Source organism: Hyalangium sp. (assembly GCF_045802625.1).
GTDB lineage: Bacteria > Myxococcota > Myxococcia > Myxococcales > Myxococcaceae > Hyalangium.
The window spans coordinates 1-46697 of sequence record NZ_JBJMQP010000018.1; the positions used below are offsets into that span (position 1 = coordinate 1).

Sequence of the window (46697 nt, forward strand, 5' to 3'; positions counted from 1 at the left end):
GCGAACCTCGAGCTGCGGCGGCAGGACTTCTTGCGCGCCTCCTTCTCGGGCGCGTCCGTCGTGGTCTGCTACCTGTTTCCCGGAGCCATGGCGCGGCTGGCGCCCAAGCTGCTCGCGGAGCTGCCACCCGGGGCGCGCGTCCTCAGCCACACCTTCGCGCTTCGAGGCTGGAAGCCCGAGCGGTCGCTCGTGGTCGATGACCTGTACCGCACTCCGATCTACCTCTACACGGTGCCGGCGCAGGCCCGCTGAGCTCACGGATCGACGCGAAGCACGCCGCCCGCATCATCGGCGATGAAGGCCCCCCCGAATCCATCGAGCGCCAGTCCCTCCGCCCTCTCTCCAGGAACGGAGGTCTTGCTCACCAGCTGTCCGTCCCGGGTCAGCTCGTAGACGGAGCCCTGGCCCTTGCCGCCGCTGGACTCGGTGATCAGGAAGTGGCCCGACGCCCGGTCATAGGTGACGTCCGAGGCCTGGTGCTGGACGACGTCCGACAGCTCGAGCACGTCCACCGCCTTGGCCTTGCCGTTCTTCTTGTCGAGCGGCACATCGAGCTTCACCAGCCGGGGCGGTTGCTGATTCACGCAGTAGAACGCGTTCTGCTCGGGCACGTAGCACAGCCCCTCCGCGCTCTTGTTGTGCGCGTTGCCGATGATCCGCTCGCCGTGGCGCTTCGTGTCCACCTCGTACTCCGCCTTCACCTTCAGCGAGTCGGGATCCAGCTCGTAGATGATGGGCGTCTTCTTCTCCTCGAGGGCGAAGAGCCGGCCGTTGGGCCCCACGGTGACGCCCTCGAAGTTGTGGCCATCGACGTTCGCCCGGCGCAGCACCTTGCCTTCGCGGGTGAGCTCCGCCACGTCTCCTTGATCTCCCACCACGAAGAGCGTGCCTCGGCCCGCATGGAAGGCGATGCCGCTGGGCTCCTTCACCACCTTGGAGTCCGCGGGCAGCACCTGCGTCACCTTCGCCGCCGGACCGAAGGGCAGCTGTGCTCGCTCTTGCCGGGGAATGCTGGCTCGCGAATGGGCGGGAGGGAGTCCGGGGGGGAACGGCATGGGGCCTCCAGGGGAGGATGCGCGGCTTGCCACCCCAGTGTCATAACCGGATGGCGGCTGGGTCAAGGGAGCCTGCCTGCTCTCGTGACAGGCCTCGCTCAGGTCCACGGCCCGCGGCGGGTGGGCTCCCTCAGCGCCCGCGCCAGCGCGGTGAGGAAGCGGCGGCGCGGCCAGTGCTCGGCGCCGAAGCGGGCCAGGTGCTCGGTCTCCACCTGGCAGTCCACGAAGTGGAAGCCCCACTCGCGGAAGCGCTCCACGGCCGTGGCGAAGGCCACCTTCGAGGCGTCCGGCCCGTGCGCGAACATGCTCTCGCCGAAGAAGGCCGCGCCCAGCGACACGCCGTACAGGCCGCCCTTCAGCTCGCCTCCGCCCCAGGCCTCGATGGAGTGCGCGAAGCCCAGCCGGTGCAGCGTGGTATACGCCTCGCGCATCTCATCGGTGATCCACGTGCCGTTCTGGCCGGGCCGGGGCGCCTCCGAGCACGCGGCGATGACGTCCGCGAACGCCGTGTCCCAGCGCACCTCGTAGGTGCCCGCCTTGATCGTCTTGCGCAGGCTGCGGCCCACGTGGAGCTTCTCCGGCTCCAGCACGAAGCGCGGATCCGGCGAATGCCACAGCAGGGGAGTGCCCTCGGCGGGCCAGGGGAAGATGCCGCGCGAGTACGCGGACAGCAGGCGCTCGGGGCTCAGGTCCCCGCCCACCGCCAGCACGCCGCTGCGGTCCGCCTTCTCGGGCGGGGGGAAGGCCTCCGGATCTTCAGGATCGAGCAGGTAGATGGGCACGGCCGAAGCCTACCGGGGGCTACTTGGACACGTTGAGCCGCACGTTCCCTTCCAGCAGGTACGGCACCTTCAACAGCGGGCCCGTCAGCTCGCCCTGGAGCGTGTAGGCGATGACGCCCTTGGAGATGAGCTTGTTCACGTCCGTGCCCCAGGTGGCCGGCGACACCGAGGCCTCCAGCGGATACACCCCCGTGGCCGAGGCCGCCACGGTGTCGGCCTTGGCCAGCGTGCCCTCGCCCAGCGACTTGCCGGCCACCAGCAAGGTGTAGTTGAGCTGATCCACGCGCAGCGGGAAGGGGTTGGGGTTCTTCACGCCCACCTGGAAGGTGAGGTTCACCTCCGTGGCCGAGTAGCGCGCCGCATCCAGGCTCTGCACCACCACCTCGGGGAGCCGGGGCCCGCGCACGGAGCGGGACGCGGCGAAGGGCAGCGTCTCCACGTCCTGTCCCGAGCGCACCGTCAGTGTGCCTCTCAGCGCCAGCAGCATCGTCCCGCCCTTCTCGCTCAGCGCCTTCAAGTCCTCCGGGCCGCGCACGTAAGGGGCGCGCTCCTCGAAGGAGAAGGCGGCGGGCTGGTTGGGCGTGAGCGGGACGTTGAGCGCGGCCGTCCCCGTCTTCACCACCTGGCCCTCGGAGACGAGCTCCCAGTCCGCCTTCTCCAGCACGCCCGGCACGGAGCTCACCACCTGGCCGGCGTAGTGGACCGTGGCGTCCGTCAGCCCCTGGGTGGGCACGGAGGCCTCCTGCAGGGTGAGCACGGGAGGGCTGACGGGCCTGGCCGGCGCCGAGGCGCACCCGAGCCAGAGGGCGCTCAGCAGGGCAGGAAGAAAAGTCTTGGACAGGGCAGAGGGCTTCACAGGCCAACATTGTGCGGCCCTCGCGGGCTGCCCCCAAGAGGATTTCCGCTAGACTGTCCACCACTCGTGGCCCCACGCCGCCCCAACTTCAACAAGGCGCTCCGCGCCCTCATCCGAGACATCTCCACCCGTATGCCGGAGTTCGGCCACGTGAAGGCCAGCCGCATCCTCGTGATCGCCGGAGAGGCGCGCCGGGCCTCGCGCGGCACCGTCAAGCCCCTGTGCTTCCGGGGTGGAAAGAGCGTGGATCGCTCGGGCCGGCGCAAGCCCATCGTCCGCATCCGCGGCCGGCGGATGCTCTACTGCATCACCCTGCGCCCGCTCTTCTTCCGAGGCTCCACCGCCAAGGCGCGCATCGAGACGGTGATCCACGAGCTGTATCACTGCTCGCGCCGCTTCGATGGGACGCTGCACTCCGGCCGGCGGCACGACGTGCTGGGCAAGGACTTCGCCCGCCGCCTGCGGCCGCTGGTGCGCCGCTACCTCAAGGAGTGTCCTCGCGAGCTGAAGTCCACCTTCGCCCACCGCGGCGAGGTGCGGGTGCTCCAGTGGCTGGAGCGCCCCGGCCCCTCCTACGTGCCGGGCCACTCGCGGGTGCGCAGGGTATACACGGAGGATCAGCTCTTCTACGGCATCACCCGCATGGTGACGCCCAAACCGCGGGCGGCGCGCGAGGCGGGCTCGCGCCCTCCCAAGATGCACTGAGCCATGACAGACAGAGGGAGACCCAGGGGCTTGCTTTCCGCGGCGGGCCCGCCGAGCAGGCCCCCCATCAGGCCAGGAGATCATTTCAGACTTTTTTGGAGTCCGAGCGATTACGTTCCAGGTGAAGCCGGTGGAATCGGGGAGCCGAGATCATCGTGTATTCGCTGCGGGGCGTGGGGCATGTTCCGATAGGGCCAGCCGTCGGGAGCCACAGGGGCAGGAGAACGGTTTGTCATCGCTGAGTGCGCCCATTCGATTCCTCATCTACCCCGCCCTGGGCGAGGTGAGGCAGCACGTCAGGATCGAGTTCTTCGGCAGGCTGCTGTCCGAGCGCGCGGGACGGCCCATCGTGGTGGAGGTGGCGCCCACCTACGAGAGGGTGGCGGAAGATCTGGCGACGGGCCGGGTGGACATGGCGTGGGCCACCGCCGAGCAGTGCAACGCCTTCGAGCCCCAAGCTCGCGCCGTGCTGCGCGCGGTGAGGGCCGGGCGCTGGTCCTACCACGCCGCGCTCATCTGCCGGGCCCAGGCCCCGCTCACCCTCGAGACGCTCCAGGGCCAGCGCGCGGCCTGGGTGGCTCCGCTCTCCACCGGAGGCTACCTGCTGGCCAGGAATCACCTGCAGGCGCGGGGGCTGGCCACGGATCAGCTCTTCTCCGAGCAGCGCTTCCTGGGCAGCTACCGCAACGCGCTGCTCGCGGTGCTCCTGGGAGAGGCGGACGTCACCTCCGTCTTCACCACCCACCCGGACGAAGTCACGGTGCGCGCGGGCCTGGCCCAGCGGCTCGGCGCCTCCGAGCACCTGCTGACGCCCTTCGCCTTCACCGAGCCCACCCTCGCGGATGGGATCATCCTCACCCGCCGGTTGGCCGAGGGAGATGCCGCCGCCATGGTGACGGCCCTCACCTCGCTCACCCAGGAGGGCATGGGGCTGGAGCCGCTGCTCGGGCTGTTCGAGATCGACGGCTTCACGCTCGTGTCCGACGCTCAGGCCCAGCCTCCCTCGGCCCCGCCGGCCCGGCGCGCGGAGTACCTGGCGGCGGAGCTTGGGCCTGATGACCGGTGCGTGCGCGTCTGCGTCTCCGGCGAGCCCTTCGGTCAGGATGTCCAGGGCAAGGAAGGCCACACGCTGACGCAGGTGCTGCCCGCCGAGGCCGCCGTTCCGCTGGAGGCGCTCGTGCGCGCGGCGCGGCACCATGGCATTGGCGGCCGGGCCGAGTACCGCCTGGAGGTGAGCGGGCAGACACGGCTCTATGCCGCCGAGGCCACGCCGCAGCCCTCGGCCCCGGGCGAGCCTGCCCCGGGCACCTCCCTGCTCGTGCGGGACATCACCGAGCAGAGCACCCTGGAGACGGAGCTGTACCGGCTGGCCTCCTTCCCGCTGCTCCATCCCGAGCCGATGCTGGAGCTGGGGCTGGATGGCACCCTGCGCTACGCCAACCCGGCCGCGCACACCGCGTTCCCGGATCTCATGGTGCTGAGCTCCCGGCACCCGCTCGTGGGGGCGGCGCTGGCGTGGATCCAGCGCGGCGCGGCCGGGGGCACCCAGCCCGTGGTGGAGGTGGAGCGGCAGCACTGGGAGCTGGTGGTCTTCTCCATGGCGGAGGCCGGCGTCGTCCGCGTGTTCGCCAAGGACGTGACGACGCGCAAGCAGATGGAGACGCGCCTGCTCCACGCCGATCGCATGGCCGCCCTGGGCTCGCTGGCCGCGCGGGTGGGCCACGAGATGAACAACCCCCTGGCCTACCTCATGGCCAACCTCTCCTTCGCCCGCGAGGAGATCAACCGGCTGCGCAAGGCCCTGCGCACCGAGCAGAACCAGGAGACGCTGGAAGAGTTCGACGAGGTGATTGAAGCGCTGGGCGATTCCTGGGAGGGGGCGGATCGGCTGAGGGTGATCGTCCAGGATCTCCACCTGCTGGTGCGCGAGCCCCCGGCGCACCGGGCCTGGGTGGATGTGCAGCAGGTGCTGGAGGACAGCCTGAAGCTGGTCCGCAACGACTTGCGCCACCGCGCCCGCTTGGAGAAGGACTTCCAGGCCGTGCCGCTGGTGGAGGCGGACGAGGCGCGGCTGGGGCAGGTGTTCCTCAACCTGTTGCTCAACGCGGTGCAGGCCATGTCCGACAGGAACGCGGGGCGCAACGTGCTCCGGGTGGTCACCCGCACCAGTCCGGCCGGAGAAGTGGTGGTGGAGATCCAGGACACCGGCGAGGGGATGAAGCCCGAGGTGCTCGCGCGCCTGTTCGAGCCCTTCTTCACCACGCGCCCCAACAGCCTGGGCATGGGGCTGTCCGTCAGTCACGCCATCGTCACCAGCCTGGGCGGCTCCCTGCGCGTGGAGAGCGAGGTGGGGGTGGGCACCCGCGTCACCGTCATCCTCCCTCCGCAGTGAGGCGCCCGCCGCCCCGGTGCCCTCAGGCCGCCGGCGTCACGGCTCCTGGGAAGGCTCTGTCTCCAGCCGCCACGGCGCGGGCTTCCGCAGGCTGATGATCGGCGGGCGGACGGCTGGGGCGGAAGATGGGAAGTAGTCGGGCCGTCGAGCGATTCGGGCCCGGACCTCCTCGGAGCCGAAGTGGGAGTCGAGCCGGCGCGCTGCCTCCGCCCAGTCCTTCATCGTGCGCACGGGGGTGAGCGTCTCGATCACGAACGGATCGCTGTGCCGCTGGAGCGCGCGCTCCCAGAGCACCGAGGCGGGCTCCTCCAGCAGCCGCCCGACCGTTCCCTCATAGATGGCCATGCTGCGCACCGCCCCGTCCGCCTCGACGTGCATCAGGTAGTTGGCGGCCGTGCCGCTGGCGAAGTGCTCGGGGTGCATCTGCAGGGCCCGGCTGTCGGACAGCTGCAGCTGCACGGTGCCAGGCACGAGCGCGCTCAGGTGCTGCCGGCCCTCGTCGCTGGCCAGCCAGTGCGCCTGCTCGTCCGTGAGCAGCTCGTGCTCGACGAAGCCCGGCCGGGTGGCCAGCCCGGAGGGGATGGCCGCCTGGAACGTCAGGAACGACAGCTGCGGGAACCGGGGAGCCAGCTCCGTGCAGAACTCTTCCAACCGGGCGAAGTTGCTCCGCACCACCACGCAGTCGATTCCAAACTGGAACTGGGAGGCCGTGTCGCCTCGCTGGCGGGCCGCGGCCACGGCCCCGTCGAGCAGCGTCAGGGCCCGCAGGGCGCGCTTGAACGAGCCCGGCCTGCCGCGAATGGCATCATGGAGTCCCGCCGTGGCTCCATCCACGCTGACGTGGACCCAGGTGAAGAGCCGCAGCAGCTCCGGGAGCATGGCCTCCTCGAGCAGCCAGCCACTGGTGTACAGCGCCAGGGGGATCCCCGCCTGGGAGATCCGCTCCGCCACCTGGAACAGGCCCTTGACCAGCAGGGGCTCGCCCCCGCTGAGCTGGATGGACGCAGGCCGCAGAGAGATCAGCTCCTCCGTCACGCGGAGCATGTCCTTCAGGCTCAGCTGGCTGGCGGCGCGCCGCCCGGACTCCGAGTAGCAGTGGATGCAACGCAGTGGGCAGGCGTAGGTGACATCCCAGTTGATGGCATAAGGACTGCCAGTCGGAGTGGTCATGGAAATTCAGCTTAAATTCAATAATATATCATTTCAAATTATCCCGGCTGCTTCACGAGCGTCCAGGGTTACCAATTAAACATGTTTCGCCCGAAATAAATGTTTCACATGGTGCCCGGGATTCTGGCGGACCCCGTGGGGAGAGGGGAGGGCTCGCTCCGGAAGCGTTCACTATGCGTGAAAGTGGGAGGGGAGCCGAGCCCACGTTCCCCTCGGGCCGGTTGGATCGATCAGAGGGGGTCATGTTAAAAAGTCGTTAAAATGCCCGAGAAGGCTCCTTCCCCGTCGTCCGCGCAAAGCCCCACAAACTCACCACCGCGTCGGGTGCTCATCACCGATGACGACAACGCGAGCCGCAACACGGTGGCGGCCCTGCTGTCCCCCTTGGGGTACCTCGTCCGCTTCGCGGCCAACGGAGAGGAGGCCTTGGCGGCGGTGGAGCAGGAGACGCCGGATCTGGTGCTGCTCGATGTGATGATGCCGGGCATGAGCGGCTTCGAGGTGTGCCGCCGTGTGCGCGAGCGCCTGGGAGGGGACTATGTCCCCGTCATCCTCATCACCGCGCTGGATGGGCGCAGCGACATCGTCCGAGGCCTGGAGGCCGGCGCCGACGACTTCCTCCACAAGCCGGTCCATGGCGCCGAGCTGCGGGCGCGCGTGTCGAACCTGCTCAAGGTGCGCGACTACCACCGGCTGGTGGCCTCGGAGCGAGACAGGGCGCTGGCCACGGTGGACGAGCTGCGCCAGCAGGTGCTGCGCGCCGACCGCCTGGCCACGCTGGGCACCTTCGCCGCCGGCGTCAGCCACGAGCTGAACAACATCGCCCAGGTGCTGCGCGGCGCGCTCGAGGCGCCGACGACGACGCCCGAGGAGATGCTCAACGTCCGGGACATCCTCGTGCACGTGGGGGGGCACGTCACCGAGCTGGCGCGCACCATCCTCAACATCTCCCGGCCCAACAAGGAGAGCGGGGTCGGGGAGTTGGATCTCTCCCGGACGCTGGACGAGGTGCGCAACATGCTGCGCCTGACCGGGCGCACCCGGCATGCGCTGGTGGATCTGGTGGTCCCTCAGCAGGCCTGCCTCATCCGCGCCAACAAGGTGCACGCCCAGCAGGTGTTCCTCAACCTGCTCAGCAACGCCGCGGACGCGGTGGCGGATCGGCGCGAGCCGCGCATCGAGATTGGCGTGCGCGCCATGCCCGGCGATCGCGTCGAGGCGTGGGTGCAGGACAACGGGCCCGGCATGCCCCAGGAGGTGCTCGCTCGCATCTTCGAGCCCTTCTTCACGACCAAGCCCGTGGGCTCTGGGACGGGCTTGGGCCTGCCGGTGGTGAAGCAGCTCGTCGAGTCGTGGGGGGGCACCATCCAGGTCCAGAGCCAGCCTGGGAGTGGCACGCGGATGGTGTTGGACATCCCCGCGCTCACGCCCTCCACCCCTGGCGCCCCATCGTGAGTCTCTCGAGATCCCTGTCATGAGCACCTCTGCGCCCGTCGTGGCTGAACTTCCCCTATGGCTGCTCGCGGACACCGCGGGAGCCGTCCAGCACTGCTCGCCCGGTAGTGAGCGGCTGCTGGGCATGGCCCCTCGTGGCCGCGCGCTGGCGGAGCTCTTCGGCGAGCCGCTCGCCCAGCGGCTGTTGTCCTCCTCGGAGGGGACCTTCGAGTGGACGAGCCCGGCCCTGGAGGACGGCACTCAGCCCGCGACCTGGCGCCTGGTGCGCCACACGCTCGAGGGTGGGGGGCTGCTCATCCGCGGCGGAGAGCTGAAGACGTCCATGGAGGAGGTGCCCGCCGCCTGGGAGCGCCGCCTCAGCCGCAAGCTGATCCAGCCGCAGGGTGACATCGCCGAGCAGCAGCGCGCCTTCATGCTGGGCATCTTCGACGCGGATCCGAACCTGATCTTCGTCAAGGATCGCCGGGGCCGCTTCATCTTCGTGAACCAGGCGGTGGGCGAGCTGTTCCGCGCGCCTCCGGACGAGGTGGTGCTCAAGCAAAACGCCTCCATCCACACGGACGAGGGCGAGCTCAAGGTCTACGACGCGGTGGATCAGGCGGTGCTCACCACCCGGTCCGAGGTGCGCCTGGAGGAGAGCTTCACCAAGCCCGATGGCTCGGTGGGGTGGTTCGAGACGCGCAAGCGGCCGCTGCGCTCGCCGGACGGCCAGGACTTCGTGCTGGGCATCTCGGTGGACATCACCGAGCAGCGGCGCATGGCGCAGCTGCTCCACGAGATCAACCAGCGCCTGGAGCTGGCGGTGAGCGCCGGCCAGCTCGGCCTGTGGGACTGGAACGTCCCCACGGGCAACATGTACTTCTCGCCCGTGTGGAAGGCGCAGCTGGGCTACGAGGACAACGAGCTGGAGAACAGCCTGGACACCCTGGCGCGCCTCATTCACCCCGAGGACCGGCAGGTGACCCAGCAGACGGCGCTCCTGCACGTGAAGGATGCCTCGCACGGCGATCGCTACATGAACGAGTTCCGCATGCGGGCCAAGGATGGCTCGTGGCGGTGGATCGCCGGCTACGGCCTGGTGGTGCGCGACGAGAAGGGCCGGGGCGTGCGCGTCACCGGTTACCACGTGGACATCACCGCGCGGAAGGCGCGCGAGGCGGAGCAGGAGTTGCTGCGTGAGAACCTGCGCCGGACGAACGAGAACCTGCAGCGCCTGGCACGCATGAAGGACGAGTTCCTGGCCAACATGAGCCACGAGCTGCGCACCCCGCTCAACGCGGTGCTGGGCCAGGCGGAGGCGATCAGCGAGGGCATCTTCGGCCCCGTCACGGAGGAGCAGCGCTCCTCGCTGAAGACCATCGAGGAGAGCGGCCGGCACCTGCTGTCGCTGATCAACGACGTGCTCGACATCACCAAGAGCACCGTGGGGCGGCTGGAGCTGGAGCTGGCGCCGGTGCCGGTGGAGGAGGTGTGCCAGGAGAGCCTGCGCCTGGTGCGCGAGCAGGCCCGCCGCAAGGGCATCACGGTCTCCTACTCGAACAACGCCGAGGAGCCCACCGTGTGGGCGGACCGCCGGCGGCTGCGGCAGGTGCTGCTCAACCTGCTCACCAACGCGCAGAAGTTCACCCCGAACGGGGGCAGCATCGGCCTGGAGGTGGCGGCGCGGCCGGGCGGCGAGGTGGCCTTCTCGGTGTGGGACACGGGCCCGGGCATCGCCGAGGCGGACTGGCAGCGCATCTTCGAGCCCTTCGTGCAGCTGGATGCCGGGTTGGATCGCCGCCACGAGGGCTCCGGGCTGGGGCTGGCGCTGGTGCGCCGCATGGTGGATCTGCACCACGGCCGGGTGGAGCTGCAGAGCCAAGTGGGCAAGGGCAGCCGCTTCACGGCGGTGCTGTCAGTGGATCAGCCGAGTGTCGAGGAGCCGCGCAAGCCCCTGCTACCGAGCCCGCGGGCCAACCCCCCGTCTCCGGCCGCGGGGCTCGCCGCGTGCACGGTGTTGATCGCGGACGACAACGAGGCCAACACCCACCACCTGGAGGAGTACCTCAAGGCGCACGGCTTCAACGTCCTCATCTCACGCGATGGCGAAGAGGTGATGCGGCTGTGCCGCGAGGTGAGCCCCGCCGTGGTGCTGATGGACATCCAGATGCCGCGCCTCAACGGGCTGGACGTCATCCGCCAGCTGCGCTCCGAGTCCGCCACCTCGCACCTGTCCATGGTGGCGCTCACCGCGCTGGCCATGCCGGGAGATCGCGAGCGGTGCCTGGAGGCCGGCGCGGATGCCTACCTCAGCAAGCCGGTGCGGCTCACGGACGTGCTCGAGGTGGTGCGGGCGCTGACCGCGCGCTCGGGCGAGGCCATCTGAGTCAGGAGGGCGTGCCCGGGCTCTCCACGGTGGGAGTGGGCACGGGGGCGGGGCGCTCCCGGCCTCCCATCGCCCTGCGGAAGGCGGCGACACGGGCCGCCCACGCCGGATGGATGGGCGCCGGCTCGGTGTAGAGCGAGGCGCGGTGCTGCCCTTGCCGCACGAGCGCCTCGGTGAGAGCGGGCAGGGCGCGCCAGGGCAGCTGCGGCTTGAGGTGGTGCGCCTGGTGGTAGCCCGCGTTGAAGAAGTAGCGGTTGTAGAAGCGCGAGGTGGAGGTGACGGCCAGGGCCGTGCGGTCCGTGGAGTCCGAGCCCACGTGCGCCGCCAGGTTGAGGTAGTGGATGCACGCCTGGCCCACCAGCAGCATGGCCAGCAGCGAGAGCCCGAGCGACGGCTGCCACAGCAGCAGCGCCAGGAGCGTGCCGTCCACCACGGCGAAATCGAGGAGCAGCTCCAGCCGCTGGCTCCGCGTCTTGCAGCCGCTCCACACCAGCCCCACCGCCTCCCACGGCCAGAACCACGGCGTGAGGGCCCAGCGCACGCAGTAGTGGAGCGCGCCCTCGCCGGGCCGGGGCCGGCCCCAGTCTCCCAGCCCATCGTTGTACTTATGGTGGTTGAAGTGGTGGATGTAATAGCCGCGGTAGGCGAAGCCGCACGCCAGCCCGAGCGTCCGTGACACCACCCACTTGAGCGCCCGAGGCCGGGCGATCGGCACGTGCATGTGGTTGTGCAGCGCGGCGTAGTTCCAGAACATCACCGCCCAGCCGACACCCATTGCCGCGATGCGCACGCCCGGAGGCCAGGAGCTCCACCCCCACAGCACGGCGGAGAACCACGCACCCCAGAGCGCATGGACGGCGAGGTTCGGGACATCCAGTGTCGGGGCGTGAGATTCGGGCCGGGGCATAGTTTTCCGGTTTCTCCGAGAGTTCCGGATATAGAGTACACGAACGAGCCGCCCGGTTCTCGGAGAGAAATGACGAGGCGGCTGCTTTTTCCCGCCCTTTCGCCCACCACCCCTTGGAGCACGGTGTGTCTGCTGCGCGGAGCACGCAACCCCTCACGTTGGAAGAAAGGTAGAACCGGGCTCTCTTTCCTGGAGCCGTGGTGGAGCCTGTCGCCCTCGCGTTGGTGCTGCTGTCCGCATTCCTGCATGCGCTGTGGAACGCGCTGCTGAAGCGGCAGGAGGATCCCGAGGCGGGAGTGGTGAGCGTCATCACCGTGGCCGTCGTGCTGGGAGGGCTGTGGGCGCTGGGGCTGCGCGGCGAGGCCTTTCCCACCCGGAGCGGATGGGCGTGGGGGCTCTGCGCGGGGGCGTGGGAGGGCGTGTACCTGTTCTCGCTCGCGCGTTCACTGCGCTACGCACCCCTTGGACTCGCGTACACGGTGGCGCGCGGCGGAGCCCTGCTGCTGGTGTGGCCGGTGTCCGTGCTCTGGCTGGGCGAGGCCCTCACGCCGCTCACGGTGGCGGGCGCGGGGGTGCTGGGCGCGGGGCTGGTGGTGACGGGGTTGGTGCGCCCGCGGGGCTCGGCGGCGCGGGGCATTGCCTGGGCGGGGGTGAGCGCGGTGTGCATCGCCGGCTACCACGTGGCCTACAAGAAGGCGCTCGGGGCGGGGGCCCAGCCTCCGGCGCTCTTCGCGCTCGCGCTGAGCGTGGCGCTGCCCCTGCTGCTGCTCACGCGGATGCGAGGCGGGCGCCAGGGCGCGGTGCTTCAGCAGGTGCGACGCAGCCCGCTGCTGGTGCTGGCCACGGGGGGATTGTGCACGCTGTCGTTCGCGCTGCTGCTCACGGCGCTCGCGCACGTGGGCGCGGGAGCGGTGCTGACGCTGCGCAACACGTCCATCGCCTTCGCCCTGGGGCTCGCGGTGCTGCAGGGCGAGCGGCCCGGGCGCAGGCAGGTGTCTGGAGCGGTGCTGGTGATGGCCGGCGCCGTGCTGCTGGGCTGGCCCGCGTGACTCAGTGAGGCTTCGCCGAGGCCGCCGCGCCGCCGAGCCGCTTGAGCGCCGCCAGCGCGTCCTCGTGGTTCGGCTGGAGCTCCACGGCCTTGGCGTACTCCGCCTTGGCCTCGTCCAGGTGCTTGGTGGCCTCCAGCAGCTGACCGAGCGCGTTGTGCGGCTCGGCGAAGGTGGGATCCACTTGCGCGGCCGCCCGGAATGACTGCTCGGACTCCTTCGTCTTGCCCAGCCGGAACAGCGCCTGGCCCGTGTAGAGCAGCGCCAGCGAGTGCCGGGGCTCGATGGCCAGCACGTCTCCGAGCACCCGCACCGCCTTCTCCGCATCTCCCCCGCGCAGGTAGATCTGGCCCAGCTCCGCGCGCGCGTCGAGCTGCGAGGGATCTCTCTTCACCACCTGCTCCAGCAGCTCCAGCGCCTTGTCCGGCCGCTGCAGGCGCGAGTGCATGATGCCCAGCCGCGCCAGCGCCGCCATCTCCGGCTGCTCGCCCTCCTTGGGCTTCAGCAGCTGCTCCACCTCCGCGTAGCGGCCCATGGAGAGGTACAGGTCGGCCAGCGCCAGCTTCGCCGCGCGGTTGCCGGGCTCGTCCTTGAGGATGGCCTCGAGGATGGGCTGGGCCTTGGTGCCCACGCGCTTGCGCGCATACGCGTCCGCCAGCGAGAGCTGCGCCTCCGTCGTCGGCGAGAGCGCCACGCCCTGCTCGTACTGGGCGATGGCGCCATCCAGCTCTCCCTTGGCCTTGAGCGCGTCACCGTACGCGGCGCGGGCGCTCGCATCCTTGGGGAAGTCCTCGACCACCTTCTTCAGCGTGGCCACCGCGTCGTCCACCTTGCCCAGCGCCAGGTAGGCGCGCGCCAGGCCCTGGTACGCCTCGGTGGTCTTCTTGCCGTCGTCCGCGCTGACCTCGATGGCCTTCTTGAAGGCCTCCACCGCCCGGTCCTTCTTGCCCTGCTGCAGGTAGAGGTGGCCCAGCTGCGTGTACGGGCCGCTGGAGCGCCGCGGCTCCAGCTGGAGCGCCTTCTCGAAGGACTTCGTCGCCAGCACCTGCTCGCCGAGCCAGAAGTACGCCAGGCCCAGGTTGAAGTGCGCCTCGGCGTACTTCGGATCCGCGGCGATGGCCTTCTTGAAGGCCTCGGTCGCCTTCTGGTGCTGCCCCAGCGAGTCGTACACCACGCCCACGTTGTTGTGCGCCATGGCGTGCTTGGGGTTGAGCTCCAGGGCCTTCTGGTACTCGCCCATGGCCCCGGGCAGATCATTGTCCCGCATCATCAGCACGCCCATGTTGTAGTGGGCCTCGGCCTCGTTGGGGGCCACCTGGAGCGCCTCCTTGAGCGTCTCCTTGGCCTCGCCCATCAGCCCCTTCTCCGCCAGGGCCTTGGCCAGGTTCACCCGGGCGGCGGTGAGCTTCTCGTCCAGCTTCAGCGCGTCCTCGTACGAGCCGATGGCGTCATCCGTCCGGCCCGCGCGCTGGAGCGCCTCGCCCAGGTTGAACTGCAGCTCCGCGTCCTTGGGAGCCAGCTCCGCGGCCACCGAGTACTGGCTGATGGCCACGTCGTTCTCGTCCATCACCCGCGCCAGCAGGCCGCGCTCGGCGCGCAGGGTGGACTCCTCGGGGTACATGGCGATGGAGCCATCCAGCAGGGTCCTCGCCTCGTCCGTGTCTCCGGACAGCCGCAGCGCCCGGGCTAGCGCCACTCGCGCGGCGACGACTTCGGGCGCCTTCTCCAGCAGCTTCTTCAGCGGCGGCACGGCCTTCTTCGGCTGGCCCTGGTTCAGGAAGGCGACGCCCAGCTTGTAGAGCGCGTCCACGTCCGGAGCCAGCGCGGGGGCCTCGGCGGCCGGCGGCGTGGCGGGGGTGGCCGGCGCCGGAGCCTGCGCCGTGAGGAGCTGGAGGACGAGGACACCGGCTCGAGTCATCACAGGTTCTCCACGTAGGGGCTGGTTCGCGCGTCGAAGGTCTTCTTGGCCAGCGCCGCCTTCTTCGCCTCCCAGGCCTCGCGCGCTGTCTTCTCTTCGGAGGTGTTCGCGCCGAGCCCGGCCCGCTCCTCCTTCACCGCCGCTTCACACTCGGCCACCTGGGCCTCGAACCGCTTGGGGTCCAGCTCCTCGCTGCCCTGGACCTTGGCCTTGCGGGCGGCTGTCACTCGCGCCAGCTCGAACTTCGCGAAGGCGCAGCGCAGCGCGAGCTGCTCCACATCCAGCAGGGCCACGTTGAGGTGTTGCCGGGCGCGCAGGTACTCCACGCGCGCCACCGCCTCGTCGATGGTGAGCTGGGCCACCTCCTTGGAGACGGAGTCGTCGGCGCGATCCAGCTCGGACTCGGCGGCCTTGGCGCGCGAGCGGGCGCGGCGGATGTTGTCGCGGGCGCGGGTGATCTCGCTGCTGGCCTCGTCCACCTTGTCGATGGCCAGCGCCAGATCATTCTCCGCCTCGAGCAGCTCGATGCGCGTCTCGTAGGGGAGCTTCTTCACCATCTCGTCCGGCACGCGCATGCCATAGCGCGGGCCACACGCGGCGAGCAGGGAAAGGGTGAGCAGGAGGATGCGCTTCATGGAACGGTCGCCTCGAAACGGCCAAAGAGGGTGCGGCCGGAGTAGACGTCAGTGCCGTTGACGAACGTGACGTGGAAGCTCCCCGGCACTGTATCGCCGGAGGCGAGGGCTTTGTCGAAGGTGAGGCCGCCCCGGAGGATGCGCGGGAAGTCGCGGTGGGGCTCGTTCTGCACGGCGCGAGCCACCGAGCCGCGCTGCGGCGAGTCCTGCTCCGTGCCGAGCAGCTCGGAGAGATCCACCTCGGTGCCGGGGGTGAGCACGAGCTTGTCCAGCCGCGCCGTCACCTTGAGGATGGTGTTCTCGCCCTCGCCCTGGGGGGTGAGGAAGCTCACCGAGGCCTCGGCGGTGTCGGCGGTGGCCTCGGCCTTCTCGTAGTGCAGGTCCAACAGCGGCGCGACGCTGCCCTCCAGGTGCGGCCCTTCGCCGCAACCGGAGAGCAGGCCCGTGAGGATGAGGGCCGGGAGGATGCGCGGGCTCACTTGCACGCCTTCCACCCCGTGTCGATGTCCGCGCCGCTCAGCGAGCCCACGTCCTTGAGGACGGACAGCTCGCGCCTGGCGCCCTCGGTGTCTCCGAAGCGGCAGCGCAGGGCGGCGAGGTTCAGGCGGGCCTTGCCATACGTGGGGTCCGCCTCCAGGGCCTTGGCGTACGCGGCGCGGGCGCCCATGGCATCGCCCTGGTTGAGCAGGGCCCACCCCAGCGCGCTGTGCGCGGAGGCGCGCGTGTCCTGCAGCTCCGTCACGCGGCCGAAGGTGAGCTGCGCCAGGCCGAACTGCCGGCTCTCCAGGTACGCCATGCCGAGCGCCTCGAGCGCCTCGGCGCTGAGGGTGGCCTCGGCCTTCTTGCGCACCTCCTCCAGCGAGGCGCTCTTGGTGGGCGCGGCGGGCGCGGGCACCGGGAGCGCCGCCGTGTCGCTGTGCGTGCGGCAGCCCACCACCGCGGCGCTGAACACGTCGAGCTGATCGGCGCGGTTCAGACACGCCTTGAAGGCGTCCTCCGCGCGCTGCCGCAGCGGCGCCACCTGCTCCTTCACGGCCTGCTGGAAGGCCTTCACCTCGGCCGCGGAGGCGCCCGCCGGAGCCGGCGTCGCATCCACCACGTCCGCCAGGTGCGAGTACGCCATGCCCAGCTTCCACAGCGAGGCCACGGCCCACTCGGGGTAGCCGAGCGAGGCGGCCTGCGTGTAGATGCCCTCCATGCCCTGGAGCGCGGAGACCTTCTCCTCGACCTTGTCGGCCGGCAGGCCCTTGTAGCCGCGGTAGAGGATCTCTCCCAGGAACCACAGGCCCTTGGCGGCCTCCTCCGTCTGCCCGTTGGGGCCCTGCACCGCGGTGGTGAGGGTGGAGATGAGCTTGTCGGGCGGCTCGTTCGGAGCGGTGGTGGCCTGCACCTCGGCGATGACGGCGGCGGCGCCGGTGCTCGTCTTGTCCAGCGCCAGCGCGCTCTCGGCGGCGCGGCGGGCGGCGGCGTAGTCCTTCTGCTTGAGCTGGGCCTCGGCCAGCAGCACCAGCACCTCGCCCTTGCGAGCCCCGGCGCTCGCGGACGCCGTCTCCAGGCTGCGAGCGGCCTCCCTGTAGTCGCCCATGGCCATGCGCAGCCGGGCGGCGGACAGGTAGCCATCCAGGCCCGCGACGTCCCCGCCGAGCTTCTGGCCCACCTTGTCGAACCAGTCGGCCGCCTCGCCGAAGGAGCCCGCCTCCGCCGAGTAGCGGCCGAGCGTCAGCAGCACGTCCGACAGGTACTGGCTCTTGGGGTACTCCGTCAGGATCCGGTTGCCCAGGTCTCTGGCGGAGGTGAGGTCGCGCTTCTCGCGAGCGGCGGTGAAGGCGCCATAGAGGGCCTTCTCGCCGACCTCCGAGTTCTTGTTCTCCTCGGCCACCTTGATGAGGCCCTGGATGACGTCGCCGGTCTCCTCGGCGCTCTTGAGGGCCAACTCGTCCAGCGCCTCGGCCTTGCTCTGCGTGAGGATCTTCCGCACGTCCTCCTGGAACTTGGCGGGCAGCGCGGTGCCGAGGAACTTCTTGCCCGTGGCCTCCAGGCCCTTGAAGTCGTTGATCTGCCGCAAGCTGTCGAGCGCGAGGTTGCCGGCGACGGTGGCGTCCTTGTACTGCGGGTGGGCCAGGGCGAAGGTGGTGAAGAGCTCGGCGGCCTTCGCGTAGTCGCCGTCCTCGTAGTAGGCGCGGGCGATGTTGAACTGCACGTCCAACACGTTGGGGCTCTGCGGGAAGCGGGTGACGTAGTTGGAGCCCAGCACCTTGAGGGCCTGGCGCGCGTCCGCCACCTCGAAGGTGGTGCGCTTGGCGGCCTCCTCCGGCTTGACGGTGGAGAAGTGGCACAGCAGCGCGCCGTACATGGCCGCGTCGATGGCCTTCTCGTCCCGCGTCTTGGCCTTCTCCTCGTAGCGGGCCAGCTCCTCGAACTGGCGCGCGGCCTCGGGGAAGACGCCCGCCGAGAAGAGCGCGTCCGCGCGGTTCTTCATGATGGGCCGCACGTACTGCTCCGGGCGGAACAGGCTCAGGTATTCCTTGTAGGCCGCCGCGGCCGTCATATACATGGCCTTGTCGTCCTTCTTCTGCGCGGCCACGTGCAGCTGCGTGGACAAGTCTCGCGCCATCTCCTCCAGCTCGGCGAGCTGCTTCTTGCGTTCGGCCTCGAGCAGCTCCGGATCCGTCTTGCTCTGGATGGAGGCGCGCACCAGGAAGCGGATGTCCTGGGGCTCGGGCAGCACCTTGCCCTTGGCGGCCTTGAGCGCGTCATAGAGCTTCTGGCCGCGCTCCAGATCCAGCTCGGGATCGAACTGGATCTCCATCAGCTTGCGCAGCGCGGGGATGGCGTACTCGTACTGCTGCTTGATGAAGTAGCGGTTGCTCAGCTTGTCCAGCGCCAGGGCGAACGTGGCGCGGCTCTCGCTGAGCTTCTCGAAGTAGTTGAGCGCGCCCTTGGCCGGCTTCACCTCGGTGTAGCTGTAGACCAGATCCAGCAGGGCCTCGCGCTTGACGTTGAGCGCCTTCTTGGCGTCCACGCCCGGGAAGGTGTCGCTGGCGGCGGCGGCCTCGAAGAAGACCACGGCCTCGGCGTGCTTGGCCTGGTTCACCCGGATCCAGCCCATCTTGTAGCGGGCCAAGTCGTGTACCGGCGAGGGCGGCTGGGCGAGGATGGCCGTGTAGTGCTTCTCGGCCTCCACCAGGTCCGACTTGTCGAAGAAGTAGTCGCCGATGATCTGCTCGGACTCCAGGCGCAGGGGGCTGGTGGGGTACTTGCGGATGAGATCGCTCAGCGTCTTGAGCATCTCGTCGAAGGTGCCCAGCTCGCGCTGCTCGTGCGCCAGGTAGAACGTCACCTTGTCGCCGTCGTGGAAGTCCGGGTACTCGCGCAGCAGGCGGACGTAGAGCTGCACCGCCTTGTTCTTCATCAGCCGCGTCTCCGGAGAGACGAGCGCGCCCGAGGCCCCCTCCGGTCGCTGCTCGGCCTGGAGGTAGTACACGTAGCGGCTCTTCTCCACGTAGAGCTCGGCCAGCCGGAACTGCAAGTCCGGCAGGTACGGGGCGTTGCGGCTCTTGGAGATGAGCTTGTCCGTCTCGCCGATGGAGCGGTCCACCTTGAAGATGTCGCGCTTGAGCTTGGTGATGAGCTCGTCGCGCTCCTTCGCCTTGGAGACGATGGGGTTGAGGCTCCGGTCCAGGCGCTGTGGCCCCGCGGGGCTGGCGGCCAGAAGCGCCGCGGTGATGATCCCGGTCAACGGGCCGGTCATTGGTTTTCCTCGATGCAACGGCTCTCGATGCGAACCCGATAGGACTTCAACTCGTCGTTCCAGTACTCGCCATCGAACGGGAAGGCGACCTGCTCGGCCTTGAGCAGCTCCTCCTCGGGCGGGGTGGCCACCTTGGAGCCTTTCTTCACGCGCTCGTACAACTTGAGGCCCACCTCGTACTCCATGAGGCGGACCTGCTCGGAGGCCTGCAGCAGCGTGTCGGCCTCCTGGCGCACGGCCTCGGTGAGGCGCGACTGGTACACGCGCTCGGCCTCGCCCAGGGACAGGGCGTAGAGCTTGGTGAGGTGGGACTGGAGCCGGTCTCCGAAGCTGCCGGCGTAGCGGCCCAGGCGCTCGGACTCCAGCTCCAGCACTTCCTTGAAGCGCGCGGCGCGCCGGGTGGCGCCGTGGGCCTCGGCGGCGCGGCGCAGGCGCAGGTCCTGGGTCAAGTCATCCCGCTCGGCGATGGCCTCCAGCGAGTCGCCGAAGCGGCGCGTCAGCTCCTTGGCGGAGCGCTTGGCCGGGAGGTAGTGGCACAAGTCCCGGAAGATGAGGGCGCGCAGCAGGTACTTGTCCGGGAGGAACTCATCGCGGAACGAGGGCGCATCCAGCGTGGTGAGGATGCCCAGCGCGGCGCGCAGCTCGCCCAGCTTGTAGCGGGTCCACGCCTCCTCCAGGTAGAGCGTGGCGCGGCCCGGATCCAGCTCGGGCAGCTGCACCAGGTTGTAGGCCTCGAGCGCGCCCTTGAAGTCCTTGCGCTCGTAGCGCAGGCGGGCCACCGCGAGCGCCGCCTCGTTGCGCGACTCGTGGGTGAGCTTCTCGTCCTTGGAGAGCGTGAGGAAGTCGTTGATCAGCTCCTCCGAGGGCTCCTTCACCGTCTTCAGCCGGGTGACGAGCAGGGCGAACTTCGCGCGGCTGGCCTCGGCGCTGCCCTCGTCCAGCTTGGCGAAGTGGGTGTTGGCCCAGCGCTCGTTGCCGACGCGCAGGTCCACCAGGCCCTGCTGGTAGTGGGCGTAGGCGCCGGCCTCCTGCTCCAGGAAGCCCAGATCCAACGCGGCGAACACCTGCTCGTCGATCATCACGTCATCGTGCGGCTTGTCGGTGAGATCCTTGAGCAGCTCCAGGGCGCGGGGCAGCACGTTGGGGTTGGTGCGCTCGCGGGCAATGCGCGCCAGGTACGTGGCGCCCGCGTGGGTGAGCCCCAGATCAATCAGGCTGCGCGCCAGGAAGTACTGGCCCCAGGCATAGTTGTCGTCCGTCTTGGGCGTGGCGGACAGCCAGGCGAACAGCGGCCCGGCGGCGGCGCGAGGCTTGCCGTCGAAGTAGTCCGACAGCGCCTGATCGAAGATCTTCGGATCCACCTTCTCCGGAGCGGGCGGGGGAGCCGCCTCCTCCTTCTTGGGCGCGGCGGCCTTGGCATCCGCGGAGTCCGGAGCCGGGGTGCCAGGGCTGGCGGCGGGAGCAGCCGCCGGAGTGCCGGAGCTGGCAGCGGGTGCCGCCGTCGGCGTACCGGAGTTGGAGGGAGCAGGAGCGGGCGAGCCGGAGCTGGCGGCAGGAGCGCGAGCGGGTGCGCCAGAGGAGCGCGCACCGGCGGCCCGAGCAGACCCGGATCCAGGGAGGACGAGGAGCGCGGCGCTCGCGAGCGCGGCGAGCAGTGAGCGGGGCATCATTCCGTGGCGCCGAAGTTGAACGCTGTGGCGAGCTGGACGGTGGGGATGTTGATGATGCGGGAGGCGCCAGCCCAGACGACGTTGTTCGTCACATCCAGCCGGAAGGAGACGTGGGTGTTCCGGAAGACGCGCAGGCCGAGCCCCACGTTGGCGCCGGGCCGGAAGCCGCCGTCGCGGTTGAGCTTGAACACGGTGGCGCCGCCCAGCAGGAAGGCCTCGAAGTGGATCACCTTGCTGTTGAGGATGGAGGTCTTCCCGTAGAAGGGGCTCCACATCAGGTCCGAGCCCACCATCCACTGCACCTCATCCTCGAAGGCGGTGGAGGTGGGGGCCACGCCGAAGTCCCGCTCGAGCTGTTGGCGCAGGCTGGTCTTCACGTTGTAGCTGTAGGCGCCGCGGCCCACCTGCCACGCGAAGTGGTCGCTGAAGTGGTAGCTGTAGCTGACCCCGGCGATGTAGCCCTTGTAGAAGGCGTCCGCCGGCAGCACGCCGAGGCCGAGCGTCAGCTCGTGGTTCATCTGGTACAGGCGGTCCTGCACCGCGGAGGTGGTGCCGGGGTTCTCGAGGGCCTCGGCCTGCGCGAGCGCGAGGCCAGGAACCAGGGACAACAGAAGCAGCAGGGCGTATCGCACGATGGGGACTGTCCGGGCGTGAAGTCAGCCGGACGCGGGGGGGCCCGCGTCAGTAACCGACCGAGTTGAAGATGAACGGGTAGCTGATGACGACGACGCCCCCCTTGGGAGCGGGGAAGTTCCACTTCTTCAGGCTGCTGAGGATACAGGCCTCCACGGAGCCGTTACGCAGGGTGGAGGACTTGGTCTTGGCCGCCACCACGCTGCCGCTGCCGCCGATGGTCCACTCGAGCACCACCTTGCCGGCCAGGCCAGTATCCTTGAGCAGGGCGCGCTCGTAGCAGCCGTACACCTCCTGGAGGTGGCTGTTGATGACCTTGGCCACGGCCTCACGGTCGATGCTGCCCTGCGTCGCGGAGACGCTGTGCGAGGTGGCCTTGGTCACCACGCCGCCCACCTGCCCCTTGCCCACGCCGCCCGCGCCGAGCGCGCCAATGCCGCCGCCGCCCTTGCCGCGCAGCAGCTCCGCGCCGAGCGTGGCGCCGCCGCCCTTGCCTCCACCGCCCAGGCCGAAGGTGCCCAGGCCCGCGTTGGCGATGGGCGCCTTTCCAATCAGGCCCGACAGCTTGTAGTTGGACGTCTTCACGTTCTTGCTGCCGGGGCCGCTGCCCAGCTTGTCCACCGCCGCGAGCACGTCATTGGTGGCGGGGCCGGCCGCGGACAGCTTGGCCAGGGCCTTGAGGGCCTTGGACTCGGGCGGAGGCGGAGCGACCTCCTCCTTCTTGGGCGGAGGCGTCCTCTCCACGGGCTTGGGCCGCTCGACCACCTTCTCCGGAGGCTTCTCGGCCTTCTTCTCGGGCTTGGCCCGCTCCCGGATGGCCTCGAGCTTCTTCCGGGCCTCCTCCTTCTTCTTCGGCTCCGGCGCCAGCAGGCGCAGGGCGACGGGCGGGAGGTTCTTCTGCTGGAAGTCTGGAGACTCGGGCAGCTGCGGCTTCAGCACGACGAAGGCGCCAAAGCCCGCGCCGAAGAGGAAGAAGCAGAACAGCGCCAGCCACGGCAGGCCCGAGAGCGGGTTGATGAACGCCTTCTCGGGCTTGGGCGCGGCGTAGGCCACCAGCGACATCTGCCCCTGGCTCAGCCGGGCGGCGGTGCCGTCGCGCAGGGTGATGAAGCGGCGGGTGCCATCGGCCTCGAGCGCGGTGAGCTGCACGGGCTGGTAGCGCCCGCCCGAGTTGGCCTTCTCCACCGCGGAGCCGGGCGGCACATAGAGGCGGTAGGCGCCGTTGAGGGCCTCGGCGAGCGTGAAGCCCTCCTCGGGCAGGGCGAAGCCCCACAGCGGCATGCCGGCCTGCTCGTCCGCGGCGGCCTTGAGGGGCTCCTTGCCTCCGCCGAAACGGCGCGCTTCGCGGCGGACGCCTCCCCAGTACAGCTCCAGGTAGAGCTGGGCCGCGCCCTTGCCGGGGCCCAGCTTCGGGGCGTGAGCCGGACGAGGCGGATCCGGCAGCTCGGTGGCGGCGGCATGCGCCTCACGCGGCGCGGCCTTCATGGCGGGGGCTGGGGCCTGACGCGGCGCGGGCCTCGGGGCGGGAGCCTTGCGCGGCGCCTCCTGCACCACCAGGGGCTCCGGCTCGGTGGGCAGAGGCGCCTCGGGGGGCAGAATGTCCCCGAAGAGCTCATCCGCGAGCTGGATGCTGGGCCCGTCATCCTGTGCCGGCATCACATCCTGGGTGGCGCGGCGGCGCGCGGAGGGCACCGTGTTGGCGGGCATGGCCTGAGGCGGCGGCGCGGGCATCACCGCGGGCTCGGGCATGGGCCGCTGGGCGTGGGCAACCGCGGGGCCTCCCCGGGAAGCGGCCGGGCCTCGGGGCTGGGCGGGCTGGGCGATCGGAACGACGGCGGCCTGGGGCGCGGCGCCTCGCTGCACGCTCTGAGGCGTGTAGGCGGTGGGGACCGTGGCGGCCAGCTGCTCTCTGGACGGAGCCGCCTGGACGGAGGGCATCCCCGCCGCGGAGGGGCGCGCGGGCATCGTCGCCTGAGGCGCGGGCCGGATGGGGCGGACGGCGGCCTGGGGCTGCGGCGCGGCGGGCTGCGGCGCGCCTCCGAGCAGGGCCGCCACCTCGGGCGACGGGGGCGGCTTCTCGGCGGGCTTCTGCGAGAGCACGCGCGTCTTCAGCACGAAGGGGCCGCAGAGCACCTCGTCCACGGAGCGGATCTCGCACGCGGTGACGCGGTGGCCGTTGACGTAGACGCCCTGCTGGGAGCCGGCGTCCTGGATGGCCGCGCGCCCGTTCTGGAAGTACAGCAGGGCGTGGCGCGGTTCGATGGACGCATCATCCAGCAGCAGGTCCGAGGACGGATCCGAGCCGATGGCGTAGGTACCCGGGACGAAGACCTCCGTGCCGACGAGCAATCCGTCGCGGAGGATGACGACCTGGAGGACGGAGGGCTGAGCGCTCACGAGGACACTCCCTTTCGAGGGCGGTGGGCCAGACCCTATTGGTCGTAGACGGTGGAGAGGGTTTCGGAGCGGAAGCTTTCCCGCTCCTTGATCATCGACCGCGTCTTCAGCTCCTTGCGATCGTACAGGTAGACCGCGCCAGACTTGTTGGTCTGGCCCTGGATGAGGCGGTCATCGAAGTCGATGCGCGCGGGGCCGCGGCTGGGAGGCGCCGCCGAGGCGGAGGCGCCGGACGAGGACTCGCCGGTGACGGGATCCGCCGTCGTGGCGGGGCCTGCCTTCGACTCGAACTGGGGGATGGACTTCGCGCCAGGGGTCTTCTTGGCCTTGCCCTTGGTGGACGCGGCGCGTGACGGACGTGCTCCGGCCTCCGAGCTGAGGAGCGGAAGCGGAGCGATGCCAAGGAGGCTGGCGACGAGAGGAACGAGGAGGAGACGTCGCATCGGAGTTCCAGGTTAAGCGATGTTTGTACCGCTCTGTCAACGCAGGCCCTGTGGGGGTTCCACTCGGGGCGGACGCGCGGTGTGGGGATCCGCCCACCCCACCTGGGGGATCTCCCCTACATTGGGGCTGATCTCTCGGGCAGGAGGGGATGGGCTCGGCGGAAAGGTAGAGTCCTGTTCCTCCTCCTTGGGATTCGTAACATCCATGAAACGCACCTTCGCAGTGGTGGCGGCGTTGGCCCTATGCCTGGGCGCGGTGGCGATCTTCGTCTCGCGCGCTCGCGAGCCGTCGGCGCCTCACCCCGGGGAGCCCGCCCGGCCCGCCGCGCGACTGCAAGCGGTGGGGCCGCACCTGACGAGCAACCAGACCTCGCAGCCGCTGGCGGTGTACGGCGAAGGGCTGGAGCCAGGGATGCGCCTGACGCTGGGGCCGCCGGTGTCGCGCGAGCTGCCGCTGAAGGTGGTGGACGCGCGGCATGCGTACACGCGGCTGCCGGCGGACGTGGTGCTGCCGCCGGAGCTGCCGCAGGCGAGCGCGAGGGTGCGGCTGGTGGCGCCTCCAGGGAGCGCAGCGCCCGAGGGCGAGGTACGCCTGGACGTGGTGAACGACGCGGCGTTCCCGGATCTGTTCGCGCTGGCGCTCTCGCCGGATGGGCGCACGGCCTTCATCGCCTCGCCGCCGACGGACACGGTGTTCGCGCTGGAGGTGGGCTCGGGGAAGGTGACGGCGCTGGCGGCGGCGGACGGGCCGAGCGCACTGGCCACATATAAGGACGCGGCAGGCCGGCCGTGGCTCGCGGTGGCGCACCGCTTCAGCCCTGAGCTGCGCTTGTACGCTCTGGACACACCTGGGAGCGCTCCGAGGGTGCTGCCAGCGCCCGCGGGGGCGATGGGGCTGGCGGTGGACGCGCGAGGAGAGGTGGCGTTCGTCGCCGAGCAGGTGCGGGACACGGTGCGAGCGGTGTCGCTGGTGGATGGGAAGGAGCGGTGGTCGGCGGAGGTGGATCCGAACCCGTCGGTGCTCGCGCCGTGGAAGGAGCTGCTCGCGGTGGGGTGCATGCAGACGGGGCAGGTGGAGCTGCTGCGGCAGTCGGATGGTGGGCGGGTGTCGACGCTGGTGCCGAAGCCGGGAGTGTCCATCGTCGGAGGAGGGACGGAGCGCTTCTCGAAGCAGGTGATGGGAGGCAAGGAGCCGCGCGGGCTGGTGGCCAGCGAGCGGCTGGGGCGCCTCTTCGTCTCGAGCTTGGGGCCCAACGTGGGGCCCAACGCCGAGCGGATGGAGGTGAGCGCCAACGGTGGAGTAGGGGTGCTGGATCCGGCACATGGCGAGATGGTGCGCCACCGGGGCTTCGGGGCGGGGGTGACGGAGGGGATGGCGCTGGATGAGAGCGCGGGGCTGCTCTACGCGGCGGACATCGGGCTGGGGCTGGTGCGAGTGCTGGACGCGCGCAAGCTGGTGGAGAGCGACGCGGGCGCGGGTAAGGCGGTGCTCCAGGAGTTGCCCATGCCGCTGCCGGAGAACACGCCCCGGGCGCGCCCGGACGAGGACTACGGCAAGGAGGGCCGGGCGGGAGTGGAGCTGCACTCGGGGCCGCGCTCGCTGGCGCTGGCGCCGGATGGACATACCCTCTACGTGCTCAACCGGCACACGGGCACGGTGGCGGTGGTGGATGTGACGCAGGCGCGCTCGGGCCAGGCGCGCGTGGTGCGCCAGCTGCCGGTGACGGAGATGCGCACACAGGCCAAGCGGCGGCTGGGGCAGGTCCTCTACTACGCGGACATGGGCCGCACGGCGATGAGCTGCGACGCCTGCCACGTGGAGGGCCACACGGGCGGAGTCTTCTTCGAGAAGACGAAGCCGATGCGCATCTACCGCTCCTCCACGGTGCGAGGCAGCCGGGACACGCCGCCGTACTTCACTCCGGCGAGCACGCACAGCATCGCGGAGACGATCAAGACAGTGGGAGCGCGCAACCGCTTCCAGAACCCGAAGCTCACGGACGAGGAGGTGGAGGCCCTGACGCTCTACACCTCGCTGGTGCCGACGTTGCCCAACCCCTTCCGAGGCGAGGACGGTGCGCCGCCGGAGACGTTGACGCTGCCGGATGGGCGCACGGGGCGGCCCGCGGAGGGCAGGGCGCTCTTCGAGGGCAAGGGCGGCTGCGTGGCGTGTCACCCGGCGCCGCTCTACACGTTGGATCAGGATCCGCAGACTCGCGGCAAGTACCTCGACGTGGGCACCCCTATCGCGCTGCCGCTGCGCCTGGATCAGCAAGAGCTGCTGCTCGGCGCGGCGCCCCCGGCGCTCATCGGAGCCTGGGACATCTGGCCCATGCTCACCAGTGGGGCCGCGGGCTTCGAGGTCCAGGCAGACCGGCTCACCGTAGGCACGCGCTTCCCACTGCGGGCCGTGATCGAGAGCGCCGGACCCAAGCACGGCAATGCCCAGGCCCTCACGCCCCAGGAGCGGGACGACCTGCTCTCCTTCCTGCTCACGCTGTAGGCCTGGCTCATTAGGAGATCCGATGGCATCACCACAGCCTTCGGATTGCGCGAAGGCTGACTCCGCCTCTTCCGCATTGTTGCTGCGTACCGGCAGGGTCAAGCTCGCGGGATGAGCCATGCGATCTTGCTGCTGAGCGCGGGATTCCTGGCGGGCGCGATGAACGCCATTGCCGGGGGCGGCTCCTTCGTCACGCTGCCGGCGCTCGTCCTCGTGGGCCTGCCTTCGGTCGCGGCGAACGCATCCAGCACCGTGGCGCTCTTCCCGGCGAGCCTCGCCAGCAGTTGGGCCTATCGCCGCGACCTCTCCAACCTCGGCACGGTCTCGCTCCGAACCCTGCTGCCGGTGAGCCTGGTGGGCGGCGCCGTGGGCGCGGTGCTGCTGCTCGCCACACCGTCGGCGCTGTTCGATGAACTCCTCCCCTGGTTGCTGCTCCTGGCGACGCTCGCCTTCGCCTTTGGCCAGAGGGCTGGGCTGGCGCTGCGTCGTTTCCTCCGCATCGGGCCGGTGCCGTTCCTCTTGGCGCAGTTCCTGCTCGCGGTCTACGGCGGCTACTTCGGCGGAGCCGTGGGCATCATGATGATGGCGACGTGGAGCCTGTTGAGCACCGTCGATGTCAAAGCCATGAACCCGGCCAAGACGGTGCTCGTGGCCGCGGCCAACGCCGTCGCGGTGCTCTGCTTCATCGCCGCGCGAGAGGTGTGGTGGACGGAGACGCTCGTCACGCTGGTTGCCGCGGCGCTGGGGGGCTATGCCGGAGCGCGCCTCGCACGCCGCCTGGATCCGCGCTGGCTCCGCCACGGTATCCTTCTGCTCACCGTGGCGATGACCGTGGCCTTCTTCCTCCGCGCTGCATGGCGCCGGTAGGCCACCTCCGCATGTGGCCGGCCTGCTCCCCGTCCGGCCCGCCCCCTTGACACCTTAGGGGAGCCACGCGACACTCCCCTCGACACCTGAGGGGAGAGCATGGCGGATCGCTCGCTGGAGCTGCTGCAGGGCACGCTGGACATGTTGATTCTCAAGAGCCTGTCGTGGGGCCCGCTGCACGGGTACGCGGTGGCCGAGTCCGTGCGGGAGCGCAGCGGGCAGGAGCTGAAGGTGGAGGAGGGGGCGCTCTACCCGGCGCTGCACCGGCTGGAGAAGCGCGGCCTGCTGGAGGCGGAGTGGGGCGTGTCGGAGAACAACCGGCGGGCCAAGTTCTACCGGCTCACCACCGAGGGCCGTGTCCAGCTCCGCGCCGAGACGCAGGCGTGGAAGCGCTACTCGGCCGCCGTGTCCCGGGTGTTGGAGGCGCTGTGAGCACGCCCCCGCGCCCGCTGGGTTTCAAGCGCCTGTTGAAGCTCGCCGTGCGGCCTCGCGCGGTGGAGCAGGACGTGGACGAGGAGCTGCACTTCCACCTGGAGATGCGCGCCGCGACGCTCGAGCGGGAGGGCCTGTCCCCCGCCGAGGCCCGAGCCGCCGCCGAGCGCGAGTTCGGCGATGTCACCCGCGTGCGCGAGGAGTGCGTGCGCATTGGACACGAGCGGGAGCGGGAGATGAGGCGCAGCTTGCTGTGGGACGCGCTGGTGCAGGACGTGCGCTACGCGGTGCGGATGCTCCGGCGCGCCCCGGGCTTCACGCTGGTGGCGGTGCTCACCCTGGCGCTGGGCATCGGCGCCACCACCGCCATCTTCAGCGTGGTGCGAGGCGTGCTGCTGCGGCCGCTGCCCTTCGCCGCCCCCCAGCGGCTGGTGCGCGTGTGGCAGGCCAGCCCCTCGCAGAGCCTCGAGCGGGGCACCCTCTCTCCGCTGGACTTCGAGGACTGGAAGGCCCGCCAGCGCTCCTTCGAGGACATGGGCTCCTGGTGGTACGTGGAGGGCATGTCGGGGTCGGACCTGAGCGGTGACGGCGAGCCCCAGCGGGTGCCCACGGCCTTCGTGAGCGACGGCTTCTTCTCCACCCTCGGCGTGGCTCCGAGGCTGGGGCACGTGCTGCTCCCCGAGGATCACCACCCGGGCCATGACACGGTGGTGGTGATCAGCCACGGCCTGTGGCAGCGCCGCTTCGGCGGAGATCCCTCCGTGCTCGGCCGCACCCTGACGCTCGACGGGGTGCCGCACACGGTGGTGGGGGTGATGCCTCCGGCCTTCGCCTTCCCCTCCGAGCGGGTGGACCTGTGGATCTCCCAGTCCCGCATTGCCGAGGACTCCATTCCGAGGCTGCGCCAGGTGCGCTGGGTGTCCGGGGTGGGGCGCCTGAAGCCTGGAGTGTCCCTGGAGTCGGTGCGCTCGGAGCTGAACGGCCTGGCCAGGCAGCTGGCGGACGAGTACCCGGCCACCAACCTCCAGTTCACCGGGGCCACGGTGCTGCCGCTGCACGAGGCGTTGACGGGGGACGTGCGGGTGGGGCTGCTGGTGCTGCTCGGCGCGGTGGGCTTCCTGCTGCTCATCGCCTGCGTCAACGTGGCCAACCTGATGCTGACGCGCTCCACCGCTCGCGAGCGCGAGCTGGCGGTGCGGGCCGCCATGGGCGCCGGGCCGGGGAGGCTGGTGGGGCAGTTGCTCACCGAGAGCCTCGTGCTCGCGCTGCTGGGCGGGGCGCTCGGGCTCATGGTGGCGGTGTGGGGCACCGAGCTGCTCCTGGCCTTCTCCGTGAAGCAGCTGCCTCGGCTTCAGGAGGTGCGGGTGGATGGGGCGGTGCTCGTCTTCGCCCTGGGAGCCACGCTCTTCACCGGGGTGCTGTTCGGGTTGATGCCGGCGCTGCGCGCGGGCTCGCCCCGGCTCGCGCCCGTGCTCAGGTCCGGCCGGAGCCTGGTGGGTGGGGGCGGGGCGCGGCTGCGCGGCGCGCTGGTGGTGACCGAGGTGGCGCTCGCCGTGGTGCTGGCGGCCGGGGCGGGGCTCGCCGTCCGCAGCCTCGTGTCGCTGCTCTCGGTGGATCCGGGCTTCCGTCCCCAGGGCGCGGTGGTGGTGAGCTTCTCCGCCTCCGGGCGGCACCCGACGAACAAGTACATCGGCGAGGTGCTCGAGCGCGTGCGCGCGGTGCCCGGGGTGCAGGTGGCCGGCACGGCGAAGAACCTCCCCCTGGAGGGCTCGGGCGAGCCCTATCCCGTGCTCCTCGCGGACCAGCCGCTGGTGACCGAAGCGGATGCACCTCGCGCGAACTTCCTGCACGTGAGCAATGACTACTTCCGCGTCATGGGGATTCCCCTGCTGCGCGGCCGCGCCTTCACCCTCCAGGACACGGACAAGGCCCCCTCCGTGCTGGTGGTCAACGAGGCCTTCGCCCGCCGCTTCTTCCCGGGCGAGGACGCCGTGGGCAAGGTCTTCCAGGGAGGGGACGTCATCGTCGGAGTGGTGGGAGATGTGCGCCAGGAGAGCCTCGCCGAGCCCGCTCCGCCCATGGCCTACATCCACGTGCTGCAGAACGGCCGCAGCAATGTGAACCTGGTGGTGCGCGGCGAGGGCGCTCCGTTGCAGCTCGCCGCCGCCGTCCGGCAGGCCATCTGGTCGGTGAACCCCGAGCAGACCATCACCCGCATCACCACGCTCGAGGAGGTGGTGGGCGAGTCGGTGTCCCGCCCCCGGCTGATTACCGCGCTGCTGGGCCTGTTCGCCGTCCTGGCGCTGGTGCTCGGCGCGGTGGGCATCTACGGCGTGCTGGCCTACACGGTGGGCCAGCGGCAGCGGGAGATCGGCGTGCGGCTGGCGCTCGGGGCGCGTCCGCAAGAGGTGCTGCGCATGGTGCTCAAGAGCGGCATGGGGCTGGCGGGCACCGGCGTGGCTCTGGGCATGGCCGGCGCGCTCATCCTCTCGCGGGTGATGAGCAGCATCCTCTACGGGGTGGCGCCGCATGATCCGCTCACCTTCGGCGCGGTCGCGGTGCTGCTGCTGGGAGTGGCGCTGGTGGCGTGCCTGGTGCCCGCCCGGCGCGCCATGCGGGTGGATCCCGCCGTCACCCTCCGCGCCGAGTAGGGGCCGGAGGTGCTACTCGCAGGGGCCGCAGTCGCTCAGGCAGCTATTGGCCTGGGTGCCTGTGCCACAGCTCTCGGTGAACTGGCACACCCCGTCACCGCAGGTGTAGACGTCCTGGGTGCGCACGCGCGTGGTGAGCGGCAGGTAGGTCCGGCCGTTGTACGTGCACTGCGTGTAGAACAGCCCCGACGGGTCCAGCGTGCACAGCGTGTCGCAGCTCTCGACGTGAGAAATGGGCGCGCACTCGGAGACCAGGACGCCCTCGCTCGAGGTGAAGCCGCAGGCGCGCGGGCTGCTCTCGCCTTCCGTCAGGGCCGCGCCGTCCCCACCCGCGAAGATGCCCTCACCCGTGAAGAGGTTGCCGAAGAAGCACGCCTCGCGCCGCGAGAAGGTCTGCACCTCCTCGGAGGTGTAGGGGATGGGCTCCTGCTGCGCGGTGCGCCCCAGCACCGAGAGCGGCACATGCAGCCCGTACTTGTTCACGTGGGCCGCCAGGCACGCGGACACCAGCTGCTGCTCCGGCTCGGAGATGTGCTGGCCATTGGCCCAGTCCGGAGCCAGCCCGAACTCGCCCTCCCACGTGTAGGAGGTGCCCGAGGACTGCTCCTGGTAGCTCAGGGACGAGCCCGTGGGCAGCGAGCACCGCACTACGTACTTCATCAACATGGAGTTCACCTCCGCGTTCTGGACGAGCCAGTTCGAGAAGTCCGAGGTCCCCAGGCCGTTCATCGTGAGGCCATTCATCGTGAGGCCGTTCATCGTGAGGCCGTTCATCGTGAGGCCATTCATCGTGAGGCCGTTCATCGTGAGGCCGTTCATCGTGAGGCCGTTCTCACCCTGCAACTCCTGCGCATGGGTACTGGGGGCGTTGGCGGGTGCGGATACATCTTCCATTGGCCCACAAGCTACGGTGCTCGTTAGCAGCACCAGGGTGGTCACCGCGCTGATGCTCCCAGTGTGAGTGACTCGCTTCGCAAGGTTTTCCATGATCTGTTCCCCTCCAGGGTTCGTAGGTCCTGTCCAACGAATGCGCGTATCCAACCAAAGGGGTCTGACAAAACAGCTGGGACGCACAGATCCGCTGGGGTGGCAAGACGGGCTCCCCGAGCCGCCCAGGGCCTGAGCCCCAGGGGAGACGTCACCCGGGGGCGTCACAATGCGGTTGCTCGCGAGCGCCCATGGAGGGAGGAAGGTTCCCATGCCCCTGCGTACCCTGCTCCCCGCCGGTGACTCTCAGGGGAGCCCCCACTCCCCCGGTTTGCCCCAGGCCCCTACGGGCACGGTGGTGTTCGTCTTCACGGATGTGCAGAGCTCCACCGTGCTGTGGGAGCAATGCGGCGACGCCATGCAGGAGGCCTTGGATGTGCACAACCGCGTGCTACGCGCGAGGTTGGCCACCACCTCGGGCTATGAGGTGAAGACCCAGGGGGACTCCTTCATGGTGGCCTTCTCCTCCGCGGCGGAGGCGGTGCGCTGGTGTCTGGAGGCGCAGGAGGCCCTGCTGCAAGCGCCCTGGCCCGCCGGTGTGCTGGCCCACCCGCAGGCGGAGGAGGAGCGGGGGCCTCAGGGGCGCGCGCTGCACCGGGGGCTGCGCGTCCGCATGGGCGTGCACCTGGGACAGGCCGAGTGCCGCGTCGACGAGCGCACCGGCCGGGCGGACTACTTCGGCCGCACGGTGAACGTGGCGGCGCGCGTGGCCAACGCGGGCCATGGCGGCCAGGTGCTGCTGAGCGGCGTGGCCTGGGCCGAGGTGGCGCAGCAGCTGGAGGCGCTCGGCCAGCCGGCGGTGCGGGCCCTGGGGGAGTTCCGGCTCAAGGGCATCGAGGAACCTGTCACGTTGGTCGAGGTGCTGCCCGCCTCCCTGGCGGATCGGCGCTTCAAGCCCCCGCGGGCCATCGAGGAGCGGCACGGCAACCTGCCCTCCGTCACCGGCGCGCTGGTGGGCCGCAAGGAGGAACTGGCGGCCCTGGGGCAGCGCTTCCAGGAGGGGGCGCGGCTGGTCACCATCCTCGGGCCCGGCGGCATGGGCAAGACGCGCCTGGCCACCCACTTCGGCAGCACCCTGCTGAACTCGCAGCAGCGCTGGAGAGGAGGCGTGTGGCTGTGCGTGCTGACCGAGGCCACCACCGCCGGAGACATCTGCCACGTCGTCGGCCAGGCGCTCGAGGTGGATCTCACCCATGGCGGCGAGGAGGGAGAGCCCGCCGAGCAGATTGGCCGCGCGCTGGCGGGGCGGGGACAGGTGCTGCTGATCCTCGACAACGTGGAGCACCTCATGCGCCATGCGTCGGCCACCCTGGGCCGGTGGATGGCGCTGGCTCCCGAGACGCGCTTCCTCATCACCTCGCGCGAGGCCACGCGCCTGCCCGGCGAGTGGGTGCTGGATCTGGCGCCGCTGGGGCTGCCCGCGGATGACGAGACGTCCCTGGAGGCCATCTCCCGCGCGGACGCGGTGCGCCTGTTCGTGCAGCGCGCCCAGGCGGCCCAGGGGCACTTCGCGCTCACGGCCGAGGAGGCTCCGCTGGTGTCCGAGATCGTCCGCCGCCTGGAGGGCATCGCGCTGGCCATCGAGCTGGCCGCGGCGCGCACCCCGGTGATGGGGGTGGCCCAGATTCGCGAGCGGTTGTCGCGCCGCTTCGAGCTGCTGCGGGCCGGCCGCCGGGATGACTCGGCACGGCAGGCCACGCTGCGGGGCGCCATCGACTGGAGCTGGAACCTGCTGGAGCCCGCCGAGCGCCAGGCCCTGGCCCAGTGCTCGGTGTTTCGTGGCGGCTTCACCCTGGAGGCGGCCGAGGCGGTGCTGGCGCTCCCCCCGGACAGCCCGGACGTGCTGGAGGTGATCCAATCGCTGCGCGGCAAGTCGCTGCTGCGCACCGCGCCCACGGGAGACCTTGCGGGAGAGCGGCGCCTGGCCCTGTACGAGAGCGTGCGCGAGTACGCCTCGGAGCGGCTGGCGGAGCCCGGCGCGGAGGCTCCGGTGGTGGCGCGGCATGCGAGCTTCTTCCTGGAGCATGCTCGCAGGCTCACCCGCATGTTGCACGGCAGCAGCGGCATCGAGGCGCTGCGCCGGATGTCGGCGGAGCGCGAGAACCTCTTGGCCGTGTGTGATCACGCCTTGGCCGAGCGCCCCGCGACGCCGGAGTCCGTGGCGCGAGCGCTGGGCGGGCTGATCGCGCTCGAGCCGGACGTGACGGCGCATGGGCCGATGGAGCTCACGCTCGAGCGGCTGGACCGGGCCCTGGAGCTGGCCGCGAGCCTCCCCGTGGACGCGCGGCTGCGCGCCGAGGCCCTCGCGGTGCGCGGCCGGGCCTCGCTGGAGCTGGGCCGGCTGGCCGCCGCGCGCAAGGATCTCGAGGAGGCGCGCACGGCCTTCCACGCGCTGGGCGTGGGGGCGCCGCAGAAGCGGGCGCTGGTGGAGCTGTCCATGGTGGCTCGCCACGAGGGGGACACGAACTCGGCGTGGGCCCTGGTGGCGGTGGCCCAGGCGCTGCCTTCGGGTGGGGAGCGCTGGCTGGATGGCTACGCGGTGGGTAACCTCGGCCTCGTCGAGCTGTCTCGCAGCGGCGCCTCGGCGGCCGTGCCCCACCTGCGTGCGGCACTCGATGTGTTCCGGGGGCTGGGCGACAGCACCTTCGAGTTGGTCTTCCTCATCAACTACGCCTTCGCCATTGGAGAGCTGGGGCGGACGCGGGAGGCCGTGGCGCTCTTGGAGGAGGCGCTGAACAAGTCCACTCAGGTGGGCAACCGCTTCGGCCATGCCATCGCCCAGGTGAACATCGGGTGTCTGCTGCTGGAGGAGAACCGGGCCGCGGAGGCGGCCGGACACCTGGAGGCGGCCGTACCCATTGGCCGACAGCTCGGCAGCCGCGTCCTGGAGGCATGTGCGCGCGGCGAACTGGGCCGTGCCTACCTGGGGCTGGGCGTCCCGGAGAAGGCGCAGCTTCACCTGCGGGAAGCCGTGGCAAGTCTGGCCGAGGTGTCTCGAAGGCACATGCTGCGCTTCTCCGCCCACCTCGCCGCGGTGCACGCGGTGCTCGGCCAGACCCGGGCGGCCCAGGAGGACTTCCTCTCACTAGAGGCCACCTCCGAGGTGCGCGAGGATCCCGTGTTGAGGGAGCTGGTGTCCCTGCTTCGCGCCACGGTGGACCTCGCGGCGGCGCGGGCGGAGCCTCCCTCCGAGCCGATAGAGCAGGGCGTGGCGGCGGCGCGGCAGCGGCTGGAGCGGGCCCGGCGCGCTCCCTCGGCGGCAGCCTCGTCCGATCTGCGTGCCTCGCTGCGGTGGCTGGAGCAGTGGCTGCCGCCGTGCTGAATCAGGCGACGCCGTCCCGCGGCGCTGGCGGAGGTGGAAGATTCCTCCAACGCGAAATCCCGGCAGTGATCCGCGCTCGCACCCGGAGCGGAGAGCTTGAAAGTCTCCGGCGGCCTGGGGTCTACAATGGGGCGTTGATGCGCTCCCTCCCGAAGCTGCTCTGGCTCCTCGTCCCGTTGGTGCTGCTCTCGTGCTCCGATGCGGGCCTCTACGCACTCGATGGCCGCGGCCCCAGCGGCAAGGACCGCGTGGACTACTCGGGCCAGGTCTGCATCCCCCTGGCCAGCGGGGATGCCTTCCCCGTGAAAGTCGTCTTCGCCCTCGCGGGCGGGCAGAACGTGGATACGCAGGTGGTGGGCTACGCCACCGATGCGCTCGGCACGCTCAGCAGCCGCTTCTCCGGCCCCTTCATCACCTTCTCCCTGGTGGCCTTCCACACCGTGGCCACCGGCATCCAGGGCAGCTTCGCCGACGCCTCCACCTTCCAGGCCGCCCTGGCCCGGTACGCCAGCTACCAGGAGACGGGGCCCATGAGCATCCGCTCCGCGCTCCGGCTCTCCAAGAGCATCCTCTCCGGCGACATGCAGACGTCCTGCCGCGGCGCCGTGGGCCGCACCCGCTACATCGTCGTCCTCGTCATCACCGAGGCGGACCTGAGCTGTGACAACCCCGCCTTCAACGTGGGCATCGACTCGCGCTGCGCCGCGCTCACTCCCGTCTCCGGCGCCGCGGCCTGCAGCCAGTGCGAGCTGACCGAAGTCACCGGCGAGCTCAAGGCCCTGGTCCAGCAGTACAGCGCGGGCGAGGTGGTGGTGCAGCCCATCTACGTGCGCTCCGTGCCGGACGACACCACGCGCCTGCAGGTGGCCGCCATCGCCAACGCCGGCGGCACCGAGGCCATCGAGACCGACCCCGAGGGCCTGCGCGACACCCTCTCCACCCTCAACTACGCCTCGCTCCAGACGTCGCTCGTGCTCAAGCGCTTCCTGGCCTTCAACCGCAACGTGCAGGTGCGCGATGGGCGGATCCTCGTGGACAGCGACGGCGACGGCGTGTCCGACGAGGACGAGCAGAAGCTGGGCTTGGATCCGCTCCAGGCGGACACGGACGGAGACGGGCTCATGGACGGCATCGAGCTGCGCATGGGGCTGGATCCCCTCACCGTCAACATCATCAACGGGTGCAACGCCTCGCTGGACGATGACGGCGACCGGCTCAACACCTGCGAGGAGCGGGTGCTCGGCACCGACCCGTGCATGGGTGACACCGACGCGGACGGGCTGCCGGACCTGGTGGAGGCGCTCAGCGGCACCAACCCGCTTGTCCCCGAGGATCTGCTGGACAGCGACCGCGATGGGGTCTCCAACGTCCAGGAGGTGCTGTCCCGGAGTGATCCGCTCAGCGCGGACCTCTCCTTCCAGGCCGAGCGCGCCTACGGCTACTCGCTTCAGCTGAGCGACAAGCCCACCCCGGACGGGCGCGCTTGCTACGACGTGCGCGCGGAGAACATCACCGTCGTACCCACCCTGGAGCACCCCCACCCGCTCTTCCCGGGAGTGAAGATCCCCGCGGGCCAGAACGACATCTACTTCTACATGCAGGTGGGCCGGGACAATGATCCGCGAGGCGCGGGCGTGGGCTCGCTCTTCATCGACGACAAGCTCCGCTACTCCGAGGACCAGGGCAAGCTCCCCGCCGGGCCCCGCAGCTTCAACTCGGACGACTTCATCCTCGGATTCTGATCCATCCCCCAGGTGAGGGGTGGACCCCTCGCCCTCGCTGGGGTCTTCCCCCCACACTCTCCTCGCTGCACTCCCGAGCTTTCGTGCAACCCGCTGAATTTCCTGAACGTTGGTATCGGACACTTCGCGGATCGGCTCTTGCTAGGAGAGCGCTCTCGAAAGGAGTCGTCATGACACGCAACCGCCTTGCCCCAGTTCTCGCTCTCGGGGCGCTGTTCATCCTCACCTCGCTGCCCGCCCAGGCGCAGACGCCCACCCCCGACGCCGTCAACCCGGAGTGCCTCGGCAGCAGCTGCGGCCGGCCCAAGGAGGAGGGCGGTGGCTGTGGCTGCGGTTGTGGCTGCTCCGTGTGGGTGGCCTACACGGATGACGGCGTGACGCTGTCGTACACCGATGACGCCGACGGTGACGGCAAGGCGGATGACAGGGACAACTGCCCCTTCGCCTCCAACCGCGACCAGGCGGACACGGACGGCGATGGCGTGGGCGATGTCTGCGACAACTGCGCGGCGGTCTCCAACTTCCAGCAGCGCGACGCGGACGGCGATGGCCTCGGCGATGACTGCGATCCCGACGCGGACAATGACGGCGTGGCCAATGGGCAGGACAACTGCCCCCTGGTGCCCAACAAGGACCAGAGCAACCTGGACGGCGACACGCAGGGTGACGTGTGCGACCTGGACGATGACAACGACGGCGTGCCGGACGGCCAGGACAACTGCCCGCGCCTCGCCAACTCGGACCAGCAGATGCCGACCAACGCCAGCCAGTGCCGCGTGGACCGGGACGGCGACAACATCTCCGATGACCGCGACAACTGCCCGGCTATTGCCAACCCGAACCAGGATGATGCGGACCGTGACGGCCTGGGGGATGTATGCGACGCGGACATCGACAATGACGGCGTGCTGAACACGGGCCCGGACGGCCAGCCCCTGGACAACTGCCCGAAGGTGGCCAACCGGGACCAGGCGGATGACGACGGTGACGGCAAGGGCGATGCCTGCGACGAGCTGTACTGCGTCGTGGTGGACAAGAGCCACCCGGACGACTGCCTCAATCCGAAGAACCCCTTCACTGTCTCGGGCGGTGGCCAGCTGAGCCTGAAGAAGGGAGAGCAGGTGCGCCTGCCCCTGTTCGCCAACCGCAACGGCGCCGCCATCGAGTACACTTGGACGGTGAAGTCGCGCCCCGCGGGCTCCAAGGCCGTGGTGGAGAACCCCAAGGGCGCCGTGACGAACAGCCGTCACTGGGAGTACGCCTATGTGGATGGCTCTGTCCCCTCGTTCACCGCGGACGCGGACGGCGACTACGAGATCCAAGTCCAGGCGAAGCTGGCCTTCGCGGACCGTGCGTACCCGGAGCAGCGCGAGTCCGTCTCCAGCCTCAAGCTGGCGGTGGGCAACAACGCCAGCAGCTGCGCGACGGTGCCGGGCTCGGCGGGCGGGGTGGCGCTGGGCGCCGTGCTGCTCGGCATGCTGCTGCGCCGCCGCCGGACGGAGTAGAGTCCTCTCCACATGCTTCGCAGGAGGTCCGTTTCCATGCACCTGAACGCCCGGATGCTGATGGCTGCGGGCCTCCTGGCCGCCACCCTGGCGGCCTGTACCGACACGCTGGTGGAGCCGCTCACCCAGGAGCAGTCGCTGCTGGATGACCGGCTCACCCTCAAGGGACATGTCTGCACCGCGCCGCCCAACCCCTCCGGGTTCCCGGTGAAGGTGGTGCTCGTCATCGACGAGTCCGGCAGCATGTGCGTGTCGGATCCGCCCGGCTCGCAGGAGGGCAGCGGCTTCTGCGAGTCCGCGGGAGTGGCTCAGGGCAACACCGAGCCGGCGCGCGTGCGCGCCCTGCGCAAGCTGGTGGACCAGTTCCGCAACCAGCCCAACGTGCAGATGTCCGTGGTGCCGTTCGAGACCAACGTGAAGAACGTGTGGCCGCCGGCCGCCACCGGCGACCGCTTCGCCCGGCCGGACAGCACACTGGACACGTACATTGGCGCTCTGCAGAACCAGCTCGGCAAGGGCACCGACTACCAGGGGGCGCTCTCGTACGCCTATAGCCTGATCGCCAGCGACATCACCGCGCTGTCGTCGAGCAACCCCGAGGTGCTGCCGCGCACCCGCTACGTGGTGGTCTTCCTCACCGACGGTACCCCGTACCCGCGCTGCTCGGCCAACGACAACCTCTCGGTCTACGCGGACCCGGACAACCCGGACCTGACGTGGGCGGACTCGTACCACGCCGAGGAGTTCTGCAACTTGTTGGATCCGGAGTCGACCGACAACATCAACGGCTTCGAGCCCGGCACGGACCGCAACCAGAACTATCAGCTCTTCAGCTACGTGCGCCGGGTAATGGAGCTGAAGGACCAGTACAACGTGGGCGACATCCGCATGCACACCGTGCTGCTCTTCAACCAGCAGGCGGTGCAGCAGTGCGGCCTCATCTGCCAGGACCTGTACGGCGCCTACCCGAACGTGGACCCCAGCCAGTACCCCCAGGCGGCCAAGAAGATCGCCTCGTGGCTGCTGCAGCGCTTCGCGGAGATAGGCAACGGCGTGTACCAGGAGTTCAACGACACGGCCGAGATCAGCAACATGGGCCTGGGCGCGCTGGACTACTCGTCCTTCGCCTCGCCCAATGTGATCAAAACGCTGATGGTGCAGTCGCTCACCTCCGTTCCGGGAGAGAAGGGGCGCGAGGTGGACTCCGACGGGGACGGGTTGCCGGACTCGGCGGACAACACCTTCACCCTGCAGACCAATGCGTATACCGCGGACAGCGATGGGGACTGCCTGGACGATGGCTTCGAGGCGCGCCGGGCGGACCAGGGCTTCAAGCCCGCCAATGATCTGGATGCGCGCGGGTGCGATCCGCAGTCGCCGCTGACGCAGGGCTGCGTGTGCCGCGACACGGATGGAGACGGCCTGTCGCAGTTCGCCGAGTCCTACCTGGGCACGCGCACCGGTATCGTCGACAGCGACGGGGACGGCATGCCGGACGCCATCGAGGCGCGCTACGGGCTGGATCCGCGCACGCCGAACGTGTCGGGCATCGACACGGACGGGGACGGCATTCCGGACGCCAAGGAGCTGCTCGCCGGGAGCGATCCCACGCGGCGGGACAAGGACTTCTACGAGCGCTACGGCTACCAGTACTCGGTGACGGTCACCCACTATCAGGACGACATCGACAAATGCAGTGACTGCACCTGCTATGACTTCACCATCTCCAACCTGCAGCTGGTGACGCCGCCCAACCGTTCGGGCGAGCAGCAGGGCTACAACCTCTTCAAGGTGTGGTTCGCCGAGGCGCCCGAGAGCGGCGTGGCCACCGACTACGGCGTGTGGCACGCGGCCTGTGCGTGGGCCCAGTACGCGCCGCCCAGCCTGCGAACGCCCCTCGGCGCCGAGCTGCCCCTCGTGTACACCCAGCAGGATCAGGCCCGGAGGAAGCACAATGTAGGAGACGACGTCTTCTACAGCCCGCGGCTCCTCACCACGGCGAGCCAGTACGCGAAGAACTGCGTGGGCTATGAGCCGGGGACCTCACCGCCGCCGGAGGCAACGCCGTGAATCGAAGGGCAGGACTGGTGGCGGTGGTGGTGGTGGCCGTGGTCGCAATCGTCGCAGCGTGCTCGGACGCCTACCTCTATGACGAGCGGCGGGACGAGCAGGTGCCGGTGGATCGCGCGGTGGCCTTCGAGGGCAGCTTCTGCACCGTGGGCACCAACGAGGTGATCCGCCCCATCAAGATCGTCGTCGCCATGGATGCCAGCCAGTCCATGGTGGTGACGGATCCGGATGGCACCCGGGCCACCGCGCTGATTGAGCTCATCAACACCCTGCCGACGGACCCCGAGGTCTACATCGCGGTGGTGCTCTTCGCGGGCAGCACCACGGCGTACCTCACCAAGGACGCGAACGGGCAGGACGGCTTCTCGCAGGTGGCGAGCCTGACGGACATCCAGAAGGACACGCTCACCCGGACGCTGCTCAACTTCCGCAACCCCAGCAACGCGCCAGACCGGGACTCGACGGACTTCGTCAAGCCGCTGGCGGACATCTACTCGCTCATCAACGGGGACATCGCCAAGAGCCGGCTGGCGCCCAATGGGGCCCAGGCGCTGGCCCAGGCGCGCTACTCGGTCATCTTCCTGTCGGACGGCCACCCCACCAACAACCAGGATGACGAGCTGCTCCAGGGCGACGCCGTGGTGCGCGTGCGCCAGCTGCGCGACCTGGTGGAGGATGTCACGGTCAACACCGTGCACGTCTTCAACCCCTCGCAGCCGGTGAGCTCGGTGTGTGACTTGTCCGGGGACGGGGGCTGCCCGCTGCTCATCATCAACCAGGACGCGGACCGCCTGGAGAAGATGTCGCAGCTGGGCGGCGGCAACTTCCGGGACTTCCGCAACAACGAGCCCATCAACTTCCTGGACTTCAGCTTCGGCCAGGTGCGCCGCGCCTTCGTCGTCAAGGAGCTGATCGCCTCCAACTTCAGCGCGCCGCCCGGCAGCCCGGCGGACCTGGCGGACACGGACGGGGATGGGCTCACGGACGCCGAGGAGCTCCTGGCGGGGACCGATCCCAACAAGGTCGACACGGACGGGGACGGCTTCAGCGATGGCGTGGAGAAGCGCTTCTTCGCTCAGGGCGCGGACTTCCACTTCCCGGGGCAGCCGCTGGACGACGGAGGGTTCATGGATCCGGGCTGTCCGCCGCCGCTGCGCGCCGTGGACAGCGACTGTGATGGGCTGCTGGACTGCGACGAGCAGTTCATTGGCACCAACGCCCACCTGGTGGACAGCGATCGAGACGGCGTGCCGGATGGCGTGGAGTGGCGGGGCGGCACCCAGGGCTCGAGCAATGATCTGGATCAGGATCCGGACCGGGACGGGCTCTCCAGCCGCATGGAGCTGCGCCTGCACACCAACCCGGTGGACGTGGACACCTCGCACCTGTCCGTGGACGGCTACCGCTACTCCATGCAGGCGGTGGGCCCGCCGGATGACGCCGGCCGCCAGTGCTACGACTTCCGCGTGGACAACGTGCTGCTGGCGCCCACCATCCTGGAGGTCTCGGATGCGGGCGTGGACGCGGGCCTGCCCGTGGGCCGGCCCGAGGACGGCGGCCTGCCCGTGCTGCGCGGCGCGGGCTACAACGATCTCTGGCTCTCCGTGGCGATGATCCCCGCGGACGATCCCACCGCTCGCACCATCACCCGCTTCTATCGCTACCAAGCCGCGCGCTACCCCATTGGCGGAATCAAATCCCCCGTGGATGGTGTCATCCGCGTGCGCCCGGAGGACTTCCTCTCCTCGTGCCCTGGTGACCCGAACGCCCCCCCTCCGGCTCCCTGAGCCGCGCCAGGAATCGGAACCCCTCACGGCCCCGGTTTGACCGGGGCACCCGAGCCCCCACCATGTCCAGACTCGCCCGCCTGCTCCCGCTTGCGTCCCTCCTGGTCCTCGCCGCCTGCCCCGGTGGCGGCAGCACCGAACCGGACGCGGGGGATGGTCTCCCGCCGGACCTGTGCAACAGCAAGGATGAGGCCCTCACCCTGCCGGATTGCCAGCTCACCCTGGGCCAGCAGGTGGAGCGCTACATCTCCTTCGCGGGGGACCAGGACTGGTACAGCGTGCAGATCCCCGCCACCGCGAACGCGCGCACGCTGGTGCGCGTCACCGCGGGCTACCTGGCGTCCAGCACCGCGGTGAACCTCTCGGTGAACCTGCAGCGCTCGGATGGCACCCAGGGCTCGCTGAAGACCCAGGTGGACGCGCATGGCCAGGGGGCTCCCAAGCCGGTGGAGATCATCCTTCCGTTCTCCGAGCCCAACGCACGCCTGCTGCTGCTGCTGGAGGACAAGCCCGCCATCGCCAACCACCCTCAGTTCGATGCGCGCTCGCCCTACTTCTTGAAGGTGGAGGTGCTGGACAACCCGGACCTCAACGAGCCCAACGACACGCAGGCCCAGGCCACGCCCCTCACGCTGTCTCAGGGCCCCATCCAGGCGGCCACCAGCAGCGGCTACCTGGCCACCACCGATGACGTGGACCGGTTCACCTTCAACCTGGCCGCCAACAAGGTGGCCTATGTGCACCTGTTCGCCGAGGAGCTGCGGCCGCCTCCGCCGTACCGGCTCTCGTACAAGCTGCTGCGCCCGGATGGCACCGCCGAGGCCGAGGGCCAGGTGGCCAACGCCACCATCGCCACGGACCTGGCCACCGCGCGCAAGGTGAAGAGCGCCGGCACCTGGACCGTGGTGGTGCAGGGCTATCGGCCCGCGGGAAACACCGACCCCATCGAGGGCAGCCTGCTGCTGAAGTACAACCTGGACGTGCGGGTGATGGATGAGCAGGACCCGCAGGACACCAACGGGGACAACGACATCATCGATCGGGCGCTGGTGCGGACGATCGGCGGCGCCCCGGGCAGCTCCACCGCGTTCTCGGGCCGCATCGGCTCGGTGCCGGACCCGGACTGGTACGGCGTGGACGTGCCGGCCTCGGCCCAGCCCACGGTGCTGTACTTCCACCTGACGCAGGGCTCCGGCGGTGGCCGCTTCCCGCCGCTGCCCGGCCTGGTGGACCGTGAGGTGCGTGTCTTCTCCCAGGTGACGGCGGGGGCCACGGTGGCGGACCGGCGGCAGAGCTGCAAGACGGACAAGACGGCCTGTCCCAAGGGCTACGGCGAGGTGCCCACGGCGCAGACGCTGGTGGAGGCCTACTGCAACAACTCCCAGCCGGAGCCGCTGTGCCTCTACGCCTCGCGCGAGGAGGAGCCGGTGAACTTCCCCAACCTGCACAACTTCGAGGGCGCCATCCCCGTGCCGCCGCACAGCGGCACGGCGCGCTACTACTTCCTCGTGCAGGACGAGAGCAACAACTGGGCGGACGACAAGGACTACAACCTGGAGGTGACGTGGCTGGCGGACACGGATGACGCCAATCGCTACGCCTCGGGCGTGGAGCAGCCCTCCACGGCGACGCTCGCGAGCGATCCCTCCGCGAGCACCTTCCCCGCGCCGCCCAACACGGCCACGCAGCTCACCGGCGAGCTCAACTACGGCTTCGGCCGCCTGCAGCCCGCCGATCGCCTCACCGGCAAGGGGCTGCGGGGCCCCACGGACTATGACGCTGTCCCCTCCGACGTGGACAGCTTCATCCTCAACCTGCCCACGGGGCTGCCGGATCCGCAGGATCGCACCTGGGAGGTGCAGTGGACGGTGGAGAACCTGGCGGACGGCGGCCTGCCGCATGGGCTGGCGTTGGACCTCACCTTCTGTGATGGGAAGGATGGCGGCAGCACCTGCACGCCGGTGAGCACGGGCAGCCAGGGCGCGCCGCTGACGCTGGCCTTCCGGCCGGATCCGCTGCGGGCGTGGTACTCGCCCTCCGGCTCGCTCAGCGGGCTGCAGCCGCTCTACTCGAAGAAGGTGGTCGCCGGTAACCCCAGCTCCACCGTCTTCACCGTGCTGCCCTACGCCTGCTCCTGCCTGGAGCCTCGCTTCATCAAGGGCGGCACCCTGCGCGTGGACGTCTCTGGCACCGAGCGGACGTCCTACGATCGCGTGGGCTACTCCGTGAGCACCGCCTACACGAACTACCCGCTGAATTACTCGGTGGATGGCGGGACCAAGACGTGCCCGGCGCCGCCGCTGGATGGGGGCGCGGGCTGCAAGTTCACGCTTCAGCCGTGACCGGAGCGAGGGCAGGCCGGGAGGGGCCCGCCCTCTCTTCCGGAGCTGGGCGGACTACGGGCTCGGGGGCGGCTTGACGCCCTTGCCGGACAGGGGGATGTCCTTGGACTGGGTGAGGTTCTGGTCGTTCGGGTCTTTGTTGTAATAGAGGGTGAACTTGCCCGTGTACACCTGCTCCTTGGTGGGCTGGAACTGAGCCTGGATGGTGGTGTGCTCGCGGCTCTGGAGCGTGAGCGCCTTGCCGTCGGTGAGCTCCGGGGGAAGCTGCAGGGTGAACTCGGCGGGGGTGGCGGAGTCGAGGACGACCTTGAGCATCAGGGGCTGGTCTCCGCGGTTTTCGATGTAGAGCGCGTTGAGCGGGGCCGTCCCGATATAGGTGCCGCTGCCGAACTCCTGGCCGAAGCCCAGCGACTCGCGATCCAAGAAGAGGAAGGGGCCCTTCTCCAGCTTCACGTCATCCCCCCCTCCACATCTGGCCAGGGCCAGGAGGATGATGGGGAACCACAGGTGGCGCAGACGCATCGTCGTTGACTCCCAGGGTGAGGGTTTGAAGATGGTTCGGTTTGTAACAGTGTACCGAAGAAGCGCCCAAGTGATCGCACGGGCCGCGCTGGTGCTGGGGCTTGGAGCGGGTTGCGGGGGAGGGCGCTCGGATTTCATCGGCGCCCGGGCGAAGGACACCTGCGACGCGCAGTGGCCGGTGTGCAGCAATGTGGCCGGCTGCATCCTGGGCCAGGAGAGCTACGTGGAGGGCCGGCTGCCGGGCCAGGGGCAGTTCATCGTCCAGCTGCCGGAGGCCTCCACGGTGCGGGTGCACTTCTACCTGGAGGAGGCGGTGGCGGCGGGGGAGGAGACGGTGGTGACGTTCTACGAGGAGGGGTGCCGCCAGCGCATCCGTCAGTCGGTGAACGGGAGGACGGCGCTGGACTCGGCGGAGAAGCTGGGTGAGTTCACCCGGGAGGCGGACCTCACCGGGGTGGGCGATCACCTGGTGGAGTTCGAGTCTGACATGCAGGCGCGTTATGTGCTGAAGGTGGAAGTCCAGCCACTGCGCAACCGCTAAACGGTGGGGAAAGAGGTAGGCTGACCCGCGCAGGTTTCTCTCAACCGAGCACCGACACACATGGCACAGGATCTCAACTCCCTGCTCAAGGCGCTCCAGGCGCTCAACACCGCGGCACAGCAGGGAAAGCTCACCCGCGAGCAGCTGGAGACAGAGGTGAAGCAGATGACCGTGGGCGTGAAGGAGGCCCTGGCCAACCTGGACAAGGAGCTCCCGCCGGAGGCCGCGGGGATGTCCGCGGTGATGGTGGACCTGTTCAGGACGCAGCTGGGGGTAATCCTCGAGGCCACGGGCCTCACCCTCGATGAGAGCGAGGAGATGCAGAAGCTCTCCGCGGAGCTGGAGATGATCAAGCGCGGCTACATCCGCAGCTGAGCGCCGGGGCTCCCGCTGGGGGAGCTCGCGCCGGGGCGGCTCCAGACGTACGACGGCCCGCCAACCGGGAGGCTGGCGGGCCGCTTCACTTCAGCGCCGAGTCAGAGACTCGAATCGCTCAGCTCGCGCTGGGGGGAACGATGCCGGTGTTGGTGCCGGTCGGGGGCGCGATGCCCGTGTTCGGGTTCTGGGTCTGGCCCTGGGTCTGGCTCTGCAGGGTCTTCATCAGGCCCTCGAGCTGCTCGATGATCTTCTTCAGGGTGTCCAGGATCTGCGAGATGGGATCCTTGGAGTCCGTCGCGTCCGCACCGTCCGCACCATCGGCGGACTGAGCGCCGTCAGCGCCACCCGCGGAGCCCGCGCCACCGGCGGACTGAGCGCCGTCGGCGCCGCCAGCGGCGTCAGCACCACCCGCGGAGCCCGCGCCACCGGCGGACTGAGCGCCGTCAGCGCCACCCGCGCCACCGCTGCCGCCCGTGGACTTGGAGGCGTCCGTGCCGCCCGCGCTCTTCGTGCCGTCCTGGGTCTCGTTCTTCTTGCCGAGCAGCTGCTCGAGCGTCTGGACGAACTGCTTCAGGCCGTCCACCAGCTTCTTGATGCTGTCCTCAGAGGTGGCCTTGCTGTCCTTGCCATCGGCCTTGTCGGCCTTGTCCGCGCCGCCCGCCTTGTCCGCGCCGTGGCCGTTGTGCGCGTGGTGACCCTTGTGCGCGCCGTGTGCGCCCTTCGCGCCGTCAAAGCCGCTCTGGCCCAGCAGCGCCTTGAAGAGGGGGTTGTTGCCCAGCTGCTGGAGCGCGCTCTGGAGATCCTTCAGCGCGTTCTGGGCATCACCGCCCACCGCAGGGGTAGAAGAGGTCTTGGTCTCAGTGCTGAC

33 protein-coding genes and 1 pseudogene are annotated in these 46697 nt (G+C 69.9%); 18 read left to right on the forward strand and 16 right to left on the reverse strand.

Features of this window, described 5'->3' with window-relative positions; translation table 11 throughout:
- Positions 1-252: pseudogene (locus ACJ8AT_RS03185) on the forward strand (SAM-dependent methyltransferase); the annotation flags it as partial.
- A 2-nt stretch (positions 253-254) separates the two neighbouring features.
- Here the strand turns inward: ACJ8AT_RS03185 and ACJ8AT_RS03190 are convergent.
- From ACJ8AT_RS03190 to ACJ8AT_RS03200, 3 genes are all read right to left on the reverse strand, one after another.
- Positions 255-1055 (reverse strand): SdiA-regulated domain-containing protein, encoded by an 801-nt coding sequence (locus ACJ8AT_RS03190; RefSeq protein WP_407736043.1) that lies wholly within the window; start codon positions 1053-1055, stop codon positions 255-257.
- Positions 1056-1153: 98 nt separating this feature from the next.
- Positions 1154-1837 (reverse strand): leucyl/phenylalanyl-tRNA--protein transferase, encoded by a 684-nt coding sequence (gene aat / locus ACJ8AT_RS03195; protein WP_407736044.1) that lies wholly within the window; start codon positions 1835-1837, stop codon positions 1154-1156.
- Between the two features lie 19 nt (positions 1838-1856).
- A complete protein-coding gene (locus ACJ8AT_RS03200; RefSeq protein WP_407736045.1) occupies positions 1857-2693 on the reverse strand; it encodes an LEA type 2 family protein in 837 nt (278 codons plus the stop codon).
- Positions 2694-2759: 66 nt separating this feature from the next.
- Here ACJ8AT_RS03200 and ACJ8AT_RS03205 point away from each other — a divergent pair, with 66 nt between their 5' ends.
- Both ACJ8AT_RS03205 and ACJ8AT_RS03210 read left to right on the forward strand, forming a co-directional pair.
- Positions 2760-3398 carry a putative metallopeptidase gene (locus tag ACJ8AT_RS03205; RefSeq protein WP_407736046.1) on the forward strand — a complete coding sequence of 213 codons (639 nt, stop codon included), beginning with the start codon at positions 2760-2762 and terminating at the stop codon, positions 3396-3398.
- Positions 3399-3627: 229 nt separating this feature from the next.
- Positions 3628-5790 carry a PhnD/SsuA/transferrin family substrate-binding protein gene (locus ACJ8AT_RS03210; RefSeq protein WP_407736047.1) on the forward strand — a complete coding sequence of 721 codons (2163 nt, stop codon included), beginning with the start codon at positions 3628-3630 and terminating at the stop codon, positions 5788-5790.
- 36 nt (positions 5791-5826) lie between these two features.
- On the opposite strand, the gene ACJ8AT_RS03215 is transcribed toward ACJ8AT_RS03210, so the two are convergent.
- On the reverse strand, positions 5827-6960 hold the full coding sequence (locus ACJ8AT_RS03215; RefSeq protein ID WP_407736048.1) for a radical SAM protein: 1134 nt from the start codon (positions 6958-6960) through the stop codon (positions 5827-5829).
- Positions 6961-7284: 324 nt separating this feature from the next.
- Here ACJ8AT_RS03215 and ACJ8AT_RS03220 point away from each other — a divergent pair, with 324 nt between their 5' ends.
- Together ACJ8AT_RS03220 and ACJ8AT_RS03225 are read left to right on the forward strand one after the other, a co-directional pair.
- On the forward strand, positions 7285-8415 hold the full coding sequence (locus tag ACJ8AT_RS03220; RefSeq protein WP_407736049.1) for a sensor histidine kinase: 1131 nt from the start codon (positions 7285-7287) through the stop codon (positions 8413-8415).
- Positions 8416-8434: 19 nt separating this feature from the next.
- On the forward strand, positions 8435-10780 hold the full coding sequence (locus tag ACJ8AT_RS03225; RefSeq protein WP_407736050.1) for an ATP-binding protein: 2346 nt from the start codon (positions 8435-8437) through the stop codon (positions 10778-10780).
- 1 nt (position 10781) lies between these two features.
- Here ACJ8AT_RS03225 and ACJ8AT_RS03230 read toward each other — a convergent pair whose 3' ends face one another.
- Positions 10782-11687 (reverse strand): fatty acid desaturase family protein, encoded by a 906-nt coding sequence (locus ACJ8AT_RS03230; RefSeq protein ID WP_407736051.1) that lies wholly within the window; start codon positions 11685-11687, stop codon positions 10782-10784.
- A 200-nt stretch (positions 11688-11887) separates the two neighbouring features.
- On the opposite strand from ACJ8AT_RS03230, the gene ACJ8AT_RS03235 reads away from it, so the two are divergent.
- Positions 11888-12736 (forward strand): EamA family transporter, encoded by an 849-nt coding sequence (locus ACJ8AT_RS03235; RefSeq protein WP_407736052.1) that lies wholly within the window; start codon positions 11888-11890, stop codon positions 12734-12736.
- A 1-nt stretch (position 12737) separates the two neighbouring features.
- Here ACJ8AT_RS03235 and ACJ8AT_RS03240 read toward each other — a convergent pair whose 3' ends face one another.
- Genes ACJ8AT_RS03240 through ACJ8AT_RS03275 form a run of 8 tightly spaced genes read right to left on the reverse strand, consistent with a single transcriptional unit; the run spans position 12738 to position 24180 of the window.
- Complete coding sequence (locus ACJ8AT_RS03240) at positions 12738-14651, reverse strand: tetratricopeptide repeat protein (RefSeq protein ID WP_407736053.1); 1914 nt, start codon at positions 14649-14651, stop codon at positions 12738-12740.
- Positions 14651-15286 carry a hypothetical protein gene (locus tag ACJ8AT_RS03245; protein ID WP_407736054.1) on the reverse strand — a complete coding sequence of 212 codons (636 nt, stop codon included), beginning with the start codon at positions 15284-15286 and terminating at the stop codon, positions 14651-14653. The genes ACJ8AT_RS03240 and ACJ8AT_RS03245 overlap by 1 nt, the downstream gene beginning before the upstream one ends.
- Positions 15283-15765, reverse strand: a complete 483-nt coding sequence (locus ACJ8AT_RS03250; RefSeq protein WP_407736055.1) for a hypothetical protein — start codon at positions 15763-15765, stop codon at positions 15283-15285. The genes ACJ8AT_RS03245 and ACJ8AT_RS03250 overlap by 4 nt, the downstream gene beginning before the upstream one ends.
- On the reverse strand, positions 15762-19037 hold the full coding sequence (locus ACJ8AT_RS03255; protein ID WP_407736056.1) for a tetratricopeptide repeat protein: 3276 nt from the start codon (positions 19035-19037) through the stop codon (positions 15762-15764). Before ACJ8AT_RS03255 ends, ACJ8AT_RS03250 begins: the two co-directional genes overlap by 4 nt.
- Positions 19034-20707 carry a hypothetical protein gene (locus ACJ8AT_RS03260; RefSeq protein ID WP_407736057.1) on the reverse strand — a complete coding sequence of 558 codons (1674 nt, stop codon included), beginning with the start codon at positions 20705-20707 and terminating at the stop codon, positions 19034-19036. Before ACJ8AT_RS03260 ends, ACJ8AT_RS03255 begins: the two co-directional genes overlap by 4 nt.
- Positions 20704-21339, reverse strand: a complete 636-nt coding sequence (locus tag ACJ8AT_RS03265) for an outer membrane beta-barrel domain-containing protein (RefSeq protein ID WP_407736058.1) — start codon at positions 21337-21339, stop codon at positions 20704-20706. The genes ACJ8AT_RS03260 and ACJ8AT_RS03265 overlap by 4 nt, the downstream gene beginning before the upstream one ends.
- Positions 21340-21388: 49 nt before the next feature.
- A complete protein-coding gene (locus ACJ8AT_RS03270) occupies positions 21389-23737 on the reverse strand; it encodes an AgmX/PglI C-terminal domain-containing protein (RefSeq protein ID WP_407736059.1) in 2349 nt (782 codons plus the stop codon).
- A gap of 35 nt (positions 23738-23772) precedes the next feature.
- Complete coding sequence (locus tag ACJ8AT_RS03275) at positions 23773-24180, reverse strand: hypothetical protein (protein ID WP_407736060.1); 408 nt, start codon at positions 24178-24180, stop codon at positions 23773-23775.
- A gap of 205 nt (positions 24181-24385) precedes the next feature.
- On the opposite strand from ACJ8AT_RS03275, the gene ACJ8AT_RS03280 reads away from it, so the two are divergent.
- From ACJ8AT_RS03280 to ACJ8AT_RS03295, 4 genes are all read left to right on the forward strand, one after another.
- Positions 24386-26683: an MtsA protein gene (locus ACJ8AT_RS03280; protein WP_407736061.1), complete on the forward strand. Its 2298-nt coding sequence runs from the start codon at positions 24386-24388 to the stop codon at positions 26681-26683.
- Positions 26684-26809: 126 nt separating this feature from the next.
- Positions 26810-27550, forward strand: a complete 741-nt coding sequence (locus ACJ8AT_RS03285; RefSeq protein WP_407736062.1) for a sulfite exporter TauE/SafE family protein — start codon at positions 26810-26812, stop codon at positions 27548-27550.
- 99 nt (positions 27551-27649) lie between these two features.
- Entirely contained in the window at positions 27650-27982 is a 333-nt protein-coding gene (locus tag ACJ8AT_RS03290; RefSeq protein WP_407736063.1) for a PadR family transcriptional regulator, read from the forward strand.
- Positions 27979-30633 (forward strand): ADOP family duplicated permease, encoded by a 2655-nt coding sequence (locus ACJ8AT_RS03295; protein ID WP_407736064.1) that lies wholly within the window; start codon positions 27979-27981, stop codon positions 30631-30633. Before ACJ8AT_RS03290 ends, ACJ8AT_RS03295 begins: the two co-directional genes overlap by 4 nt.
- A 12-nt stretch (positions 30634-30645) precedes the next feature.
- Here the strand turns inward: ACJ8AT_RS03295 and ACJ8AT_RS03300 are convergent, their stop codons facing one another.
- Positions 30646-31527 (reverse strand): hypothetical protein, encoded by an 882-nt coding sequence (locus ACJ8AT_RS03300; RefSeq protein WP_407736065.1) that lies wholly within the window; start codon positions 31525-31527, stop codon positions 30646-30648.
- 304 nt (positions 31528-31831) lie between these two features.
- Here ACJ8AT_RS03300 and ACJ8AT_RS03305 point away from each other — a divergent pair, with 304 nt between their 5' ends.
- The 6 genes from ACJ8AT_RS03305 to ACJ8AT_RS03330 all read left to right on the forward strand — a co-directional run bounded on the left by ACJ8AT_RS03305 (position 31832) and on the right by ACJ8AT_RS03330 (position 44388).
- On the forward strand, positions 31832-34942 hold the full coding sequence (locus ACJ8AT_RS03305; RefSeq protein ID WP_407736066.1) for an ATP-binding protein: 3111 nt from the start codon (positions 31832-31834) through the stop codon (positions 34940-34942).
- Positions 34943-35079: 137 nt separating this feature from the next.
- Positions 35080-36684, forward strand: a complete 1605-nt coding sequence (locus tag ACJ8AT_RS03310; protein WP_407736067.1) for a calcium-binding protein — start codon at positions 35080-35082, stop codon at positions 36682-36684.
- A gap of 170 nt (positions 36685-36854) precedes the next feature.
- Complete coding sequence (mtsC, locus tag ACJ8AT_RS03315) at positions 36855-38189, forward strand: cell-cell cohesion MYXO-CTERM protein MtsC (protein ID WP_407736068.1); 1335 nt, start codon at positions 36855-36857, stop codon at positions 38187-38189.
- A gap of 36 nt (positions 38190-38225) precedes the next feature.
- A complete protein-coding gene (mtsD, locus tag ACJ8AT_RS03320) occupies positions 38226-40259 on the forward strand; it encodes a cell-cell cohesion protein MtsD (RefSeq protein ID WP_407736069.1) in 2034 nt (677 codons plus the stop codon).
- Complete coding sequence (locus ACJ8AT_RS03325) at positions 40256-42046, forward strand: VWA domain-containing protein (RefSeq protein WP_407736070.1); 1791 nt, start codon at positions 40256-40258, stop codon at positions 42044-42046. The genes mtsD and ACJ8AT_RS03325 overlap by 4 nt, the downstream gene beginning before the upstream one ends.
- A 62-nt stretch (positions 42047-42108) precedes the next feature.
- Positions 42109-44388, forward strand: coding sequence for a cell-cell cohesion protein MtsF (locus ACJ8AT_RS03330; RefSeq protein ID WP_407736071.1), 2280 nt, complete (start codon positions 42109-42111; stop codon positions 44386-44388).
- Between the two features lie 54 nt (positions 44389-44442).
- Here the strand turns inward: ACJ8AT_RS03330 and ACJ8AT_RS03335 are convergent, their stop codons facing one another.
- Positions 44443-44910, reverse strand: coding sequence for a hypothetical protein (locus ACJ8AT_RS03335; protein ID WP_407736072.1), 468 nt, complete (start codon positions 44908-44910; stop codon positions 44443-44445).
- Positions 44911-44980: 70 nt separating this feature from the next.
- Here ACJ8AT_RS03335 and ACJ8AT_RS03340 point away from each other — a divergent pair, with 70 nt between their 5' ends.
- Positions 44981-45451 carry a hypothetical protein gene (locus ACJ8AT_RS03340; protein ID WP_407736073.1) on the forward strand — a complete coding sequence of 157 codons (471 nt, stop codon included), beginning with the start codon at positions 44981-44983 and terminating at the stop codon, positions 45449-45451.
- 60 nt (positions 45452-45511) lie between these two features.
- Entirely contained in the window at positions 45512-45826 is a 315-nt protein-coding gene (locus tag ACJ8AT_RS03345; protein ID WP_407736074.1) for a hypothetical protein, read from the forward strand.
- 118 nt (positions 45827-45944) lie between these two features.
- Here the strand turns inward: ACJ8AT_RS03345 and ACJ8AT_RS03350 are convergent.
- Positions 45945-46697, reverse strand: a 753-nt coding sequence (locus ACJ8AT_RS03350) for a hypothetical protein (protein WP_407736075.1), incomplete at its 5' end; no start/stop codon positions are given.

Bases quoted from the DNA above. Each gene is read 5' to 3' on its own strand.
- mtsC (WP_407736068.1), top strand. From the start codon at position 36,855: ATGACACGCAACCGCCTTGCCCCAGTTCTCGCTCTCGGGGCGCTGTTC.
- ACJ8AT_RS03345 (WP_407736074.1), top strand. From the start codon at position 45,512: ATGGCACAGGATCTCAACTCCCTGCTCAAGGCGCTCCAGGCGCTCAAC.
- ACJ8AT_RS03245 (WP_407736054.1), bottom strand. From the start codon at position 15,286: ATGAAGCGCATCCTCCTGCTCACCCTTTCCCTGCTCGCCGCGTGTGGC.
- ACJ8AT_RS03290 (WP_407736063.1), top strand. From the start codon at position 27,650: ATGGCGGATCGCTCGCTGGAGCTGCTGCAGGGCACGCTGGACATGTTG.
- ACJ8AT_RS03275 (WP_407736060.1), bottom strand. From the start codon at position 24,180: ATGCGACGTCTCCTCCTCGTTCCTCTCGTCGCCAGCCTCCTTGGCATC.
- ACJ8AT_RS03215 (WP_407736048.1), bottom strand. From the start codon at position 6,960: ATGACCACTCCGACTGGCAGTCCTTATGCCATCAACTGGGATGTCACC.
- mtsD (WP_407736069.1), top strand. From the start codon at position 38,226: ATGCACCTGAACGCCCGGATGCTGATGGCTGCGGGCCTCCTGGCCGCC.
- ACJ8AT_RS03300 (WP_407736065.1), bottom strand. From the start codon at position 31,527: ATGGAAGATGTATCCGCACCCGCCAACGCCCCCAGTACCCATGCGCAG.
- ACJ8AT_RS03190 (WP_407736043.1), bottom strand. From the start codon at position 1,055: ATGCCGTTCCCCCCCGGACTCCCTCCCGCCCATTCGCGAGCCAGCATT.
- ACJ8AT_RS03230 (WP_407736051.1), bottom strand. From the start codon at position 11,687: ATGCCCCGGCCCGAATCTCACGCCCCGACACTGGATGTCCCGAACCTC.
- ACJ8AT_RS03310 (WP_407736067.1), top strand. From the start codon at position 35,080: ATGCGCTCCCTCCCGAAGCTGCTCTGGCTCCTCGTCCCGTTGGTGCTG.
- ACJ8AT_RS03280 (WP_407736061.1), top strand. From the start codon at position 24,386: ATGAAACGCACCTTCGCAGTGGTGGCGGCGTTGGCCCTATGCCTGGGC.
- ACJ8AT_RS03225 (WP_407736050.1), top strand. From the start codon at position 8,435: ATGAGCACCTCTGCGCCCGTCGTGGCTGAACTTCCCCTATGGCTGCTC.
- ACJ8AT_RS03255 (WP_407736056.1), bottom strand. From the start codon at position 19,037: ATGACCGGCCCGTTGACCGGGATCATCACCGCGGCGCTTCTGGCCGCC.
- ACJ8AT_RS03305 (WP_407736066.1), top strand. From the start codon at position 31,832: ATGCCCCTGCGTACCCTGCTCCCCGCCGGTGACTCTCAGGGGAGCCCC.
- ACJ8AT_RS03330 (WP_407736071.1), top strand. From the start codon at position 42,109: ATGTCCAGACTCGCCCGCCTGCTCCCGCTTGCGTCCCTCCTGGTCCTC.
- ACJ8AT_RS03240 (WP_407736053.1), bottom strand. From the start codon at position 14,651: ATGACTCGAGCCGGTGTCCTCGTCCTCCAGCTCCTCACGGCGCAGGCT.
- ACJ8AT_RS03260 (WP_407736057.1), bottom strand. From the start codon at position 20,707: ATGATGCCCCGCTCACTGCTCGCCGCGCTCGCGAGCGCCGCGCTCCTC.
- ACJ8AT_RS03335 (WP_407736072.1), bottom strand. From the start codon at position 44,910: ATGCGTCTGCGCCACCTGTGGTTCCCCATCATCCTCCTGGCCCTGGCC.